The sequence below is a fragment of the Blastomonas sp. AAP25 genome, from assembly GCF_001295965.1.
Classification (GTDB): domain Bacteria; phylum Pseudomonadota; class Alphaproteobacteria; order Sphingomonadales; family Sphingomonadaceae; genus Blastomonas; species Blastomonas fulva.
In genome coordinates, this window is the sequence record NZ_LJHP01000020.1 from 344,020 (window position 1) to 398,411 (window position 54,392).

Annotated in this window: 52 protein-coding genes (1 of these 52 running past the window's edge); 25 read left to right on the forward strand and 27 right to left on the reverse strand. The window is 65.0% G+C overall.

Annotated elements, in window-relative coordinates; all coding sequences use genetic code 11:
- Positions 1 to 548, reverse strand: the 5' portion of a protein-coding gene (locus IP68_RS14735; RefSeq protein WP_054135741.1) for an MOSC domain-containing protein. It extends 118 nt beyond the left edge of the window; 548 of the gene's 666 nt are visible here — the first part of the coding sequence; the start codon lies at positions 546 to 548; its stop codon lies off the left edge, out of view.
- A gap of 212 nt (positions 549 to 760) precedes the next feature.
- On the opposite strand from IP68_RS14735, the gene IP68_RS14740 reads away from it, so the two are divergent.
- The 3 genes from IP68_RS14740 (at position 761) to IP68_RS14750 (ending at position 3,403) form a co-directional block, all read left to right on the forward strand.
- Positions 761 to 1,861, forward strand: a complete 1,101-nt coding sequence (locus tag IP68_RS14740) for an RcnB family protein (RefSeq protein ID WP_231684038.1) — start codon at positions 761 to 763, stop codon at positions 1,859 to 1,861.
- 128 nt (positions 1,862 to 1,989) lie between these two features.
- A complete protein-coding gene (locus tag IP68_RS14745; protein ID WP_054135743.1) occupies positions 1,990 to 2,670 on the forward strand; it encodes a 2OG-Fe(II) oxygenase in 681 nt (226 codons plus the stop codon).
- A gap of 217 nt (positions 2,671 to 2,887) precedes the next feature.
- Positions 2,888 to 3,403, forward strand: coding sequence for a cytochrome c family protein (locus IP68_RS14750; protein WP_054135744.1), 516 nt, complete (start codon positions 2,888 to 2,890; stop codon positions 3,401 to 3,403).
- A 189-nt stretch (positions 3,404 to 3,592) separates the two neighbouring features.
- Here IP68_RS14750 and hemA read toward each other — a convergent pair whose 3' ends face one another.
- Genes hemA through bchF form a run of 14 tightly spaced genes read right to left on the reverse strand, consistent with a single transcriptional unit; the run spans position 3,593 to position 19,070 of the window.
- Positions 3,593 to 4,813: a 5-aminolevulinate synthase gene (gene hemA / locus IP68_RS14755; protein ID WP_054135745.1), complete on the reverse strand. Its 1,221-nt coding sequence runs from the start codon at positions 4,811 to 4,813 to the stop codon at positions 3,593 to 3,595.
- A gap of 17 nt (positions 4,814 to 4,830) precedes the next feature.
- The gene (puhE, locus tag IP68_RS14760; protein ID WP_054135746.1) at positions 4,831 to 5,619 is read right to left on the reverse strand and encodes a putative photosynthetic complex assembly protein PuhE; all 789 of its coding nucleotides are present in this window, start codon (positions 5,617 to 5,619) and stop codon (positions 4,831 to 4,833) included.
- Positions 5,620 to 5,622: 3 nt separating this feature from the next.
- Positions 5,623 to 6,711, reverse strand: coding sequence for a magnesium-protoporphyrin IX monomethyl ester (oxidative) cyclase (gene acsF, locus IP68_RS14765; RefSeq protein ID WP_082382387.1), 1,089 nt, complete (start codon positions 6,709 to 6,711; stop codon positions 5,623 to 5,625).
- Positions 6,712 to 6,742: 31 nt separating this feature from the next.
- The gene (locus IP68_RS14770) at positions 6,743 to 7,036 is read right to left on the reverse strand and encodes a hypothetical protein (RefSeq protein WP_054135747.1); all 294 of its coding nucleotides are present in this window, start codon (positions 7,034 to 7,036) and stop codon (positions 6,743 to 6,745) included.
- Positions 7,037 to 7,049: 13 nt separating this feature from the next.
- Entirely contained in the window at positions 7,050 to 7,559 is a 510-nt protein-coding gene (gene puhC, locus IP68_RS14775; RefSeq protein ID WP_054135748.1) for a photosynthetic complex assembly protein PuhC, read from the reverse strand.
- Complete coding sequence (puhB, locus tag IP68_RS14780) at positions 7,556 to 8,188, reverse strand: photosynthetic complex putative assembly protein PuhB (protein ID WP_231684041.1); 633 nt, start codon at positions 8,186 to 8,188, stop codon at positions 7,556 to 7,558. The genes puhC and puhB overlap by 4 nt, the downstream gene beginning before the upstream one ends.
- Entirely contained in the window at positions 8,185 to 8,958 is a 774-nt protein-coding gene (gene puhA, locus IP68_RS14785) for a photosynthetic reaction center subunit H (protein WP_054135749.1), read from the reverse strand. Before puhA ends, puhB begins: the two co-directional genes overlap by 4 nt.
- A gap of 27 nt (positions 8,959 to 8,985) precedes the next feature.
- Positions 8,986 to 10,419, reverse strand: coding sequence for a BCD family MFS transporter (locus IP68_RS14790; RefSeq protein ID WP_054135750.1), 1,434 nt, complete (start codon positions 10,417 to 10,419; stop codon positions 8,986 to 8,988).
- Positions 10,416 to 11,111: a magnesium protoporphyrin IX methyltransferase gene (gene bchM / locus IP68_RS14795; protein ID WP_054135751.1), complete on the reverse strand. Its 696-nt coding sequence runs from the start codon at positions 11,109 to 11,111 to the stop codon at positions 10,416 to 10,418. The genes IP68_RS14790 and bchM overlap by 4 nt, the downstream gene beginning before the upstream one ends.
- A complete protein-coding gene (bchL, locus tag IP68_RS14800) occupies positions 11,111 to 12,004 on the reverse strand; it encodes a ferredoxin:protochlorophyllide reductase (ATP-dependent) iron-sulfur ATP-binding protein (protein WP_054135752.1) in 894 nt (297 codons plus the stop codon). Before bchL ends, bchM begins: the two co-directional genes overlap by 1 nt.
- A gap of 15 nt (positions 12,005 to 12,019) precedes the next feature.
- Positions 12,020 to 15,652: a magnesium chelatase subunit H gene (locus tag IP68_RS14805; RefSeq protein WP_054135753.1), complete on the reverse strand. Its 3,633-nt coding sequence runs from the start codon at positions 15,650 to 15,652 to the stop codon at positions 12,020 to 12,022.
- The gene (gene bchB / locus IP68_RS14810; protein ID WP_054135754.1) at positions 15,642 to 17,279 is read right to left on the reverse strand and encodes a ferredoxin:protochlorophyllide reductase (ATP-dependent) subunit B; all 1,638 of its coding nucleotides are present in this window, start codon (positions 17,277 to 17,279) and stop codon (positions 15,642 to 15,644) included. The genes IP68_RS14805 and bchB overlap by 11 nt, the downstream gene beginning before the upstream one ends.
- Positions 17,280 to 17,283: 4 nt before the next feature.
- Positions 17,284 to 18,573 (reverse strand): ferredoxin:protochlorophyllide reductase (ATP-dependent) subunit N, encoded by a 1,290-nt coding sequence (locus tag IP68_RS14815; protein WP_054135755.1) that lies wholly within the window; start codon positions 18,571 to 18,573, stop codon positions 17,284 to 17,286.
- On the reverse strand, positions 18,570 to 19,070 hold the full coding sequence (bchF, locus tag IP68_RS14820; RefSeq protein ID WP_054135756.1) for a 2-vinyl bacteriochlorophyllide hydratase: 501 nt from the start codon (positions 19,068 to 19,070) through the stop codon (positions 18,570 to 18,572). Before bchF ends, IP68_RS14815 begins: the two co-directional genes overlap by 4 nt.
- Positions 19,071 to 19,355: 285 nt before the next feature.
- Between bchF and IP68_RS14825 the strand changes: the two genes are divergently transcribed.
- Both IP68_RS14825 and ppsR read left to right on the forward strand, forming a co-directional pair.
- Positions 19,356 to 20,417, forward strand: a complete 1,062-nt coding sequence (locus IP68_RS14825) for a B12-binding domain-containing protein (RefSeq protein WP_054135757.1) — start codon at positions 19,356 to 19,358, stop codon at positions 20,415 to 20,417.
- Between the two features lie 20 nt (positions 20,418 to 20,437).
- A complete protein-coding gene (gene ppsR, locus IP68_RS14830; RefSeq protein WP_054135758.1) occupies positions 20,438 to 21,868 on the forward strand; it encodes a transcriptional regulator PpsR in 1,431 nt (476 codons plus the stop codon).
- 57 nt (positions 21,869 to 21,925) lie between these two features.
- Here ppsR and IP68_RS14835 read toward each other — a convergent pair whose 3' ends face one another.
- The gene (locus IP68_RS14835; RefSeq protein WP_054135759.1) at positions 21,926 to 23,362 is read right to left on the reverse strand and encodes a hypothetical protein; all 1,437 of its coding nucleotides are present in this window, start codon (positions 23,360 to 23,362) and stop codon (positions 21,926 to 21,928) included.
- 186 nt (positions 23,363 to 23,548) lie between these two features.
- Between IP68_RS14835 and chlG the strand changes: the two genes are divergently transcribed.
- The 7 genes from chlG (at position 23,549) to IP68_RS14870 (ending at position 30,460) form a co-directional block, all read left to right on the forward strand.
- The gene (chlG, locus tag IP68_RS14840) at positions 23,549 to 24,451 is read left to right on the forward strand and encodes a chlorophyll synthase ChlG (protein WP_054135760.1); all 903 of its coding nucleotides are present in this window, start codon (positions 23,549 to 23,551) and stop codon (positions 24,449 to 24,451) included.
- On the forward strand, positions 24,448 to 25,791 hold the full coding sequence (locus tag IP68_RS14845) for a BCD family MFS transporter (protein WP_054135761.1): 1,344 nt from the start codon (positions 24,448 to 24,450) through the stop codon (positions 25,789 to 25,791). Before chlG ends, IP68_RS14845 begins: the two co-directional genes overlap by 4 nt.
- Before the next feature lie 22 nt (positions 25,792 to 25,813).
- On the forward strand, positions 25,814 to 27,025 hold the full coding sequence (locus IP68_RS14850; protein ID WP_054135762.1) for a geranylgeranyl diphosphate reductase: 1,212 nt from the start codon (positions 25,814 to 25,816) through the stop codon (positions 27,023 to 27,025).
- A gap of 55 nt (positions 27,026 to 27,080) precedes the next feature.
- A complete protein-coding gene (locus IP68_RS14855) occupies positions 27,081 to 27,563 on the forward strand; it encodes a TspO/MBR family protein (RefSeq protein ID WP_054135763.1) in 483 nt (160 codons plus the stop codon).
- A gap of 1 nt (position 27,564) precedes the next feature.
- Positions 27,565 to 27,834 (forward strand): hypothetical protein, encoded by a 270-nt coding sequence (locus IP68_RS14860; RefSeq protein WP_150126298.1) that lies wholly within the window; start codon positions 27,565 to 27,567, stop codon positions 27,832 to 27,834.
- A gap of 233 nt (positions 27,835 to 28,067) precedes the next feature.
- On the forward strand, positions 28,068 to 29,609 hold the full coding sequence (gene crtD, locus IP68_RS14865; RefSeq protein ID WP_054135764.1) for a 1-hydroxycarotenoid 3,4-desaturase CrtD: 1,542 nt from the start codon (positions 28,068 to 28,070) through the stop codon (positions 29,607 to 29,609).
- A 47-nt stretch (positions 29,610 to 29,656) separates the two neighbouring features.
- On the forward strand, positions 29,657 to 30,460 hold the full coding sequence (locus IP68_RS14870; protein ID WP_082382389.1) for a hydratase: 804 nt from the start codon (positions 29,657 to 29,659) through the stop codon (positions 30,458 to 30,460).
- 72 nt (positions 30,461 to 30,532) lie between these two features.
- Here the strand turns inward: IP68_RS14870 and IP68_RS14875 are convergent, their stop codons facing one another.
- The 9 genes from IP68_RS14875 to IP68_RS14915 all read right to left on the reverse strand — a co-directional run bounded on the left by IP68_RS14875 (position 30,533) and on the right by IP68_RS14915 (position 40,880).
- Entirely contained in the window at positions 30,533 to 31,051 is a 519-nt protein-coding gene (locus IP68_RS14875) for a LuxR family transcriptional regulator (RefSeq protein WP_054135765.1), read from the reverse strand.
- Between the two features lie 9 nt (positions 31,052 to 31,060).
- Positions 31,061 to 31,675, reverse strand: coding sequence for a cytochrome b/b6 domain-containing protein (locus tag IP68_RS14880; protein ID WP_054135766.1), 615 nt, complete (start codon positions 31,673 to 31,675; stop codon positions 31,061 to 31,063).
- Positions 31,676 to 31,950: 275 nt separating this feature from the next.
- On the reverse strand, positions 31,951 to 32,751 hold the full coding sequence (locus tag IP68_RS14885; protein ID WP_054135767.1) for a TIGR03084 family metal-binding protein: 801 nt from the start codon (positions 32,749 to 32,751) through the stop codon (positions 31,951 to 31,953).
- Entirely contained in the window at positions 32,751 to 33,620 is an 870-nt protein-coding gene (locus IP68_RS14890) for an alpha/beta fold hydrolase (RefSeq protein ID WP_054135768.1), read from the reverse strand. The genes IP68_RS14885 and IP68_RS14890 overlap by 1 nt, the downstream gene beginning before the upstream one ends.
- 112 nt (positions 33,621 to 33,732) lie before the next feature.
- Positions 33,733 to 34,008 carry a hypothetical protein gene (locus IP68_RS14895; protein WP_054135769.1) on the reverse strand — a complete coding sequence of 92 codons (276 nt, stop codon included), beginning with the start codon at positions 34,006 to 34,008 and terminating at the stop codon, positions 33,733 to 33,735.
- Between the two features lie 308 nt (positions 34,009 to 34,316).
- Positions 34,317 to 35,315: an NADP-dependent oxidoreductase gene (locus tag IP68_RS14900; protein ID WP_054135770.1), complete on the reverse strand. Its 999-nt coding sequence runs from the start codon at positions 35,313 to 35,315 to the stop codon at positions 34,317 to 34,319.
- Positions 35,316 to 35,458: 143 nt separating this feature from the next.
- Complete coding sequence (locus IP68_RS14905) at positions 35,459 to 37,012, reverse strand: long-chain-fatty-acid--CoA ligase (RefSeq protein WP_231684062.1); 1,554 nt, start codon at positions 37,010 to 37,012, stop codon at positions 35,459 to 35,461.
- Positions 37,013 to 37,024: 12 nt separating this feature from the next.
- Positions 37,025 to 38,485 carry a carotenoid oxygenase family protein gene (locus tag IP68_RS14910; RefSeq protein WP_054135772.1) on the reverse strand — a complete coding sequence of 487 codons (1,461 nt, stop codon included), beginning with the start codon at positions 38,483 to 38,485 and terminating at the stop codon, positions 37,025 to 37,027.
- An 85-nt stretch (positions 38,486 to 38,570) separates the two neighbouring features.
- Positions 38,571 to 40,880 carry a TonB-dependent receptor gene (locus IP68_RS14915; protein ID WP_054135773.1) on the reverse strand — a complete coding sequence of 770 codons (2,310 nt, stop codon included), beginning with the start codon at positions 40,878 to 40,880 and terminating at the stop codon, positions 38,571 to 38,573.
- A 213-nt stretch (positions 40,881 to 41,093) separates the two neighbouring features.
- Here IP68_RS14915 and IP68_RS14920 point away from each other — a divergent pair, with 213 nt between their 5' ends.
- The 6 genes from IP68_RS14920 to IP68_RS14945 all read left to right on the forward strand — a co-directional run bounded on the left by IP68_RS14920 (position 41,094) and on the right by IP68_RS14945 (position 46,962).
- A complete protein-coding gene (locus IP68_RS14920) occupies positions 41,094 to 43,214 on the forward strand; it encodes a molybdopterin-dependent oxidoreductase (RefSeq protein ID WP_054135774.1) in 2,121 nt (706 codons plus the stop codon).
- A 70-nt stretch (positions 43,215 to 43,284) separates the two neighbouring features.
- Complete coding sequence (locus tag IP68_RS14925) at positions 43,285 to 43,596, forward strand: Rieske (2Fe-2S) protein (RefSeq protein ID WP_054135775.1); 312 nt, start codon at positions 43,285 to 43,287, stop codon at positions 43,594 to 43,596.
- Positions 43,593 to 44,357, forward strand: coding sequence for an SDR family NAD(P)-dependent oxidoreductase (locus tag IP68_RS14930; RefSeq protein ID WP_054135776.1), 765 nt, complete (start codon positions 43,593 to 43,595; stop codon positions 44,355 to 44,357). Before IP68_RS14925 ends, IP68_RS14930 begins: the two co-directional genes overlap by 4 nt.
- Complete coding sequence (locus tag IP68_RS14935) at positions 44,354 to 45,106, forward strand: SDR family NAD(P)-dependent oxidoreductase (protein ID WP_054135777.1); 753 nt, start codon at positions 44,354 to 44,356, stop codon at positions 45,104 to 45,106. Before IP68_RS14930 ends, IP68_RS14935 begins: the two co-directional genes overlap by 4 nt.
- Positions 45,107 to 45,146: 40 nt before the next feature.
- Positions 45,147 to 46,160, forward strand: a complete 1,014-nt coding sequence (locus IP68_RS14940) for an NADP-dependent oxidoreductase (protein ID WP_054135778.1) — start codon at positions 45,147 to 45,149, stop codon at positions 46,158 to 46,160.
- A 79-nt stretch (positions 46,161 to 46,239) separates the two neighbouring features.
- Positions 46,240 to 46,962, forward strand: a complete 723-nt coding sequence (locus IP68_RS14945; RefSeq protein ID WP_054135779.1) for an SDR family NAD(P)-dependent oxidoreductase — start codon at positions 46,240 to 46,242, stop codon at positions 46,960 to 46,962.
- 18 nt (positions 46,963 to 46,980) lie between these two features.
- On the opposite strand, the gene IP68_RS14950 is transcribed toward IP68_RS14945, so the two are convergent.
- Positions 46,981 to 47,286 carry a type II toxin-antitoxin system RelE/ParE family toxin gene (locus IP68_RS14950; protein WP_054135780.1) on the reverse strand — a complete coding sequence of 102 codons (306 nt, stop codon included), beginning with the start codon at positions 47,284 to 47,286 and terminating at the stop codon, positions 46,981 to 46,983.
- Positions 47,286 to 47,537: a type II toxin-antitoxin system ParD family antitoxin gene (locus IP68_RS14955; RefSeq protein WP_054135781.1), complete on the reverse strand. Its 252-nt coding sequence runs from the start codon at positions 47,535 to 47,537 to the stop codon at positions 47,286 to 47,288. Before IP68_RS14955 ends, IP68_RS14950 begins: the two co-directional genes overlap by 1 nt.
- A gap of 172 nt (positions 47,538 to 47,709) precedes the next feature.
- On the opposite strand from IP68_RS14955, the gene IP68_RS14960 reads away from it, so the two are divergent.
- The 7 genes from IP68_RS14960 to IP68_RS14990 are packed head-to-tail and all read left to right on the forward strand — an operon-like array spanning position 47,710 to position 54,327.
- The gene (locus IP68_RS14960; protein ID WP_054135782.1) at positions 47,710 to 48,948 is read left to right on the forward strand and encodes a cytochrome P450; all 1,239 of its coding nucleotides are present in this window, start codon (positions 47,710 to 47,712) and stop codon (positions 48,946 to 48,948) included.
- Complete coding sequence (locus IP68_RS14965) at positions 48,945 to 50,036, forward strand: acyl-CoA dehydrogenase family protein (RefSeq protein WP_054135783.1); 1,092 nt, start codon at positions 48,945 to 48,947, stop codon at positions 50,034 to 50,036. The genes IP68_RS14960 and IP68_RS14965 overlap by 4 nt, the downstream gene beginning before the upstream one ends.
- Entirely contained in the window at positions 50,033 to 50,434 is a 402-nt protein-coding gene (locus tag IP68_RS14970; protein WP_054135784.1) for a Zn-ribbon domain-containing OB-fold protein, read from the forward strand. Before IP68_RS14965 ends, IP68_RS14970 begins: the two co-directional genes overlap by 4 nt.
- Positions 50,431 to 51,576, forward strand: coding sequence for a thiolase family protein (locus tag IP68_RS14975; RefSeq protein ID WP_054135785.1), 1,146 nt, complete (start codon positions 50,431 to 50,433; stop codon positions 51,574 to 51,576). The genes IP68_RS14970 and IP68_RS14975 overlap by 4 nt, the downstream gene beginning before the upstream one ends.
- Positions 51,577 to 51,579: 3 nt before the next feature.
- A complete protein-coding gene (locus tag IP68_RS14980; RefSeq protein WP_054135786.1) occupies positions 51,580 to 52,350 on the forward strand; it encodes an SDR family NAD(P)-dependent oxidoreductase in 771 nt (256 codons plus the stop codon).
- 15 nt (positions 52,351 to 52,365) lie between these two features.
- Positions 52,366 to 53,115 carry a ThuA domain-containing protein gene (locus IP68_RS14985; RefSeq protein WP_054135787.1) on the forward strand — a complete coding sequence of 250 codons (750 nt, stop codon included), beginning with the start codon at positions 52,366 to 52,368 and terminating at the stop codon, positions 53,113 to 53,115.
- A 3-nt stretch (positions 53,116 to 53,118) separates the two neighbouring features.
- Positions 53,119 to 54,327, forward strand: coding sequence for an acyl-CoA dehydrogenase family protein (locus tag IP68_RS14990; RefSeq protein WP_054135788.1), 1,209 nt, complete (start codon positions 53,119 to 53,121; stop codon positions 54,325 to 54,327).
- Positions 54,328 to 54,392 lie beyond the last annotated feature (65 nt).

The following is a 54,392-nucleotide window of genomic DNA, read 5'->3' on the forward strand; positions in this document are numbered from 1 at the left end:
ACCCGGTCGACGGTCCACGCAGACGGGCCCTGCTCGACCAGCCGCATGACGTCGCCCGACTGCACCCGCCCGGGCTCAAGCACGCGATAATAGAAGCCGCAGCGCGCGGTGCGCACGATCTCTGCCATCACCGATTGTTTGCCCGACACGCCAAAGCGGTGATCGAGCTTCCAGCAGGGCTGGCGTCCCTTGGTCAGCTCGACCAGCGCCTCTCCCAGCCGAAACCTGTCGCCGATCCGCATATCGGTTTCCACCAGCCCGCGGGTCGAGATGTTCTCGCCAAAGGCGCCCGGCTTCTGCAGCAATTTGTGCGAATCCAGCCGCTGCTGCCAGAAGCTGTAGTGATCGAAGGGATAATGGTGGATCGCCATGTCCGGACCGCCATGGTGGACGGTGTCGGCAACCGCATCTCCGACAAATCCAAGCTCGCCCAGCATCACGGGGCCGGTGACTGGTTGACGCGCGATGGCGCTCATCGTGCCGTCTTCACGAAAGGGGCGGGGCGTGCCGGTGAGCAGCGCCAGGATGCGGACCGCGTGCGAACTCATGCAGCATCCAAGCTAACCCCGTGCGCGGGGGGACGCAACGCAATTCAACCCCCGATGTGACGGGGTTTTACGATGCTGAACCTGTGATCAATCGATCGGTTAAGCTGGGGGTCAGCAAGAGGCTGATAGATGGGCAACATCACAACCGTCCTGTGCCGCGTGGTTGCCGACACGATTGCCCAGGCCATTTTCGAAAAAGGTCGACTATGGTCATGTCCAGTTCCACAACCACACATCCGCCCTCTCCGGCGATTGCCCCTGCCGAATATGCGCGCCCGCTGGGCCATCGCCTGTCGGGCAAGTTTCACCGCATGCCCCTCGTGCTCGCGGGGCTTGCCATCGCCAGCCTGCTGCTCCCGCTCGCGCAGGCCGACGCGGCGGTCATCGAGCCGATCGCGCAGGATGCCGGCATCGCGGCACACGCCGGGCTGCAGCCGGTTGCGCAGCAGCGCGAGGGACGGCGCGGCGGCGGCGAATTTCGCGGCAATCGCGGTGGCGGCGGTCGCGAGTTGCGGGGCGGCGGCGGTGGCGGCGGACGCGAGTTCCGCGCGCAGAACCGCAGTGCCATCGGCAGCGCGCGCATCGCCACCCCGCGCGAATATCGCCAGGAACGGCGCGGCGACCGCCAGGACTTCCGTCAGGAACGTCGCGGCGACCGGCAGGATTTCCGTCAGGAGCGCCGCGGCGACCAGCGCGACTTCCGTCAGGAACGCCGCGCCGATCGTCAGGACCTGCGCCAGGGCGAGGTCACACGCCCCGAGTTCCGCGCCAACCGGCGGGACGATCGCCGCGAATTCCGTCAGGACCGGCGGGGCGACGTCCGCGACTTTCGCACCGACCGCCGCGATGATCGCCGCGACTTCCGCCAGGACCGCCGCGCCGACAACCGTGATTTCCGCGACAACCGGCGTGGCTGGGACGACCGCCGCGGCTACAGCAATCGCGGCTGGAACAATGGTGGCTGGGACAACCGGGGCTGGAATAACCGCGGCGGGCGCGGCGGCAACTGGGATCGCGGCTGGCGCAACGACCGGCGCTATGACTGGGTCGGCTTTCGCAACCAGAACCGCAATTTCTTCCGCGCGGGTCGCTATTATCCGCCGGTGCGGGGATGGGGCTATCGCCGGCTGGGGATAGGCTTCACGCTGGGCGCGCCTTTCTTTGCCAACAACTTCTGGATCAACGATCCATGGGCCTATCGCCTGCCGCCCGCTTACGGCCAGCTGCGCTGGGTCCGCTATTTCGGCGATGTGCTGCTGGTCGATATCTACACTGGTCAGGTCGTGGACGTGATCCCCGACTTCTTCTGGTAAGCACCTGACCCTTCGAGGCTGCGACACACCCCGCCCGCCGGAGCAATCCGGCGGGCGATGTCGTCTCCTCACCCTGGCCTGGGCCATGCGACTTGACTTGCCCGTAAGGCTGCGCACAACGACACGGCATGATCGCGGACTTTTTTCATCGCAGACAGCTGGCCCGGATCGGGCGCGAGGTCGGCGCCCGGCTGGATGCGCACCCGCGCGTGCAGCGCATCACCTTCGACGACGTCAAGGTACCGATGCAGGTCTATTGCTATCAGGACTTTCTCAGCAAGGCCGAATGCAGCGACCTGATCCGCATGATCGATGCCGATGCGGTGCCATCGGAGCTCTATCGGTCGGACCAGGAGAACGACAGCCTGTTCCGCACCAGCTACAGCTGCAATCTCGACCGCTGGCATCCCGATGTGCTGCGAATCGACGACCGCATCTGCGGGCTCACCGGCATCGATCCGCGCCGTGGCGAAACGCTGCAGGGCCAGCGTTATGCCAAGGGCCAGGAATTCAAGCCGCACCACGATTATTTCCACACCACCCAGTCCTATTGGCAGCGCGAGCGCAAGTCGGGCGGGCAGCGCAGCTGGACCGCGATGGTGTTCCTCAACGAACCCAAAGGCGGCGGCGAGACCGGATTTCCGCACCTCAGCTTCAAGATGATGCCGCGCACCGGCATGCTGCTGATCTGGAACAACATGGCGCCCGACGGGACCCCCAATCCGAACCTGCTGCACAGCGGCAACCCGGTGACCGCCGGCACCAAATACATCATCACCAAATGGTTCAGGCGGGGATTCTGGATGTGACGCACGCCCGCCGTGGCTGGAACCATCGCGCAACGGATCGTCGTAAAAGCCCAGAAACTGGCTCCGATCTGCGGTTTTTTTGTCACGCGGGCGGCAATCGGTGAACAAAATTCTTCATCTGGCGTTCACAAATTGGCTTGCCTACTTTTCAACCTGTGCAGTCCGTCTATATTGTCGGGTGCTTGAGGGCGAATGTCGCCGAGCAAAAGGAGAGTTCATGTCCAGATTGAATGCACTGCGCTATTCCGGCGCCTTTGCCGGTCTCGCGCTGCTGGCCGCCTGCTCGGGCGGCAGCGAAACCCCCAAGGCAGAGGAAGAAGCCGCCGCACCGGCAGCTGAAGCCCCCGCCGCGACTCCGACGCCTGCTGCTGCCGAAGCACCGGCTGCTGACAACACCGATACGCTGGACGGCAAGAAGTTCGCCGACATGACCGGCAATGCTGCTGAAGGCGAGAAGGTCTTCATTCAGTGCAAGACCTGCCACGTCAAGGAAGCCGGCCAGAACCGTGTCGGCCCCTCGCTCGCTGGCATCGTCGGCCGTGCAGCCGGAACCGTCGAAGGTTTCAACTACTCGCCCGCCAACAAGAACAGCGGCATCACCTGGACCCCGGAAAAGCTGTTCCAGTATCTGGAAAAGCCCGCCCGCGTCGTGCCCGGCACCAAGATGGTGTTCGCAGGCCTTCCCGATGCGCAGAAGCGCGCGGACGTGATCGCCTATCTGCAGCAGCCCTGATCGAGCCGATCAATGCATCTGCCGACAGACAAAAGGCCGTCCCTCGCGGGGCGGCCTTTTTCTTTGGGCAGTGTCGCAACCACGTCAATCGCCACCCCCGCCAAGGCGGGAGTCCCGCTCGCTGGCGACGTTGGCGCCAAGGCAGGATTCCCGCGTCCGCGGGAATGACGATGCGGGTAGACTACCCAATCAAGCCGCCACCGCACGCCGGGCCAGCTCGCATTGCGACCAGATGTCGCTCAGCGCGTGGATCAATTTGTCGATATCGCCATCGCTGTGCACCGGCGATGGCGTGATCCGCAGCCGCTCGGTGCCCTTGGGCACAGTGGGATAATTGATCGGCTGCACATAGATGCCGTGGTTGTCCATCAGCCAGTCGCTGATGCGCTTGCACTTGTGCGGATCGCCGACCATCACCGGGATGATATGGCTGGGGTTGTCGAGATGGGTGATCCCCATCAGGTCCAGCCGCTTGCGGACCTTGGCGACGCGATCCTGGTGGCGCGCGCGTTCCATCTGGCTGGTCTTGAGGTGACGCAGGCTGGCCGTGGCTCCGGCTGCAAGCGCAGGCGGCAGCGCGGTGGTGAAGATGAAGCCGCTGGCAAAGCTGCGGACGAAATCGCACAGCGCCGACGAGGCCGCGATATAGCCGCCCATCACGCCGATCGCCTTGCCCAGCGTGCCTTCGATCACCGTGATCCGGTCCATCAGGCCTTCGCGCTCGGCAATGCCGCCGCCGCGCGGACCATAGAGGCCCACCGCGTGGACTTCGTCGATATAGCTCATCGCACCGTGCTTTTCGCAGACGTCGAGGATCTCGGCGATCGGCGCGATGTCGCCGTCCATCGAGTAGACGCTTTCGAACGCGACCAATTTGGGACGGCCCGGCGCAATGCCGGCGAGCAGCCGGTCGAGATCTTCCGGATCGTTATGCTTGAACTTGAGACACTCGGCGCGGCTGTGGCGGATGCCCTCGATCATCGAGGCATGGTTGCCCGCGTCCGAGAGGACAACGCAATTGGGCAGCTTGGCCGCCAGCGTGCCCAATGCCGCCCAGTTGGAGACATAGCCCGAGGTGAACAGCAAGGCCGCTTCCTTGCCGTGCAGATCGGCGAGCTCGGCTTCCAGCAGCACATGGTGGTGATTGGTGCCCGAGATGTTGCGCGTGCCGCCGGCGCCCGCGCCGCACTGGTCGAGCGTGTCGTGCATCGCCTTCAGCACATCGGGGTGCTGGCCCATTCCCAGATAGTCGTTGGAGCACCACACGGTGACTTCGTCGGTGCCTTCTTCGGTATAGCGCGTGGCGTGCGGAAAGCGGCCGCGATGGCGTTCCAGCTCAGCGAAAATCCGATAGCGTCCCTCATCGCGGATCGTATCGATTTCGCTCTGGAAAAAGCCCTCATAATCCATAACCACTCTCCTTCTTCTTATCCTTGCTGGTTGCCGGGAAGTGCCCAGCGCCACAGCGCACCGTCCCTGAACGGCAGCGCGAGAAACAGGTGCTCGAGCGAACCCAGCGCTGCGAGCGTGAACACCAGGGTGGCACTGACCGCAGCGAAGCTGTCCGCCGGAGCAGCAAGCGAGCGCATCCCCAGATACATAGACAGCGCGAGCAGCGCCACAAGGCTGAATGCCAGCGCGCCATGCAGGCGGCGCGGGCCGAAATAGGTCTTCAGATACTCCAGATGCCCCGGCATGATCTCGTCGCTCATGTTGGGCACCCCGACAAACAGGTTGAGCTTGGCCGAAAGCCGAAGCGCGAACAGCAGCGTGAAGATGACCGTGCCGGTCGGGTTGGCGCTGTTCCAGGTCAGCGAAACCAGAATGATCATCACCGCGGCGATCGCCAGCTCGTGATAGATCAGCGTCGCCGCCGCCTCGGAAAACCGCCGCCAGCCGCGCGCCAGCGGATCGCTGACGGTCCGCCGGGGCCCGGCGACGATGCCGGTGAGGAAGGTCAGCTCAAGCCAGCCCCAGATCACCAGCGCCGCGCCGAAGCTGATATAGGCGTCCATCGTATCGGGACCGGACGGGCCATGACCGTGCCCGACATAGACGATCACGCACAGGCAGATCCCGGCGGCAAAGCCTGCCCAGGAGATGCTGCGCGCAAAGGTCTGCTTGCCGCGGTTGGCGAGCCAGGCAACGACGCCCGTGCTGCCGAACCATGCAAACAAAACCACCAGAGCGGGCAGGATATGGCCGTACAGGCTCATGTCTTACCAGGCCGGCTGCAGGCGGATGGTGGCAGGCAGACGGTTGGGCTTGCCGGGCATGAAATACATCCGGGCAAAGGCCGTGCCCGCACCGATCATGCCGCCGGCGCGCTGGACGAGACCGCCGATACCACCCTTTGCCTTGCCTTCGGCGATCCGGTCCGATGCCATGCGCAGCTTTTCCATCTGTACGCGCAGCGCCGGGTTGTCGGTGTCGATCTCCACCGGAAAGACCTGGCGGCTGATCGCGGTGCAGATCTTGAACACCTCGTAGTCATATTCGGTGGGTTTCACGCCCAAAGCGGCGTGGAACACCGGACGGCTGTGATCGCGAACGTACATCGTGGCATAGACCGACAGAATGAAGAACTTGATCCAGTACTTGTTCATGCCCTTGAGCAGCTTGGGATCGGCGTGCAGCAGCATCGCGAACGCCTCGCCATGGCGGAACTCGTCGTTGCACCACTGCTCGAACCAGTTGAAGATGGGGTGGAAGCGGTTTTCCGGATGCTTGGCCAGATGCCGGAAGATCGCGATATAGCGCGCATAGCCGATCTTCTCCGACAGATAGACCGCGTAGAAAATGAACTTGGGCTTGAAGAAGGTGTACTTCTTGGTCTTGGTGAGGAAGCTCAGGTCGATGCCGATCCCGGCGTCCTTGAGCACCTCGTTGATGAAGCCGGCGTGGCGGCTTTCATCGCGTGCGAGCAGCTTGAACAGCTTCTTCACATCGGGGTTCTTGGTCCGCCGCGCGATTTCCGCATAGAGGATGCAGCCCGAAAATTCCGAGGTCAGCGAGCTGACGAGAAAATCGATGAACTCGCGGCGCAGCTCGGGTTCGAGCGATTCGATAACGCCATCGAACGATTCGCTGCGGCGGAAATGCGCCTTGTTGGGGTCGCCTTCCATGTCGGCCATCAGCTGGTCCCACTCGGCGCGCACCAGGCTGACGTCGATCGCGTCGAGCGCGTCGAAATCGGTGGTGTAGAAACGGGGGCTGAGCACAGTCTCCTGCGTCGCCAGCTCCATCGTATCCGGAACATCCGGCAGCGACGCCCGTCCGGCCGCCCTGACCTTTGCCTGCATGTTCATTGCACCACTCCCGTTGTCATCTGAACAGCGCTCACCACCGGCTGGTGGTAAAGCTTACCTCGTAAAGTTCCTTGAGCTCGCCCATGGCGGTCAGCTTCGTCCATGCGCGCAGCAATGGACCAGCTGGCTGCACCGTTGCCATGCGCTGGATCAAAATGGATTCGCCAAAACCGACTATTATCGGAGCGCCATGCACGCGCACCTTGTCGCCCGGCTGGATGGCGACATCGCCCTCCAGCTCGACATGCGCGTGAAAATGCGCCTCGCTTTGCTCCACCGCGATGCGGCAGGGCGTATCGAACGAAGGCTCGCGGAGCAGTCCCATCAGTTGGCACCCCTCACTTGAGCAACGCTTCGAACGTGGTGCGATTGGTCGGCCCGAATGCGCCCAGCTCGACGATGCGGTTGGTCGCGGTGTCGGTGAGCGAGAGCGATCCGTCGCTCCAGTGGTTGAGCTCATAGGGCGCCAGCATCGGGATCGAGCGCTTCTGCCGCTCGCGTCCCATGCCGCGCAGTACGCCGCGGATGAAACCGCTGCCTTCCTCGCCATAGACGTGCACGGTAGCGCCACTGGTCGCATCGGTGACCACCACGGTGCCCTTGGGGCCATCGGCGAACTGCAGCACGCGGCTCGACAGCGCGGTCGCTGCTTCCGCCGAACGTACCTCGCTGGCCGATGGCGACGGCGCGATCCAGCCGAGCTGGGTCGCGCTGGTCAGCGCCAGGGTCACCAATACCACGCCGCACGCCATCACCAGCGCGCCTTTGGGCACGGTGTTTTCATGGCTGTGCCCATGGCCGTTGTAGTTGTTGGCAGCACTGGGGGCGCTGTGCGGTGCGGTGGTCATGCGATGGCTCCCTGAAGCCCGGCGGGCATCGTTTCGGCAGATTTCGACGGGGCTTCGGCCGCGCGATCCACCGGTGCGATCGCAGCGACCGCGCGGGCAAGCCGCTCGCCGACCACGGCAGCATCGGGCAGCGCGCGCAGCATCGGCTGCGGGTTGCCGAGCTTCCACGGACGGGCATGCGGCCAGAGCACCAGATAGCCCAGTTTGTGCGGGCCGATCAGCTGCAGCGCCAGATCGCCCTCCACCGGACCCAGCGGACGCAGATTGGCGCCACCGATCTTGGCCAGCGGCAGGTTGATGCACATGTTGAGCGCAACGCCGACGCGCAGCACGACGCGCCTGCTGGTCAGCGTGTACACCGTGGTCCGCGCGACCGCCCAGGCATAGAGCATCAGCAGACCGATGCCGACCGCGCCCGCAATGATCGTCGCGATCACGCCGCTGGTGCTGCCGTTATAGATCGCCAGCGCCACCAGGACCGCGAAGTACAGGCCGACGATGCGGGTGAAGAACGCGCTGCGGGCAAGCAGCCGCCATTCGGGCGAGCCCTGCCAGAGGAGCGTTTCGCCCTCCGGCAGCTCTCCGGGCAGACCCCGGACCGGCTCGTCATCATATTCGGTGATGATCATATCAGCGGCTCCTGCCGGGCGCGGTTAGCGTAGAGGTAACCGCCGCCGAAATATCCGGAGATCTTGTCTTCCTCATAGCGGCTGATCTGCCCGGGGGTCTCGACCTGCGGGCAACCGGCGAACTGCGCGGCGTTGATCGCGTCGACCACGATCTGGCGTGCGGACTTGCGGATCTTTGCCATCGGCATCGGCGCGAGCGCGTGCACGCCCTCTGCGGTGACGACTTCAAGATAGCGCACCTGGTGCTCCGAACGGTCGACCCAGATTTCCGCCACGGTGCCTGCGACCGCGCCATCGGCGCCGATCACGGTCATGCCGCGCGGATCGGGATCGCCGCGTGCGATCGAGAAGCTGGGTTCAAGCGCCATCGGAACGATGCGGTTGTTGCCGAAGGCGTCGATGTCCGGAAGGCGGCTGCGCTCGGCATAGGCCGACGGGCCGATGCAATCGGTGAGCGGGTTGCCGGTGGGCACATAGGGTGCTCCGGGGAACGGGCTCATCCGGCGTCCGGCGATCTCGAACGGCTCCTTGCCGATGGTCGGCGTGCTGACCGTGCCGCGACCGAAAGGCAGCTTGAAGGTCTTGGGGGACGCGTGCAGCAGCGGCCCGCCCATGCCCAGCGAACGCCCGGTCAGGTCGTCCTCCAGTGGAAAGCCCTCTCGCCGGTCCTCTCGCCGAAGATAATAGATCAGACCGATGAAAAAGAGCACGAACGCCCAGAAAGCGATCGATGCGACATCGATATTGCCCACGATATTGCCGTTAAACATGGCGCTTACCTCTCTTCTTCAAAACCTTCATGTCGGAAACTCGGTGAGACCGAACCGCGATTGCGGAGCGGCGGTATCGACCTGTTGGCCCCCGACAAGCGGGCCAAGCACGATCATGGTAACAAGCAGCAGAATGATCTCGATCAGGTACACCGTGCCATAGCCGGTGGCGCGATAGGCCAGGGTCGCACCGATCTGGTCGGCCAGCGCGAGCGCGGAGACCCCGTCGCGGATCAGCCCGCCCGCCGCGATCGCCAGGCCCGATGCGCTGGCCTGAACCGCGCCCCAGGCACCCAGCGCGAGGCCAGATCCCTTGTGCTGGCCGCTGCCGGCGATGGCCATGATCGCGCTGAGCGTGCCGACCGAAAACAGTCCCGAACCGATGCCGATGGCAAGGGCGCCTGCAAACACCAGCGCGCTGGCATCAAGCGGCGCTGCAAACAGCAGCATCGCGAAGGCCAGCATGCCGACCACAGCGCCAAAGCCCGCGAGCCGAAGCGGATCCGCGCCCGCGCTGAGGCGGCGCGCGGCAAAGGCGAAGCTCAACAGCATGCCGAACGCCCACAGCCCGGTGAGGATCGTGGTGGCGCCCACCGACATGCCCAGCACCTCGCCGCCGAACGGCTCGAGCAGCACGTCCTGCATGCTGAACGCTGCGGTACCGCAGCCGATCGCGACCAGCAGCCGGGCGTTGCGGGCCTCTGCGGTGAATTCGCGCCAGACCACCGAGAATTTGGGGGTCGGGCGATCGGGCCGGGTGGTCGATGGCGCACGCGCCTCCTGCTTCCACAGCGCGATGATGTTGAGCGCCATGGTGAACATCGCCGCGCCCTGGACGATCGCGACCAGCCGGGTGGCCGAGAAATCGGCGAGCAATGATCCCATGATGAACGCGGCCATCATCATGCCGACCAGCAGCATCACGAACATCAGCGCGACGACGCGGGGCCGTGTTTCTTCGGGAGCCAGATCGGTGGCGAGCGCAAGGCCTGCGGTCTGCGTGGTGTGCATGCCGAGCCCGGTGAGCAGGAAGGCCAGCGCGCCTGCGATCAACCCGACGGTGAACGTATCGCCGCGCGACAGCAGCAGCAGCGCGAACGGCATGATCGCAAGCCCTCCGAACTGGAGCAGCGAGCCGAACCAGATATAGGGCACCCGGCGCCAGCCGAGCATCGACTTGTGGTTGTCCGACTTGTGGCCGATCAGCGCGCGGAACGGGGCGACCAGCAAGGGGATCGCGATCATCAGCGCGACCAGCCAGGCGGGCGTGCCCAATTCGACGATCATCACGCGGTTGAGCGTGCCGTTGAGGAGCACCGTCGCCACGCCGACCGTCACCTGGAACAGCGACAGGCGCAGCAGGCGGCCCATCGGCAGCTCCGCGCTCGCCGCATCGGCGAACGGCAGGAACTGCGTCCCCAGGCCCGCGAAGAACCGTGTCGAGGCGCCGGCAAGGCTCATCCGCGCGAGACCATCATCGCATGGCTGGTGTAGAAGCCGCTGACGATGCGTTCGCTCGCGGCGATGCCGTGGCTGGGGAGACGCTGGGCAAGCAGTCTCGTGAGCCTAGCTTCGGCAACCGGGACGATCGCGGGTGCGCGATTCGATCTGGGAAAGAGTTTCCCGGTGGCATGCATCGCCGCGAGCAGAGGTGTCCGCGGTGCGAAAGTGAAGGCGATGCTCGGCGCGCGCTGGGCCAGCGAGGCCAGCACGTCGACGATATCGCCGGTCTGATAGTGGATCAGCGAGTCCATCGCGACGACATGGTCGAACTGGCCCAGCGTGGGATCGAGCATGTCGCCCACCCGCCAGTCGATATCGAGCCCCGAAGGTGCCCGCTCGCGCGCGACCTCGACCAGCCCGCCCGAGATGTCGATCGCGGTAACGTGCGCGCCCAATTGCGCTGCCGCCACGGCGAGTGCGCCGGTGCCGCAGCCGGCATCGAGGATGCGCTTGCCGGTGAGGTCATAGGGCAGCCAGTCGAGCAGCATGGCGCGCATCCGGTCGCGGCCCGCGCGCACGGTGGCGCGGATGCCGCTGACCTTGGCGTCTGAGGTCAGATCGACCCAGTTCTGCCGCGCGGTGCGATCGAAATAGGTTTCGAGCCGTCCACGATAGGTGTCGTAGCTGGAGCGGGGGGCGTGGCTGGCCATCATTCGAATCCTAAGAATTCGAAGATGTCGCGGTCCTTCATCGGCATCGCGTCGAGCGCGTCGGTGCCCGCCCACAAGGTCGCGGCCAGCCGCAGATACTCGGTCTTCACCGCCTCGATCTCGGGGGTCGAATCCATCTCGAAGATGGTGCACTTTTTCAGGCGGCTGCGACGGATCGCATCGAGATCGGGGAAATGCGCCAGGCGCTTGAGGCCGGTCGCCTCGTTGAACCGGTCGATCTCGTCGGTCGCGGCCGAACGGTTGGCGATGACGCCCGCCATGCGCACGTCGTAGTTCTTCGACTTGGCCTTGATGGCGGCGACGATGCGGTTCATCGCGAAAATGCTGTCGAAATCGTTGGCGGCAACGACCACCGCGCGCTCGGCATGCTGCAGCGGAGCGGCAAAGCCGCCGCACACCACGTCGCCCAGCACGTCGAAGATCACGACATCGGCATCTTCGAGCAGATGGTGCTGTTTCAGCAGCTTGACCGTCTGGCCGACGACATAGCCGCCGCAGCCGGTGCCTGCGGGAGGTCCACCCGCTTCGACGCACATCACGCCGTTGAAGCCTTCGAACATGTAATCCTCGGGCCGCAGCTCCTCGGAGTGGAAATCGACCGTTTCGAGCACGTCGATCACCGTCGGCATCAGCTTCTTGGTGAGCGTGAAGGTGCTGTCATGCTTGGGATCGCAACCGATCTGCAGAACGCGCTTGCCCAGCAGCGAGAGCGCGGCCGAGAGGTTGGAGGAGGTCGTCGACTTGCCGATGCCGCCCTTGCCATAGACGGCAAACACCTTGGCACCGGTGATCTCGTCGCGCGGGTCGAGCGCAACCTGGGTGCTGCCTTCCCCGAAACTGGGCGGCGCGTGTCCGTGGTCCAAAAGGCTCATATCAATACTCTCCCGTCATTCTGCTGCGATCAGGCCTTCCAGCCTGTCTTCGATATCGTCCGCGGCGGCGCGAAGCGCTGCCAGGGTTGCGGCATCCGGTTCCCACAGCCGGCGGTCGCATGCTTCCAGAAGGCGTTCGGCAACGCGTGCCGAGGCCTTGGGATTGAGAGTGGCCAGACGCGCGCGCATGGCATCGTCGAGCACATAGGTTTCGCTGATCTGCTGATAGACCCAGGGCGCGACCTGGCCGGTGGTGGCCGACCAGCCCATTGTCGTGGTGACATGGCCCTCGATCTGGCGCACGCCCTCGAAGCCGTGCTTGAGCATGCCTTCATACCATTTGGGATTGAGCATCCGGGTGCGGGTTTCGCGGTCGATCTGTTCGGACAAAGTGCGCACCTTGGCCGGCCCTTCGGTCGCATCGACGATGTAGACAGGCGCTGCCTTGCCGCCGCGAGCGCGGGTGACCGAGCGGCTGACCCCGCCCAGCGCATCGACATACTGGTCGATATCGGTGACGCCCAGTTCCACCGAGTCGAGGTTCTGATAGGTGAACTCGACCGAGGACAATGCGCTTTCGAGCAGTTCGCGGTGCTTCACCGGTGCGCCCGAGCGGCCATAGGCATAGCCCTTGTGGGTCTCGAACGCTTCGGCAAGCTCGTCGGGATCGGCCCAGGCACCGCCGTCGATCATCATGTTGACCTGCGCGCCATAGGCACCTTCAGCGTTGGAAAACACGCGCAAGCTCGCGGTTTCCATGTCGCAGCCGATCTTGGCGGCATGCGCCAGAGCATGCTTGCGCACGAAGTTGAGCGTTTCGGGCTCGTCGGCGGTTGCAGCCAACCACGCTGCCTCGGCGATCATCCGGGTCTGAAGGGGCAAAAGATCGCGGAAGACGCCGGACAGCGTGGCTATCACGTCGATGCGGGGACGGCCGAGCTCGGCCAGCGGGATCAGTTCGGCCCCTGCCAGGCGGCCGTAGGAGTCGAAGCGCGGGCGCGCACCGAGCAGGCACATGACCTGCGCGATCTGCGTGCCCTCGGTCTTGAGATTGTCGGTGCCCCACAGCACCATCGCAATGCTTTCGGGCACCGGATCGCCCGCTTCGGCATGCCGCGCCAGCAAAGCTTCGGCCTGGACCGTGCCGGTGGCGCAGGCAAACGCGCTGGGGATGCGGAAGGGATCGAACCCATGGGTGTTGCGCCCGGTGGGCAGCACCTCGGGGTTGTGCAGGATGTCGCCGCCAGGAGCGGGACGGACATAGCCTCCGTCGAGCGCGTGAACCAGCGCGCCGAGCTCGTCATTGGCCGAGAGCTTGGCATCGAGCTCGGCGCGAGTGGCGCCGTTGTCGGCAGCCGAGAGCGCATTGAGGAACGCCTCGCGCTCTTCGCCTTCGAGCTGGCTGCCCAGCACGTGCAGGCCGAAAGGGATCAGCGCACGTTCGAGTTCATAGAGGTTGCCCGCAAGCGCGGCGATGTCAGACCCATCGATATCGAGCGCGGTCGCCGCATCGCGGATCATGATCTCGAGCGCGGCGCGTTCGACGCCCTCGCCTGCCAGCGCCCGCCAACGCTCGACCAGCGCCTTCAGATCGGCAAAGCCCTTGTACAGGCCGGCTTCGGCGAGCGGCGGGGTGAGATACGACACCAGGGTCGCACCCGAGCGGCGCTTGGCGATGATGCCTTCCGACGGGTTGTTGGCGGCGTAGAGGTAGAAATTGGGGACGGTCCCCAGCAGCCGGTCGGGCCAGCAATCGCCCGAAAGGCCTGCCTGCTTGCCCGGCATGAACTCGAGCGCGCCGTGGGTGCCGAAGTGGAGCATGGCATCGGCGCGGAACTCTTCGCGGATCCAGCGATAGAAGGCGGCAAAGGCGTGCGTCGGCGCGAAATCGCCATCGAACAGCAGCCGCATCGGATCGCCTTCATAGCCGAAGCTGGGCTGGACGCCGACGAACACGTTGCCGAACTGCTTGCCGAGCACATGGATCGACCAGCCATCGCTGTTCAGCTTGCCGGGCGCGGGGCCCCACTGCTTTTCGATCGCGCGCAGGTGCGGCTCGTTGGTGACATGGTCGTCGGTCGAGATCCGCACCGCGACATTGGCGTCCGATCCGAAGCGTTCAGAATTGCCCCTGAGGATCGCATCGCGCAGGCCATCTACGGTCGCCGGCGGCGAACAGTCGTACCCTTCTGCCGCCAGCCGGTGGAGCGTGGCGTGCAGCGATTCGAACACCGCAAGGTGCGCCGCGCTGCCGGTGGCACCGGCGTTGGGCGGGAAGTTGAACAGGATGATCGCCAGCTTGCGCTTGGCGCGCTGAGACCGGCGCAGCGCCACCATGCGCTCGACCTTGGCGGCCAGCATCTCGGCACGCTCGGGGCAGCTCTGCATCGCGCGCATCGCATCGGGGGCGGTGAACAGGCAGTGGCGTTCGCAGCCATCGCAGGGCTCGCCCGCGCCATCCGAGCGGCCACCGAAGACATGCGGCATCACCGCGCCATCGAGCTCGGGGATGGCGACCATCATCGTCGCTTCGAGCGGCAGCAGCCCCTGGTGGCGGTTGCCCCATTGCTCGAGGCTCTGGAACTCGATCGGATGCGCCGCGATGTACGGCAGGTCCATGCCTGCGAGCACTTCCTCGGCAGCAGCGGCATCGTTATAGGCGGGCCCGCCGACCAAAGAGAAGCCGGTGAGGTTGATCACGGCATCGACCACGGGCTTGCCATCGCGGACCAGGAACCGGTCCATCGCCGGGCGCGCGTCCAAGCCACTTGCAAACACAGGGACGACATCGAGCCCGCGCGCTTCCAATGCTGCGATCACGCCATCGTAATGCGCGGCATCCTTGCCCAGCAGATAGGAGCGCAGCAGCACCAGCCCGACCGTTCCGGTCGCCTTGGGGTTGCGCGGCAGCGCTCTGGCATCCTCGGTGATCCGGTCCGCGATTGCGGGGTGATAGAGGCCAAGCTCGGGATATTCGCGCGGCGCCTGTGCGGGCGTGGTGCCCTTGAGTGCAGCGCGTTCGCCTGCGGCATAGCGGTCGATAAGGCCGCGGATCATCGAGACGACGTTGTCATCGCTGCCCGCCAGCCAGTATTGCAGCGTCAGGAAATAATGCCGCACGTCCTGCGCGGTGCCGGGGATGAACTTGAGGATCTTGGGCAGGCGGCGCAGCATCTTCATCTGCCCCGCGCCCGAGCTCGCACCCGGCTTGGAGGAGCCGCGCAATTTCTTGAGCAGCGCCAGCGGGCCGCGCGCGGGCGCGTCCATCCGATACCCGCCCATCCGGGTCAGCTTGACGATATCACCTGCGGACATCAGCCCGAGCATCGCATCGCACTGCTCACGCCGGGCTTCCAGCGCGGGGTGGATGGCGCGGACATGGTCCTCGAGGAACAGCATGGTGGCGATGACGATGTCGGCGCGGGCAATGTCGGCGCGCGCGGCATCGATCGCACCGGGGTCACGGTCCCAGTCGGCGGCGGCATGGAAGCCGATCGACAGTCCCGGCATGTCCTTGACCAGCACCGCCTCGGCCCGGTCAACCGCGCCCGACAAATGGTTGTCGAGCGTGATGAACACCACGCGGATCGCGGCGGAGCGGCCGTTTGCATGCTGAGAGGCCGCTGGGGGGTTGGCTCTACCGGGCATAATGCGCCTTTGCATCGTACAGCGTGTCTATCGTGATGGAGGCCAGCCCACGCTCAGCAGCATAAGCCTCAGTGTTGCGTCGCGCCTTGCCACGCACAAAGAAGGGAATTTTCTTGAGTTCGGTCTCCGCCTCGGCGGTCCAGCGGGTCAGCTCGAGCACGTCTCCATGGGCAGCAGGGCCATGGGCGGCGGGCATCGACACAGCAGCTGAAGCCAATACCGGTTCATGGGCAGGTTCAACGTGACGGTCTTCCTGAGGAAGCGAAACGACCGGGGCATTCTCGACAGTCCCATGCGCCAGATGGCTCGCGCCAGCGCCGTCGTGGAACTCCGGATCATCGCGGAACATGGTAAGCAGATGCTCTTCCAGCCCCATGACCAGCGGATGCACCCAGCTGTCGAACAGCACGTTGGCGCCTTCGAAACCCATTTGCGGGCTGTGCCGGGCAGGGAAATCCTGGACATGCACCGGGGCCGAGATCACCGCGCAGGGGATCGACAGCCGCTTGGCGATGTGGCGTTCCATCTGCGTGCCCAGCACCAGTTCGGGGTGCGCGGCGGCGATGGCGTCCTCGACCTCGAGATGATCGTCGCTGATCAGCGGCTCGACGCCATGTTCGGCGGCGGCAGCGCGGATATCGCGAGCGAATTCGCGGTTGTAGCAGCCCAGGCCGCAGACCACGAAGCCCAGCTCGTCGCGTGCCACGCGGGCAGCAGCGATTGCGTGCGTCGCATCGCCGAAGATGAAGACGCGCTTGCCGGTGAGATAGGTCGAGTCGACCGAGCGGCTCCACCACGGCATCCGGGCTTCAGCCAGGTTCAGCGCGGGCGCCGGATCGACCTTGGCGAGGCTTGCGACTTCGCGGATGAAGTCGAGCGTCGCGCCATGGCCAATGGGGATGGTCTTGGTGAAGGGCTGCTTGAAGTTCTTCTCCAGCCAGCGCGCGGCGGTATCGGCGATTTCCGGATACATGACGATGTTGAAATCAGCCTCACCGATCCGGGCTATGTCGGCCGCGCTCGCCCCCATGGGCGCGGTGACGTTGATCTCTATGCCGAGCGCAGCCAGTATCTTCGCTATCTCGACGATATCGTCGCGGTGGCGAAAACCCAGTGCGCTCGGCCCAAGCAGGTTCGCTTTGGGACGCGGAGAACCTGCCTGGCACGGTGCGGGGCGGGAGGAATCCCCGACCGCGAGAGTTCTGACAATCTGGTAGAAAGTCTCCGAGGCGCCCCAGTTCTCCTTGCGGGAGTAGCTGGGCAGCTCGAGTGGAATGACGGGAATGGGCAACCGCATCGCCTGGGCCATGCCGGCGGGGTCGTCCTGGATCAGTTCGGCAGTGCACGACGATCCGACCAGCAGTGCCGCCGGATTGAAGCGCGCCACGGCATCGCGCGCGGCGGACTGGAACAGCTCGGCCGTATCCTTGCCCAGATCGCGCGCCTGGAAGGTGGTGTAGGTGACCGGCGGGCGCTTGCCGCGGCGCTCGATCATCGTGAACAGAAGGTCCGCATAGGTGTCACCCTGCGGCGCGTGCAGCAGATAGTGCACATCCGTCATGCCGGTCGCGACCCGCATTGCCCCTACATGAGGAGGCCCTTCATAGGTCCAGACCGATAGCTGCATCGCCCTATACCCTCAACACGTCGCGGCGGCGGATCGGCCGTGCGAAAAGTTCGGCAAGATCGCCAGCCTGGTCGAAACCGTGGATCGGCGAGAACACCAGTTCGATCGCCCATTTGGTGGTGAAGCCTTCGGCCTCGAGCGGATTGGCAAGGCCAAGGCCGCATACGGTGATGTCGGGCTTCGACGCGCGCACGCGGTCGAGCTGCTTGTCGACATCCTGGCCTTCGCTGATGACCGTTCCGACCGGCAGCTGCGCCAGTTCGGCGGCCATATGCTGGCGGTGGAGATACGGCGTGCCGACCTCGACAGGGATCATGCCGAGCTCGACGTGCAGGAAGCGCGCGAGCGGCAGTTCGAGCTGCGAATCGGGGAGGAAGAAGATGGTCTTGCCTTCAAGCCGCGCGCGGCTGTGCTCGAGCGCGCGCTTGGCGCGTTCGCGGCCCGGTGCCACGACGCTGCGGAAATGCATCTCGTCGATGCCGAAAGCCTTGGCCGCAGCGTGCAACCAGTCGGTGGTGCCTTCGGCGCCGAACGGGAAGGCTGCGGGCAGATGCACCGCGCCGCGGTCTTCGAGCGCCTGCGCCGTTTCACCCAGAAAGGGCTGGGCGAGCAGAAAGCGGGTGTTGGGGCCGACCGCGGGCAGATCGCGCGATTCGCGCGCCGGCAGGCAGGCGACGCGGGTGATGCCGATGTCGCGCACCAGCCGCAGCAACTGGTCCTCGACGATGTCGGGCAGCGCGCCAACGATCAGCAGCTCCTGGCCCGAATCGGCGGTCTGGGCGGGCATGAACGGCACCAGCGAGGCAAGGCATGCGTCCTCGCCCTGGGTGAAGGTGGTCTCGATGCCGCTGCCCGAATAGTTGACGATCCGCACATCGGGAAGGAAGGCGCCCGCGAGCCGCTGCGCGGCGCGCGACAGATCGAGCTTGATCACTTCGGACGGGCAGCTGCCGACCAGGAACAAGGTGCGGATCTCGGGGCGGCGCGCGAGCAGGCGGCGCACCACGCGATCGAGTTCCTCATTGGCATCGGCCAGGCCAGCCAGATCGCGTTCCTCGATGATCGCGGTGGCAAAGCGGGGCTCTGCAAAGATCATCACTCCGGCAGCCGACTGCAGCAGATGCGCGCAGGTGCGCGATCCGACCACGAGGAAGAACGCGTCTGGCATCTTGCGGTGCAGCCAGACGATCCCGGTGAGCCCGCAGAAGACCTCGCGCTGGCCGCGTTCGCGCAGCACGGGCGCGGTCGAGCAGCCGATATCGGCGATGACGGGGGTGGGTGCGGTGGTGATCATGATGCCACCGCCAGCGTGCCGTGCGATTCGGCAGGCGAACCGGCACCCTGAAGCCGCGCGACTCGCAGCTTCCAGAGGAATTGTCCGGCGTTGATGACATATGCGCTATAGCCCGCCAATGCGACGCCCATCCGGGCCTCGACGCTGCCGATGCCGCCCAGCAGCATCACCAGATAGGCGGTGTGCAGCGCCAGAACGAGCATGGAAAACACGTCTTCCCAGAAGAAAGCTGGGGCGAACAGCCACTTGCCGAACACCACCTTCTCCCAGATCGAGCCGGTGATCATGATGGTGTAGAGCGTCAGCGTCTTGACGATGATCGACATGTCGGCGGCAAAAGCGCCCTCGCCTGTCCCGAAATAGCGCAGCACCAGCCCGAGGCTGACCAGGAATATGATGAACTGGATCGGTGCGAGCACACCCTGGACGAGGGTCCACACCGTCGAATCGCGGCGAGCGCGCTCTGCTGCGGTGTAGAGCGAAGCGCCCGCCGTCATCGTCCGGTGACCCGCAGGATCAGCCGTAAAGGTGCGTTTTTCCGCAGTTCCAGGCTGGTTTTCCAGTGGCATAAGCGCCGTTGCGTCTCCCGTCTCAAGAACTGAAACCTACCCCTCGCCCCGCAAAAGTGTCAAGTTAAATTGACGTATAGTTTTCTTGACAAAATGACGGTTGTCAGGCCCACTGGACAGGCGTAGGGTTAAGACCTGGCGAGGGAACGGTCCAAGAAGTCTCCAGCCCGCGAGGCCGATGCACGATGTATCGACAAGACCAGGAGAGTCTGAATGGCCTCAGTTTTTGGCATCGATTTGATCAAGTCGACGACAGGACTGTTCCGCAACGCGCGTTTGCGTAAGAAGGCGTCGCCTTGGGATGGCGAGCAGACCGGCTATGCCCGGTTTGCCCGGCAACGCCCGAGCGACGATGTCGGTCGCCTTGTGGAAGATGAAATCATCCCGCGGCTGCTGATGGTGCACCAGGATGATCCACGAATGAGCCACTTCCCTGCCGAGACCCCTGCAACGATGACCCCGGGCGCAATGTCTGGCCATGGCGCAGGGCCGGACAACAATGGCTTTCGCGATGCGACCGGCACCCAGTCCAACGACAATGTGCGCGAGCAGGCGGCAGCGCCGAAGACCGCGGCTGCGCCTGCGCTGGTCCAGATTTTCGACGAAGCGGCGATCCGCGATTTCGCTTCGCAAGTGCTGATCCATGAAGTCGACGTGCTCGCCGACATGGTGAACACCTATCTCGACCAGAATGTTGCCCCCGAAGCGCTGTTCATCCAGCTGATCGCGCCGGCTGCGCGCGAACTGGGCGAGAAGTGGAATCGTGACGAGTGCGATTTCGTCGATGTGACCATGGGCCTGTGGCGGCTGCAGTCGCTGCTGCGCACGATCGCGGTGTGGGCACCGCCCTCGCCCGGCTGGAACCTGCGCACCAACAAGGCGCTGTTCACCACCATGCCGAACGACCAGCACAGCCTGGGCACATTGATCATCTCGGAGTGCTTCCAGCGCGCCGGATGGGATGTCGAGACGCTCATCGAGCCGCAACAATCCGACATTTTGCAGGCTTTGGACGAAATATCTTATGATCTGGTTGGATTGACAGTCACCACCGACTTTTCTATCGCGGCGGTTCCCAAGCTGCTGACGGCGATGAGAAGCGTGTCCTGCAATCCCAATCTGGCAATCATGATCGGCGGTCCGGCCCTTGGCTATGATCCCGTGCGTGCGCGCGAGCTGGGTGCGGATGGAACCGCTGCCGACGCTGAAGCTGCGCTGCAACTGGCCGACGAACTTGTATCTTCCGGGGTTGAGCGCGCTGCTCTGACGCTTTGAAGTCCGCTCCCGGCGCGGCAATGAAAAAGGACGAGCTTTCCGCGATCCCCATGCCTTTTCGCGACCTCAAAGGCGTCGTCGGCACACTTGAAATCGGCGCGGCACTGTCACTGGTGCTGGCCGCAGGCGATATCGCCCTGGCGCTCGATTCTGATGGCGTCATCAGCGATGTTTCCGTGAGTGCCGAGGACATGCCAGATCTGAGCGCCTGGATTGGCAGGCGCTGGGAGGATACGGTTGCGCTCGACAGCAAGCCGAAGATCAACGAAATGCTTACCAGCCAGCCGTCGGAAACCCCCGATCGCTGGCGCCAGGTCAACCACCCCGGCCCCGATGGCAACCTGCCGATCCATTACCGCCTGGTAGACCTCGGCGAAGGCAATCCGCGCATGGCGATCGGCCGCGATGTCCGCGCCTGGGCCAGCCTCCAGCAGCGTCTGCTGCAGACCCAGCAGTCGCTCGAGCGCGATTACCTCAAGCTGCGCCAGACCGAGGCGCGCTATCGCCTGCTGTTTGACATGATCACCGATCCGGTGCTGGTCATCGATGCCAGCACCCGGCGGATCACCGCGGCAAATCCCGCAAGCTACCGGCTGTTCGCCGCCAAGTCGGGCTCGCTGGAGAATCGCGATCTTGCCAATGTCATCGGCGGCATCTCGCGCGATGACCTGATCGCCAGCCTGGGCGGCGCGACTGCGACCGGCGAACGCTGCGAGATGGAAGTCAGCATCGTTCCGGGCGAACCGCCGATGCTGCTCACCGCCATGCCCTTCCGTCAGGACAGCGGCCGCCAGTTCATGATCCGCCTGACGCGCACCGGCGATATCGTCGGCGCCGATGGCGATCAGCGTCCGCTGCACGAGCTGATCGAGCGGATGCCCGATGCGTTCGTGCTGACCGATGGCGCGATGCAGATCATCACTGCCAATTCCGCCTTTGTCGATCTGGTGCACGGCAGTTCCAAGGAAGCGATCACCGGCCAGCCGCTGGGCCGCTTCATCGGCCGCCCGGGCATCGATGTCGATCTGATGCGCAAGCAACTGGACACCCACGGCCAGGTGCGCAACGCCACCACCATCGTCCATGCCGATGATGCCATCGAGGAGGCGATCGAGGTTTCGGGCGTCAAGACTGACAGTCAGGGCGGGCATTACGGCTTTGCCATCCGCACCGTCAGCAGGCGTATGCGCGATCTGCCGCCCGCCGACCGCGACCTGCCGCGCTCGGTCGACCAGCTGACCGAGCTGGTGGGGCGGATGCCGCTGCGCGAGATCGTGCGCGAATCGACCGATCTGATCGAGCGCATGTGCATCGAGGCGGCGCTGGCCTACACTTCGGACAACCGCGCATCTGCCGCGGAAATCCTGGGGCTCAGCCGCCAGAGCCTGTATTCCAAGCTCCACCGCCATGGCCTGGGCAATCTGGTCGGGCGCAAGGACGAATTGAGCTAGGCACGCGCCTGGCGAAGTGCGCACGCACCGCCCGCCAACCGCTCCTTTCTTCGGAAATTATCGGCCGATCAGCCCCAAAGCGTGGCGGATGAAGGCATCGCGATCGAGCACCCAGCGGGCATCGTCCGGCAGCTGAGGGTCGGCATAGGTCCAGCCTTCGGGCGAATAGGGCTTGCGAAACGTCCCCCTGCTGTTGAACGCCAGCGACACCATGCGCTGCTGGGCGCGGGTCGTATGCTCGTTTCCCATCACGGTGGGCGTGCCGGGTTCGACGCCCAGACCCTGGGGGCGAAGCGCGAAGATATAAGGTTCGGTCCTGAAGCTATCGACCACCGTGTTCTGGAACACCGACAGATAGACCTGATCGAGCGCGGCCAGCGGCGCCGGCGGCATCCGCCATTCGGGGCTGACCATGATGTTCCAGGGGTAATGATCCTGCGCGCCATAAACGATCTCGGTGCGCAGATCGACCAGCGTGTCGCGCACCTGCTGTGCAGACGGCACGCGCTTCAGCCGCAGGTTGTTCGCCCAGGTGAACCCGAAAGCCGAGATATCGACCAGAGGCATCGCCGATGGCGTCGTGGCATTGGGCAGGTTGGCAACGGTCACATCCTCGTAGATGCGCAGATACGCCTTGTCTTTCAGCTGATGCCCGCTGGCGATATCCACCCAGCCCTTCTGGCCGTACCAGACCGAATTGCGGAAATGCGAAACCAGCGTCCCGTTGATATAGGTCGAATGCTCCTGATCGACATTGTCGCCGACATTGCCGCGGATCTCGCTGTCCTCGATGTACATCATCGTCTCGCCGCCGGGCACGAAGATCGCGTTCTTGCCGCCGAAGATTCGCGCGCGGCGGATCACCGCGGTGATCAGTCCGGGCCGCGTCACATCCAGCACCTCGAGATGCACCGCGCCCTTGGCCTCGCCCGCGCCGGGGAAATCGAGCCCGATGTCGCGCATCTCGAAATGCACCCGTTGGGGGCCCAGCTCGAACAGCCGCAGGTTGATCGAGGCCCAGGCATCGTCGGTACGGAAGGTCACCGGGACCCCGGGCACCGACGAGCGGAAGATGTATTGCGTGCCCTGGGTCGATCCGACGATCTGCGGCATCCACGGCGCAAAGGGATAGACGCAGGGCTGGCCGGCGCTGTCATAGGCTTCGTAGATGAACTCGAAGCCGCCTTCGACCCGGCCATAGAGCGACTCGGCAGAGGGCCCGGCATAGACCTCGCGCCGCGCCGCCCGCGAGGCATCGCACCGGATCCGCAATTTCACCGCCGGTGCGCGAAGCCCCTGCATCGGCATATAGAAGGGATAGGACTGATCGCGCTGCGCGGCGTTCGGCGGCTGCTCCGGCGCCGAGACGCTCTCGGTCGGCAGCAACGCCTCGGTCTCCAGCCGCGGTGCCGATGACAAGGTCGCAGGCCCGGCCGACGAAAGCAGCAGCGCAGGTGAAAACGCCAACAGGATCGCCAATCGATGCAGAACCATGTCCATCTTTCCCGCTGCAGACACTTTGGTGCCTGTCTGTCGCCTTCAAGGCTAACCCCCGTTGCTTAACATTCAGGCCAATTGGGGCAAGTGCAAGCAGCAGTCGAAGCGCTCGAGCATCCGCGTGACAGCCAGAACTGTCCATTCTGATTGACACTTCTGCCCGTCAAGCATAGCCTCGACTTTATGGATCGCTCTGCCAACATCGCCCGGCCTGTGCCGATTCCCGCAGCCCGCGACGTGCTTGAGCTGCTCAAGCCGGTGACGTGGTTTCCGCCGATGTGGGCGTTCTTTTGCGGGGTGATGTCCTCGGGCGCGCCGCTCAATGACCGCTGGCTGTTTCTGATCGGCGGCGTGCTGCTCGCAGGTCCCATGGTCTGCGGCACCAGCCAGGCGGTGAACGACTGGTACGACCGGCATGTCGACGCGATCAACCAGCCCGAACGGCCGATCCCTTCGGGGCGGATCGCGGGCCGCTGGGGGCTGTATGTCGCGCTGATCGGGTCGGCGCTGTCGCTGGTATTGGGCGCGGTGCTGGGCTTCTGGGTGTTCATCGCGACCATCGTCGGGCTGCTGTGCGCCTGGGGCTACAGCGCACCGCCGTTCCGCTTCAAGATGAGCGGATGGGTGGGACCTGGCGTCGTCGCGCTGAGCTATGAGGGGCTGAGCTGGTTCACCGGTGCGAGCGTGATGAGCGGCGGGCTACCCGACAGCCGCGTGCTGCTCGTCATCCTGCTCTACAGCATCGGCGCGCATGGCATCATGACCCTCAACGATTTCAAGGCGGTCGAAGGCGACACCGCAATGGGCGTGCGCTCGCTGCCGGTGACGCTGGGCGTCGCCAACGCCGCAAGGCTGGCCTGCGCGGTGATGGCGCTGCCGCAGGTGGTGGTCATCGCGCTGCTGCTAAACTGGGGACTGGCGATCTCTGCCATCGCGGTTACCCTGCTGCTGGCAATGCAGCTGGTGTTCATGCGCCGGTTGCTGACCGATCCGAACAAATACGCGCCGTGGTACAACGCCACCGGCGTGTCGTCTTATGTCTTCGGCATGCTCGCTGCGGCATTGGGCCTGGGGGGCTGGATATGAGCGCCGCCACAATCGCCACCGGCGCGCGCATCGGGCTGGGCTGGACGGACATCATGCGCATGGGGCTGGTGCAGGCCAGCATCGGCGCGATCGTGATGCTCGCGACGTCTTTGCTCAACCGCGTGATGGTGGTCGAATACGCGCTGCCCGCAGCATTACCCGCGGGGCTCGTCGCCTGGCATTATGCAGTGCAGCTGTCGCGCCCGATGTGGGGCCATGGATCCGACAAGGGGCGCAAGCGCACCCCGTGGATCATCGGCGGCATGGGAATTCTGGCGCTGGGCGGCATCGTTGCGGTCAACGCGACGATCCTGCTCCCGGTCTCGCCGATACCCGGTACATTGCTCGCGATCGTGGCGTTCAGCATGATCGGCGCGGGCGTGGGCGCGGCGGGCACATCCTTGCTCGCGATGCTCGCCTCGGGCGTGGTGCCCGAACGCCGAGCAGCCGCCGCCGCGATCACCTGGATCATGATGGTCGCAGGCATCGTGATGGCCGCGGCCACCGCCGGCAGCCTGATCGATCCGTTCAGCGAGCAGCGGCTCGCGATCGTCTCGGGCGGGGTTGCGCTCTGTGCATTCGTGCTCGCCTGCGTGGCGATCGCGGGGATCGAAAAGCGGCTGGTGCCGCCACCGCACCCCAACGCCGATGCGCCGACAGCCAGCTTTGGCGAGGCGCTGCGCGAGATCATGGGTGATGCGACGGCACGCCGTTTCACCATCTTCGTGTTCGTCTCGATGCTCGCTTATGCGATGCAGGACCTGATCCTCGAGCCTTTTGCGGGGCTGGTCTTCGGCATGACCCCGGGCGAATCGACCAAGCTTTCGGGGCTGCAGCACGGCGGCGTGATGGCCGGGATGATCGTTGCAGGCATCGGCGGCAGCGCCTTTGCCGGGCGGCGGCCATCCGATCTGCGCTGCTGGATTCTCGCCGGCTGCGGCGGATCGGCGCTGGCGCTGGCCGGGCTCGCGATCGCCGCGACCACTGCAGGCGCGGGCGCCTGGCCGCTCAAGGCCAATGTCGCGGTGCTGGGCTTTGCCAATGGCCTGTTCGCGGTTTCCGCGATCGGCGCGATGATGGGGCTGGCGGGTGCCGGCCAGCAATCGCGCGAGGGCGTCAGGATGGGTGTGTGGGGCGCAGCGCAGGCGATCGCCTTCGGGCTCGGCGGCCTGACCGGCGCGATGGGCGTGGATATCGCGCGCGGAATGCTCGCCAGCGATGGCGCCGCGTTCCAGTTGATTTTTGCTGGCGAGGCGGGGCTGTTCATCCTCGCTGCGCTTTTGGGGGTGCGCGTGACCATGCGCACTGCCGATCCGCTTATGGTGGCGGCGCCGGCCTGAGGGCCAGACAGGAGTAAGAGCAATGGCGGATGCGGATTTCGACGTAGCGGTCATTGGTGGCGGCCCATCGGGCGCGACCGCGGCCAACGATCTGGCCAAGCGCGGGCTCAAGGTGCTGCTGCTCGATCGCGATGGCCGGATCAAGCCGTGCGGCGGCGCGATCCCGCCGCGCGCGCTGAAAGATTTCGAAATCCCCGAATCGCTGCTCGTTGCCAAGGCGCGCGCGGCTCGGATGATCTCGCCTTCGGGGCGGCAGGTCGACATGCCGGTCGGCGATGGTCCCGAGGGCAAGGGCTTTGTCGGCATGGTCGACCGCGACGTGTTCGACGAATGGTTGCGCGCCCGTGCCGGGATCAACGGCGCAGAGCGGATCACCGGGACCTATGAGCGGATCGACCGGGACCAGGACGGCATGGCTGTACTTGTCTATCGCAGCGAGCGCGGCGGGCCCGACCGGCGGGTGCGGGTGCGCTCGGTGATCGGCGCGGACGGCGCACGGTCGGCGGTGGCCAGGCAGAACATCAGGGGCGCCGAACAGGTCAAGTGTGTGTTCGCCTATCACGAGATCATCAAGGCACCCGAACCCGCGCTCGCGCACGCGACCGATTTCGATTCCGACCGCTGCGATGTCTATTATCAGGGCAAGCTCTCGCCCGATTTCTACGCCTGGGTCTTTCCGCACGGTGATACCGCCAGCATCGGCCTGGGCAGCGCCAACAAGGGCTTTCCCTTGCGCGAAACTACCGCGCTGATGCGCGAGCAGATCGGGCTGGCGGGCTGCGAGACGATCCGCAAGGAAGGCGCGCCGATTCCGCTCAAGCCGCTGAAGCGCTGGGACAATGGCCGCGATCTGGTGGTCGCGGGGGATGCCGCAGGCGTCGTGGCACCGGCGTCGGGCGAGGGCATCTATTATGCGATGGCCTGCGGACGGCTGGCTGCCGACGCGGTGTTCCAGTTCCTCGTCACCGGAAAGCCTGCGGCGCTCAAACAGGCCCGCAAGCAGTTCATGGCCAAGCACGGCAAGGTGTTCTGGATCCTGGGGATCATGCAGTATTTCTGGTATTCGTCGGACAAGCGCCGTGAGCGCTTCGTCAAGATGTGCGCCGATCCCGACGTCCAGTACCTCACCTGGCAGAGCTACATGCACAAGGAACTCGTCCGCCGCAAACCGGTGGCGCATGCCAAGATTTTCGTGAAGGATATGGGACATCTGCTGGGGCTGTCGCGGGCCTGACATGATGGCCGATGTGACGGCGACGTGATTTTTGCAGCTGGGAGGCTGAAGCCGAATGCATCGTGAAGGTTTTCTGCCCGTCATCCTGGCGGCGATGGCGGCATTGATCGTGGCCGCGGGCGGCGCCACGATCACCGATCTGGGGCCCTGGTATCAGGGGCTCAACCAACCCGGCTGGGCTCCGCCGGGCTGGCTCTACGGAGTTGCCTGGACGCTGATCTTCGCGCTCGCCGCATTGGCCTCGCTCGCCGCCTGGCGCGCCGCGCCGACGCGCAATGCGCGCACCAATGTCATCGGGCTGTTCGCATTCAACGGCTTTCTCAACGTGATGTGGAGCCTGTTGTTCTTCCGCGTGCAGCGACCCGACTGGGCGCTGATCGAGGTTGCGGCGCTGTGGCTGTCGATCGCGGTGCTGATCGTCTATTGCGGGCGCTTCTCGAAACTGACCGCGTGGCTGCTGCTGCCCTATATCGGCTGGGTCAGCGTCGCCGCCGCGCTCAACTATGCCATCGTCCAGCTCAACAGCCCGTTCGGCTGAGATGGACGCGGTATCCGCCTTTTTCGCCAGCGGGCATGCGGCGGACCTGATCCTTGCCGTGCTGGCGGCGGAGTTCGTCTGGCTGGTGATGCGCGGCGGCAAGCCGCTCGATGTCGCGCTGGCGCTGGGCCCTGCGGTGTTCATCGTGATCGCGCTGCGCGGCGCGCTGACCGGCGCGGATTGGCCGCTGATCGCGCTGCCGCTGATGCTGTCGTTCCCGGTGCACATCGCCGATCTGATGCGGCGCGGTATGTTGTCCAAAAGCACCTGACCCTCACCGGTCCCCTGCGCAGGCAGGGGCCCATCTCCTGCTGCCGCACAACGCGCACCACTGGCTGATCGTGGAGGGGTCCAGTGATGGGCCCCGGCCTTCGCAGGGGACCAAGAATGGACCAAGGCACGCCCTTTGGTACATGTCCATTGACCCTGACAAATAACTGTCAAACTTTATGGACACCTGCTAGCATCCCTTCATGACCTGGGTTTCTTCCGACGGGCCGCCATATGCGGCATGAGCCGATCATTGTCGTCGGCGCGGGCGTCGGCGGGCTGAGCGCGGCGGCGTTGCTGGCTGCGGCGGGCGAGCCGGTGCTGGTGGTCGAACGCCAGCCCACCCCCGGCGGCAAGTTGCGCGAAGTGATGGCGGCGGGCCGCCCGGTCGATGGCGGGCCGACGGTGTTCACGATGCGATGGGTTTTCGACCGGCTGTTTGCCGATTGCGGCGGCGATCTGGCGACCGCGATCCCGCTCACCCCGGCGAGCATGATTGCCCGCCACGCATGGGGGCCCGAAGCCCCGTTCGACCTGCTCGCCGATGTCCAGGCCAGCGAGGCAGCGATCGGCGAGTATTTCAGCGCGAAGGATGCCGCGGGTTTCCGCACCTTCTGCGGCGAGGCGGCACGCATCTTCAACGTGCTGCGCGAGCCGTATCTGGAGGCATCCGCCCCTACCCCCTTCTCGCTGGTGACGCGCATCGGCCTCAAGCGCCTGCCCGAGACGATGGCGATCCGCCCCTATCAGGCGATGTGGAAGGCGCTGGGCCGGCATTTTGCCGATCCCCGGCTGCAGCAACTGTTCGGGCGCTATGCCACGTATTGCGGGTCGTCGCCCTTTGTCGCGCCCGCGACCCTGATGCTGATTGCGCATGTCGAGCAGGACGGGGTCTGGCTTGCCGACAACGGCATGCACTCGATCGCCACCGCCATCGCAGAGCTTGCCCGCAGCAACGGCGCGCAGTTCCGCTATGATGCGCCGATTGCCGAGATCGTGGTCGAGCAGGGCCGCGCTGCAGGGGTCCGGCTCGAATCGGGTGAGGTCATCCGCGCGCGCGCGATCGTGTTCAACGGCGATCCTGCTGCGCTCAACATCGGGCGGCTGGGGGACGGCGTGCGCCGCGCGGTGCCGCCGGTGCCGCCCAAGCAGCGATCCTTGTCCAGCATGACCTGGCTGATCAACGCGAAGACCTCGGGCTTCCCTCTGGTCAGGCACAGCGTGTTCTTCTCGAACGACTACCGCGCCGAGTTCGATTCGATCTTCAAGCGCGGCCAGGTGCCCGAGGCGCCCACCATCTATATCTGCGCGCAGGACCGCGACGACCATTCGGCGCGCGCGCCGCCGGGGCCCGAACGGCTGCAGCTTATCGTCAACGCGCCAGCCAATGGCGACACATTCCAAAGTTCACAGGCGGAGATCGACCAATGCGAGAGGCAAGTTTTCGGCTTCCTGGAGGATTGTGGCCTGACGATCGACCGAACGGCGGACAACTCGCATTTGGTGACGCCAGCGGATTACGAGGGTTTGTTCCCGGCGACGGGCGGCGCGCTTTACGGCCGGGCGACTCATGGATGGAAGGCGGCTTTCCAGCGGCCAGGGGCAGCGAGCCGTTTGCCGGGGCTCTATCTGGCCGGGGGTGGAATTCACCCCGGCGCCGGGATCCCGATGGCGAGTCTCTCCGGCCGCTTGGCGGCAGAGCGGCTGCTTGCGGACCTGCCTTCGATGCGATCGTCCCGGCGGGTGGCTATGCCTGGTGGTACATCGACGCGCTGAGTGACGACGGCAAGCATGGTCTGACGATCATCGCGTTCATCGGCAGCGTGTTCTCGCCTTATTACCACTGGTCGGGGCGCGGCGATCCGGACAACCACATCGCGATGAACGTCGCGCTGTATGGCCCGCGCGGCGGCTGGTGCATGACCGAGCGGGGCCGCAGCCACCTTGCGCGCGATCACGACAATCTGGTGATCGGCCCCAGCTCGATGCACTGGGATGGCGACAGCCTGCGCATCGATCTGGCGGAGATCACCGCGCCGCTCCCCAAGAAGGTACGCGGCACCATCCGGGTGTTCCCCAAGGTGATGCCGCAGACATTGTGGCCGCTCGATGCGGAAGGGAACCACGCCTGGCGCCCGATCGCGCCGCGCGCGGTCGTCGAGGTCAAGCTCGACAACCCTTCGCTCAGCTGGAAGGGCGAGGGCTATATCGACAGCAACGCCGGTGTCGAACCACTCGAACGCGGCTTTTCCGACTGGCACTGGTCGCGCGCGCATCTGGCACGCGATTCGGTGGTGCTCTACGAAGGCCAGCGCCGCGACGATTCGCGCTTTGCCATGGGTCTGCGCTTTGCCGACAACGGCACGATCAGCGAGGTGGAACTGCCCCCAGAGCGCGTGCTGCCCAAGACCCTCTGGCGCATGCCGCGCATCACCCGCGCCGATGCCGGGGCCCCGGTCGAAATCCGCCGCACCTGGGAGGACACCCCCTTCTATTCGCGCACCGCACTCAAGACACGATTGTTCGGCGAGCAGGCCGAGGCGGTGCATGAAAGCCTGTCGCTCGACCGGCTGGAAAAGGGGATCGTGAAGCTGATGCTGCCGTTCCGGATGCCGCGGCGGGGGTGAAGCCCGCTCTCCAGAAGCAGCGGACGGGCTGAAGCAATCGCGCGAATTGCGGCGCAGACATTGCTCGCTGCGTTATCCGCCCAGTACCCGACTGCTTTTGTCCGGGAGAGCAATCAGGTCTTCCAGAAACAATGCGATCAACCCAGATCGGGATTCGACCCCTGCCTTGGAATAGACCTTTGCAAGCTGAGCTCTGACGGTACCAGCGGCTGACCCTCTTAGCCTTGCGATCTCACTGATATCACAGCCCTTCAGAGCGAACAGGGCGACATCAGCCTCAGCGGCTGTCAGCTGCCATTCCTCGAACCGCAGGCGGATCAGTTCGCCCAGCGCACCTTGCGCTGTGGCCACGGCAGCCTCGTCCCGACGTGCTGCGGTGATCAGGCCGCGCACTCGCATCGCGCCCAGGACCACTGCGGCTAATAGGGCAATAGCAGCGATCATCTCGATCGCCAGATGCAGGCCGATCCCGTCAGTCATTACGTCGCTTGCCAGATCGGCAAGGAAAAACGCACAGGCGAGCGCCTGCAAAGCCACTAGGATGCTGATCCCCGTGGCCTTGCGTTCGCGTATGCGTGTCCTTGCGCTCATTAGCCTTGCCTATCGCCCCAGCGGCGACATGGCCATCACAACCTGCTTGCCGCTGCGCCGTGTCTCGAACACCACGCCTGCCAGATGCAGGAGGATAAGGAGATAGAGCAGATTTGCGGCGGTCTCGTGGATTTCTCCGAGCATGCCCTCTTCGCCCTCTTCGCCCTCTTCGACCTCTTCGACCTCGCTCTGCCGGCCGTGCCCCGCAGAAACGCTGTGCTGCTCCTGCTGATACTCGGTGCCAGCCCATGGCACAGGTCCGGCCAGGGTAATTCCGGTGGCGATAATCGTGAGCAGACAGCCCCAGATGGCAAAGACCATCATCGCGCCGAGCGGATTGTGCGAGGCATGGCGAGTAACATTTCCCGCCCGGATATCGCGCACATGTGCCAGCGCTTTGCGGGGACTCGGCCAGAAGGCAGAAAATCGCGCCTCGGCAGGGCCGACAATACCCCACAGCAGGCGCAGCCCGAGAATGGCCGCAAGACCATAACCCACCCAGATATGCGCGGCGGCGCCTTCCTCTGTCACGATGGCATTGGCTAGCACGGCGATGGCAATCGTCCAGTGCGTGATTCTGACGATGGGGTCCCAGCGACGGCCGGGGGCGGCGTGATCGATCATGACACTCTCCTTGCTGAAAGGTGTCAGCAACCGCCCTTCAATTCCGGGGAGCACAGCAAGCCGCTGACCCGCCACATCTCGCAATCGCCTCGCCGCAGCGCCATTGGCTCTCTGCTTATATTGCCGGGCATAAGCGACCGCTTAGGATGGCTGGACCCGCCATTGCCTTCGGCAGTCGATACCGAAGCGGCCGACCGATCCCAGCCCGCCGGCCAGCAAGCCTACACGCCCTGGTGTCTAACCGCCAAAGCGATGAAGACAAATCGTCTCCTGTTTCAGATGCTTATCCGTTTCCGCACCCCAGGTGCAGGCGGATCGACGGGCGCACCCGCGAAGCATTGCGCGATGGCCATCCACGCGGTGGCATTCGGCCCCATCACCTTGAGCGCCGTATCCGCAATGTTGCGCGTTTGCGTGACCACCTGGCAGAATTCGGCCGCATCGCCCTCGATCAGCTCGCCGTCCGCCGGTTCACCGAAGGTCCAGACCTCGCCCGAGGGCGCGGTAAGGCGCAGCTGCGGGACCGGCTGTGGCGCATCCAGCCTGCGGTTCTTGAACGTCCAGCCATAAGTGTTGAAGCCCAGCACGCAGATGTTCTTCAAGCCATCGCCGTTCTCGCGCTCGACGCCCAGCACGTCGAAGATCGCCTGCGCGTGCGCCCAGCTTTCCATCAGCCGCGCGGTGATCGATGACCGCGCGCTCATGCTCGGCCCCGCCCAGGGCACGCGCTGCGCCGGATCGGCTTGCGCAAAATCCGCTGCGGTGGCGCGGTAGGTCTCGGCCCAGGCGTCAACCAGCGCCTGACCGGCGAGGCCATCAAGCCAGACGCGCTCGAACGCATTCAGATCGCCGCCAGACCGGATGATCCCGCCGACCTGCCCCATGAACGCCTTGAACGCGTCTTCATCCTTCAAGGACATCTGCGCCGCCTGGTTCCAGACATGCAGATGGCCAATGATATCGCCGATCGTCCAGCCCTTGAACGCAGTTGGCGTTGCCAGCGCGGCATCGTCGAGCGGTGCGAGCAGCGCATGGATGCGATCGCATTCGGTGAGGAAATCGTCTGCCTGCTGCATCACAAGAACCCCTTCAACTCGGCCATGAAGCGGTCGAACTGGTCGTGGTGCAGCCAGTGGCCCGCATCGGAAAACTTGGCGAGGCGCGCGTTATGGAAAAGCCCCATGCGGCCATCGGCCTCCGGATCGGAGGCCCAGCTCTTCTCGCCCCAGCACAGCAGGGTCGGGCAGGTGATCCGCTGCCAGAGCGCCTGCATCTGATCGGTGGTGATGTCGAGGATCGGCCAGACGCGGATGTGCGGATCGAACTTCCAGCTGTACGTGCCGTTCTCGTTGCGGATCACCGCATGCTCGCACAGGTGCCGCGCCTGCTCCGCGGTCAGATAGCTGTTTTCGGCGTGCATGCGCTGCAGCGCCTCTTCGAAGCTGGCATATTCGCGGTGCTTGCGCGCCGCCCGTGCCCGCTTGTCGGCAAACCATTTGCGCCAGTGCTCGTCGATCGGGGTCAGCGCGCGCTCTTCCACCATCTTGGGGCTGGGGCCGAGGCCCTCGATCGCGACGATCTTGCGCACCTTTTCCGGGTACAGCCCGGCGTAGCGCAGCGCGGTGTTGCCACCCAGCGAATGCGCGACGATCGTCACCTGTTCATAGCCGAACTGCTCCACCAGCTGCGCCAGATCGTAGACGAAGTTCATGATCGGGTAATTGCCGTCGGCGGTCCATTGCGAATCCCCATGTCCGCGCAGATCAAGCGCGATGACATGCCAGTCGGCCATCAGCTCGCCCGCCACCCAATCCCACGATCGGCAGTGATCCTCGCCGCCATGCACCAGGATCAGCGGCGGCTTGTCCGGGTTGCCCCAATCGGCATAATGCAGCTTGAGCCGCTGCGAGAAAAAGCTGTGCGATGCAGGTCCGGTCAGTTTCATGCCGCAACCCTAAGCGGGTTTCGCCGCAAATGAAAAGGGGCGGGAAAGCACCGTCGTGCTTTCCCGCCCCTTACCTTCCGGCACATGGCCGGTCGGCGAATGAATTGACGGATCAATCCAGACGCGCGAGTTCCTTCTTGGAAAGCGAGGTCGAAACCTTGCCTTCGTCTGCGGTCAGGGTCGCAGCGCCGATGCGCACGACCTTGCCCTTGTAGATGACCAGGGCCGAGCCGTCCTCGAGAACGCGGGTCACCTTGCCGACGCGCTTGCCTTCGGCGTCATAGATGGTCTGGTTCTTCGAGATCAGGGCATCGTCCTGAGCGAAAGCGGGAGCAGCGGTAGCTGCGAGAAGCACGGCGCCGATCAGGGCGGAAGCACGAATGGTCATGGGTAGCATTCCTTTCAATCTTGGGGAGGGATTGGCCCCTGAACAGGGCTTTGGTTGGTTACACCCTGTACTTAAGTGCGCGATTGATAGGTTGCAAAGAGAAATGTTGCATTTGCGAATGCTATTTTTGCAGCTTTGGTTGCAGTTTATGCATGTTGCAAAAATATCGTTTTATACCAGTGGCTTGAAAACGACGCAACAATATTGCAATGCAACAAAGTTGCGCGGTTTGCCATCAGGATGCCCCGAGCGCAGCAGCCACCCCCCGCCTTCGCGAGAGTTGGGTGCCCTCCTGTGTGGAGAATTGGCTAGAGCTTGAGCATCTGCTTGCCGCGATTGGCGCCGGAGAACAATCGCTGCATCGTCTGCGGCGCGTTCTCGAAGCCGTGCTGGATATCCTCGCGATAGGTCAGCCTGCCATCCTTGACCAGCCCGGCCAGCCGCTTGCGGATCAAGGGAAACTCCGCCGCCCAGTCGAGCACGATGAACCCGGTCATCGTCGCACGGCGGAAGATGAGGTTGAAATAGTTCTGCGGCCCTGCGGGCATCTGCCCGGTCTCGTAGCGGCTGATTCCGCCACAGATGACAACGCGCGCGTTCGTCGCGATATGGGCGAGCATGTCATCGAGGATCGCGCCGCCGACATTGTCGAAGATGACATCGACACCGTTCGGGCAATGTTGCTTGATCGCGGCCTTGAGGCCACCTGCCTTGTAGTCGATCGCGGCGTCATAGCCCGCCTCCTCGACCAGCCAGGCGCATTTCTCGGGCCCGCCCGCGATGCCGACGACGCGGCATCCCGCGATCCTGGCGAGCTGGCCGACGATCGATCCGGTCGCCCCTGCCGCGCCCGAGACCAGCACGGTATCACCCGCCACCGGCTTGCCGATCTTGAACAGCCCGCAATAGGCGGTCAGCCCCGTGGTGCCGAGCACCGACATCATCGCGGTGGGCGGCAGCGCGGGATCGCACGGCACCAGCCCCTCGCCATCGGAGAGGTGATATTCGGTCCAGCCGGTCGACCCTATCACCATCGTTCCGACCGGGAACTTGCCGACGTTCGATTCGATCACCTCGGAAATCGCAGAGCCGCGCATCACCTCGCCGATCTCGGTCGGCGCGACATAATCGGCGATGTTCTCCATCCAGCCCTTCTGCGCGGGATCGAAAGCGAGATAATGCGTCTTGAGCAGCATCTGGCCGGGGCCGGGCGCGGACAGGTCCTTGGTCACAAGCTCGAAGTCGCTATCCTCAACCGGGCGACCGCGCGGGCGGCCTGCGATCAGCCATTGGCGGGTGGTGGTCATGATTGTCGTCTCCCAAAAATTTCCGGTCTCCCGCGACGGCGAGAGCCCATCTCCTAAGCTGTCACCCGGCACAACGGTCGGGAGATGGACCCCCGCCTGCGCGGGGGACCGGCTGATCTACGGCATTGCCAAGACTTCTCGCGTCAACCGATCTGCCGTTCGCCCTCCTGCCAATAGAGCTTGCGCAGTTCCTTCTTGAGCACCTTGCCCGAAGGGTTGCGCGGCAGTTCGGTCATGAAATCCACGCTCTTGGGGCATTTGAACCCGGCGATATGCTCGCGCGCGAAAGCGATCAGCCCCGCCTCATCGGCATTCTCGCCATCCTTCAGCACGACGATCGCCTTCACCGCCTCGCCCCAGCGGGCATCGGGCACGCCGATCACCGCGCAATCGCGCACGGCAAGGTGGTGATGCAGCGCGTTCTCGACCTCGGCGGGGTAGATGTTCTCGCCGCCCGAGACGATCATGTCCTTCACCCGGTCGAACAGATAGAGATAGCCATCGGCATCGACATAGGCTGCGTCCCCGGTGCGGTACCAGCCATCGACGAACGCCGAGGCATTGGCGTCGGGCAGGTTGTGATAGCCCGCCATCACCAGCGGCGCGCGCACCCAGACTTCGCCGACCTCTCCTGCCGCGCGGTCCTGCCCGTCCTCGCCGACGATGCGCAGTTCGACATCGGGAAACGGCTTGCCACAGCCCGCCATACGCGGCGTCCCTGCGACATCATGGTCTTCGGGCGGCAGATAAACGATCGTGCCGCTGGTCTCGGTCGCGCCGTACATCTGGACGAACTGCGCATTGGGGAACATCTGCATCGAGCGGCTAAGCACGTCGAGCGGGATCGGCGAGGCACCATAAGGCAGCACCCGCATCGAGCTGAAATCCGCGCCTTGGGCGTCCGGATGATTGAGGATCATGTTGAGCACCGCAGGCACCGCGAACATCTTGGTGATGCCGTGCTTCTGCACCGCCGCGATGATCACCGCGACATCGGGCTGGGCGAGGATCACCCCGGTGCCGCCACCGTTGAGCGTCTGCATGACCCAGGCGGTGCCGCCGATATGGAACAGCGGCATCGCCACCAGCGAGACGTCGCTTGCCAGCCACGCCGCCCAGTCCTCGCCGATCTTGCGCCCCTGGCTGAGCGAAGCGGTGAGGCTGCCATGGGTGAGCAGCGCGCCCTTGGGGTGACCGGTGGTGCCCGAGGTGTACAGCTGCACCGCGACATCGCCATCGGCCAGATCGGCCAGCGAGCGGTCCGGATCAAAGCCTTGCACCCACTGCCGGAAAGTCGCGCGACCCTCGAAATCGCCATCGCCCAGCAGGATCGTCGCCAGTCCCGCCTCGGCGCGCACCGCCAGCGCGTTGTCCAGCACCGCGCTCTGCGTCAGCAGGAAGCGTGCCCCGGCGTCCTTCACGATATAGGCGATCTCGCGCGGCACCAGCCGCCAGTTGACGGCGACCGTCACCGCCCCGATCCGCAAGCTCGCCATCAGCAGGATCACGTAATCGATGGTGTTGAGGCCCAGAAATGCCACCCGGTCCCCCTTGCCGATGCCGCTGGCCTTGAGCGCAGCGACGCAGCGGCAGACCAGATCGTCGAGCTGCGCATAGCTCAGCGTCTCGTCATCCTGGATCAGCGCGGGCTTGTCGGGCGTGGCGGCCGCGCCGCGCGCGACCATGTCGGCGATCATGCTCACGGGCCCTCAGTGCGCCAGCGCGCGGGCATAGAGATCGCCGTCTGCGGAGTAGAAATTGCAGTGGAAGCCGCTGGGCACGCGGAACGGCACCAGCACGCGGGCGATGGGGCCTGCGGCGATATCGAGCGCATTGAAGATCGCAAGCTCGCTGCCCGGCGCATTGGCGCGGTGGACCAAGGTCATGGCATAGCCGTCCGCCTCGCCCTCGGGCCCAGTCTTTGCGCCCAGCCTTGGTGCGAAGATCAGCTCGCCCGCCGCTGCACCCTTGCCGAAATGGTAGATGTCCTCCGTGCCGGTGACGGTGTCGAAGCGCAAGGCGGCATCCAGCCCCTCGACCCGGGCATCGCGCGATTCCAGGTTGATGTTGGCAAAGCTGTGCCGCGTCTTGCGCGTCATCAGCCGGTCGTCGGGACGCGGGAACTGAAGGTCGCGCTCGTTGAGCACTTCCTCGCGGATCACGTCGGTGTTGGCATTGAGATCGATGGTCCAGCGGCGCAGGCTCTGGCGGGTACCCGAATGCGTCGCGCGCACCCCGGTCTCGTCGGGGAACAGAGCGGTGCCGTTGGCGGCGGCGACATCGGCGATGATCCGGCCGTCCTCCTCCCAGACATTGAGCTCGTGGAACATGTGCCGCGGCTCGTACTCGAACCAGCGCAGGTCATCGGCGCTGCCGTTGCGCGGCATCAGAGCGAGCTTGGAAGGCCGGTCGTTGACCCAGGCGGTCATCGGCCCGCCGCGCATGAACCGGCCAAGGTCCGTGTCGATCGGCAGCACCGGAAACACCACCCAGTTTTCGGTAACGAAGAAGGTGTGCATCAGGCTCATGTGCGGCACCGGGATAACCTGGCTGCGGGTCAGCGCGCCGGTGCGGTCGATCACATCGTAGCGGATCTCCGCAGCCCCCATCGGCCCGTTGATCATCGCGCCGATGTTGATCATCTCGCCGGTGGCGCAATCGATCTTGGGGTGCGCGGAGAAGGTGGTGGAGATGGTGCCGCCATAATGATCCTCGCCGATGGTCGAAAGGTCGCGCGGGTCCAGCACCACCGGCGGCGCGCCTTCCATCAGCGCGAGCAATTTGCCGCCATGGATGATGATGTTGGTGTTGGCGGTGTTGTAACGCTTGCCCTGCACCGAGGGGTCGGCGGTCATCGGATTGCCGAACACCCCGAACAGGCGCTCGCCTGCGGCCTTTTCGAGCTCGAACTTCTCGGTCCGCACCCAGCGGTTGCGCATCGAGACGCGGCCCTCTTCGATGAAGAAGCCATAGACCATGCCGTCGCCATCGAACCAGTGATACTCGTCGCCGCGCGTGGGGTGCAAGGGCTCGGGCCCGTTGCGATAGAACACGCCTGCGAGATCCTTGGGGATTTCACCCTCGATCACCAGATCGGGCGCGTCGGCCTCGAAACGGTTGGGGGCATGATGGCCGTGAAGATAGGGGTGAGGCGGAAAGGGCTTGGCCATATCTTGCGCGGTCGCGATCCCGTGTTGGTGTGGTCTAGGGACTGGGCCCGCCATCCCGTGCAAATGGATGGCGGGCGACAGTATATCAGAATTCGAGCATCACTTCAGCGCCCAGCTGACGGGGCGGACGGACACCGGCAAAGGTGAACAGACCGGCCACCGGCAGCGTGCTGGAAAGGCCGCGATTGTCGAGCAGGTTGCGACCGAACACGCTGAACGTCACGTTCGCACCGCCGAAGTCGTGCTTGTACGACAGGGTCGAATCGAGGATCTCGCGCTCAGAGGATTCGCAGCGGCGCTCGTTGGTGATGATGCCCTGCGCCTGCAGCGCCCCATCGGTGACGATGCAGGTCGCGTATCTGTCGACATAGCGGAAGATGGTGCTCCAGCGAAATTCGCCATCACCCACCGGGCGGGTGTAATCGAAACCGGCGGACCAGGCATATTTCGGCGCACGGCGCAGGTCGAGATCGGACACGTCGATGCCGCCGCGCACGAAATTCTGGTAGTTGGCATCGAGATAGGTCGCCGAGAAGTTGAACGCGAGGTCATCGATCGGCAACGCGACAATTTCCAGCTCGATACCCTTGATCCGGGCCGAGGCGGCGTTCTCGACGATGGTTTCCTGCGCCTGGATGGCGTTGAACGGCGCCAGGGTGGGACGCACCAGCTCTTCCTGCTTGTCCGAATAATCGGTCTGGAAGATCGCGATGTTGGTGCGCAGGCGACGGTCGAGCCAATCCGCCTTCAGGCCGATTTCATAGGCATCGACGATTTCCGGCTGATAGGGGCCGATCGCGGTCGGCGTCGCGGCGCGACCGTTGAAGCCGCCCGAGCGGAAGCCGCGCGAATAGGACGCATAGGCCAGCTGCCCGCCTTCGAACTGATAGTCCAGGCTGGCGCGATAGGTGAACTCGCCGAAATCCTCCGCCCCGACGCACGATGCCGCAGTGATCCCGGCAAAGCCGACCGGGCAGACGCCGGTGGGGCTGAGCGCAAAGTTGGTGACCAGCGCCTTCTCGTCACGGGTGTAGCGGCCACCGACGCCGAAGGTGAGCTTGTCGGACAGCTTGAAGCGCGCATCGGCAAAGCCGGCATAGGATTTGGAATCGCCGATCGAAAGCTGAAACGCGCTGGCATTGGGGCCGAGAAACCCGAAGAACGAGGTCTGCCGCAGCGTGTACTGGCTGTCGAAATAATAGGCACCCAGCACGATATCCATCCAGTCGGTGACGTCCCCGGCAAACCGGATTTCCTGGCTGAACTGCTCGTACTTCTGGATTCGCAGCGTATCGAAGAAGTTGATCGAGGCGGAGTCGAAATCCTGCCGCACGCTCTCGTTGTTCTTGCGCCAGCCGGTGACCGAGGTCAGCGTGAAATCGCCCAGCTCGATATTGATCGTGCCGCTGATCGCGTCGGTCTTGTTGCGCACCGGGGTCTGGATATTGCCAAACACGGTGTAGAGCTGGCGGCTGTTGGTGGGCGTGCGGTTGCACTGATTGCCCGGGATCTGGAAGGCGCGGACCAGCCCGACACCCGGCACCGGCACCTGCAGGCAGATCAGGTCGCGGTCGTTGGACACGCTGGCGGTGGCGACCTCGCCGTCTTCCTCCATGTGCTCATAGGTGATCACCGCCTCGATATTGTCGCTCGGCGTGATCAGCGCGGTGACGCCCGCGGTCCACACTTCGTATTCGTTGGTGCGGCGGTTGTTCTGCGTCGCGTTGCGCAGATAGCCATCGGTGTTGTCGTAGAAGAAGAAGCCCTTGAGCGCGAGGAAATCGCCGATCATCGGGGTGTTGACGACAAGGCGTCCGCGGATGGTGTTGTACTCGGCATAGCCGATCGAGGCGCGCACGCCCCATTCGCCGGTGGGCTTGCTGCGGCGGACGTTGATCACGCCGCCGATGGTGTTGCGCCCGAACAATGTGCCCTGCGGTCCGCGCAGGATCTCGATCGATTCCAGATCGAACGCATCGAGCAATTGCCCGGTATTGGTGCCGATGAAGACATCGTCGACCACGACTCCGACCGCGGGATCGAAGCTCTTTTCGATATCCTCGAAGCTGATGCCGCGGATGGCGATGGCGGCAGCCGAAGGCCCGGCATTGACCGGATCGACCACCAGCCCGGGGACGCGACCGGCAAAGTCGCGAAGGTCGTCCACCGCGCCGGTGGCAAGCGCCTGCGCATCGATCGCGGACACCGCGACGGGAACCGACTGCAGCGATTCCTCGCGGCGCTGCGCGGTGACAACGATGGTGCGAAGCCCGGTTTCCTGCGCGACCTCGGCGCCCTCTGGCGCCTGATCCTGCGCCAGCGCAGCCGAAGGTGCCGCCAGCGTTGCAAGGCCCAGCGCGAATGCCGAAACCGACAGATAGGTTGATACCTTCATCAATGCCTCCCCTTTTGCTGCGGTTCGTGTCCGCACCATTTTCTCATGTTGCGCAAAAATGACCGGCGGACAGGTTTGCCTCAAGTGTCAAAAATGACAGTCGCGGCCCTTACGGCATCGGTTAGGGTGAAGGGCATGAGAGCACGAGGCTGGCCCGAATTGCTGGCCCGGTCCGGCATGCCAGCCGGGCGCGTGCCCAGGGGAGATACCAGCATGCCGGTCCAGCGCAGCTTCTGCCGTTTCTGCCATGCCAATTGCGCGATCCTGGTCGAGACCGAGGGCGACACGGTCGTGCGCGTGTCGGGCGATCCGGAGGATCCGGTGTTCGGCGGTTATACCTGCATCAAGGGCCGCCAGCTGCCCGAGGCGCACCATCACCCCGAACGGCTGCTGGCTTCGCAGAAGAAGGGCGCGCAAGGGTTCGCCCCGATCGCAACGCAGCAGGCGCTCGACGAGATCGCAGCGAAGCTCAAGCCGCTGATCGAGGAGCACGGACCCGACAGCGTCGCCATCTATGCGGGCACCTATTCGTTCCAGAACTCCGCAGGCGTCGCCTCTGCGATGGCGTTTGCGCAAGGATTGGGCACCCGCCATTTCTACACCAGCGTGACATTGGACCAGCCCGCCAAGGTCTACACCGCGTTCCAGTACGGCCATTGGCAGGGCGGCGGGCATGTCTTTGGCGAGGCCGATGTCGCGTTCTTCATCGGCAACAATCCCATCGTCTCGCATTACGGCCCGCCCGGCGGCCTGCCCCCGTTCTCGCCATCGCGCCGGTTGCGCGATGCGATCGAGGGGGGCCTCAAGCTGATCGTCGCCGACCCGCGCACCAGCGATGTCGCCGCGCTGGCGCACATCCATCTGCCCGTGAAGCCCGGCGAGGACCCGGCGCTGCTCGCGGGGATGATCCACGTGATCCTGGAGGAGCGGTTGTATGACGAGGCGTTCGTGCAAGGGCATGTCGATGGCCTCGCCGAGCTCAAAGAGGCTGTGTCCGGCTTCCCGCCCTCGATCGCTGCCGCGCGCGCAGGCGTCACCGAAGCGGACCTCGTCGCCGCCGCCCGGATGTTCGCAGGCGGCACCAGGGGCTCGGCCAGTACCGGGACGGGGCCGGAGATGGCGGGCAACGGCACGCTGACGCAATATCTGGTGAGCAGCCTCAACATCCTGTGCGGCCGCTTCTGCCGCGAGGGCGAGAAGAGCTCGATCCCGCGCATCTTCACGCCCGTGACCCCGCGCCGCGCACAGGTCGCGCCGCCGATGAAATTGTGGGGCGAGGGCTTTCCCGCCTCGCGCTTCCGCGGCCTCACCCATCTGATGAGCGAAATGCCGTGCAACGTGCTGGCCGACGAAATCCTCACCCCCGGCCAAGGCCAGATCAAGGCGCTGATCTCGATCGGTGGCAACCCGATGCTGGCCTTTCCCGACCAGGACAAGATGGCGCGCGCGATTGATGCACTCGAGCTGTTCGTCAGCGTCGATATCCGCAGCGAAGGCGTCTCGGCGCGCCGCTCGGACTATATCCTCGCGCCGTTGATGTGCCTCGAGCGCGACGACATCTCGTCGCTGTCCGAATGGTGGTACGAGATCCCATACGCGCGCTACACCGAGGCGCTGCTGCCGCGCCCGGGCGATCTGCTCGACGAATACGAGATGCTCTGGGGGCTCGCCAAAAGGCTGGGCACCGGGCTGCCGCTGGCAGGGGGCCCCTGCCCGATGGACGTGTGTCCCGACAAGCAGACCTTTCTCGACATGGCGGTTGCAGGCTGCGTGGTGCCGCCCAGCCAGGTCCGCGCCGACAGCCCCGATGGCAAGGCAGTGATCTATGACGACAAGCACCCGATCGTCGAACCGGCAGAGCCAGGACACGAGGCGCGATTCGATCTGGCGGTCGGCGACATGCCCGCGCAGCTCGTCGCATATGGACGCGACGATCCGGCGCGCCAGGGCTTTCCCTTCCGGCTGATCTCGCGCCGCAGCCGCCACCGCTTCAATTCGACCGGCGGGCATCTGTCCGCGCTCGCGGCCAAGCGCACCACCAACCCCGCGCACATCCACCCCGACGATCTGGCGGGCCTTGGCGTCGCTGATGGCGAGATGATCCGCATCGCCTCTCCGCATGGCGAGGTGCACGCGCTTGCCAAGGCATCCGATGGCCTGCGCCGCGGGGTGATCTCGATGGCGCACGGCTATGGCGACCCGGACTTCGGCCCGGACGCGGTCCCCGTGCGCGGCGGATCGACCAACCGGCTGGTCAGCGAGACCAGCGGCTTCGATCCGATCACCGGCCAGGCGCTGCAGAGCGCGATTCCGGTCAAGGTGATGCGTGTTTGAGGGCGGGCAAGTGCATTGCAGGACAAGCGCAGGATTGCGGGCGAACCCGTTCTACGCCATCACAAGCGCCATGACCTTCACCCCCGTGACCCCGTCGGATATTGCACCGGGCACCACCCGTTTTGTGCAGCATGAGGGTGCAGCATTTCTTGTCGTGCGCGATGGCGATGGCCGGGTCCATGCGCTCGATGGCCTATGCAGCCACGCGCTGCTGCCGCTGGCTGGCGCAAGAGTGCGGCGCGGGCATGTCATCTGCCCGCACCATGGCGCGCGCTTCGACATCACCACCGGCGCGGCCAAGGGCCCGCCCGCGCACTGCGGGGTCTCGCATTACCCGGCGCAAGAGAAAGACGGCATGATCGAACTGGATCTGAACCCATGACCTTCGACATCAGGAACAAGGTGGTGCTGATCACCGGCGCGGCTTCGGGCATCGGTGCTGCCACCGCAAGGCTGGCGGCAGAGCGCGGCGCGCATGTCATTGCCACCGATCTCGATGGCGCGCGGATGCAGGGCGTTGCCGCCGACTGCCACTGCATCGGCCTCACCCATGATGTCACCAGCCAGGACGACTGGGACAATGCCATCGCCGCTGCCGTGCACCATTACGGGCGGCTCGATGTGCTGGTCTCCAACGCGGGGATCGTCAACTACGAGCGTATCATCGATCTGGACATGGCGCGGTTCCGCAGGCTCAATCAGGTGCATGTCGAGGGCAGCTTCATCGGCTTGCAAAAGGCGGTGGCGCAGATGCGCGCGCAGGCCGGGGGCAAACCCGCCACGGGCAGCATCGTGCTCACCGCATCGGTGATGGCCAATTGCGCGGCGCCCGCGATCTCTGCCTATGCGGCCGCCAAGGCGGCGATGGCCAACATGGCGCGCGCGGTCGGGGTCGAGGTCGGGCGCAAGGGCGACATGATCCGCGTCAACGCCGTCTGCCCCGGCCCGACACGGACCCCGCTGCTCGAAGGCGTGATGCCCGCAGGCGCGATGAATGACCCCGCGCACTGGGCCGACGTTCCGCTGGGCGTGCCGCAGGAGCCCGAGGACATCGCCGAGAGCATCCTGTTCCTGATCAGCGAGGAATCCTCGTTCATGACTGCCACGCAGATGGTGGTCGATGGCGGATGGAGCCTGACATGACCCGGACCGCCATCATCACAGGCGCGACCTCGGGCATCGGACGGGCGACCGCGCTGCGCCTCGCCCGCGCAGGCTTTCACATCATCGCCACCGGGCGCAGCCATGAGCGCGGGGCGGAGACCGTCCGGCAGATCAAGGCCGCAGGCGGCAGCGCGGAATTTCACAGCTTCGATGTGACGGCGGAAGGCGACTGGGCAGCGTTCGCCGACACGGTGACCAAGGCGCACAGATCGGTCGACGCGCTGATCAACTCGGCCGGGTCGTTCTTTTCCAAGCCCTTGCCCGACACCACGCTGGAGGAGTTCCGCGACCTGTGGACCGCGGATGTGGAGAGTGTGGTGCTGGGGACCAAATACGGCATGCGGATGATGCGCGACACCAGGAGCGCAGGCTCGATCGTCAATATCTCCTCGCTCGCCGGGCTGATCGGGCTCGACGATTGCTCGGCCTATTGCGCGGCCAAGGCGGCGGTGACGCATTTCAGCCGGGTGGCCGCCCTGGAAGGCGCGCAGATGGACCTAAAGGTGCGCGTCAATTCGCTCAATCCCGGAGTGATCTATACCGAGATGATCACCGGCGCCTATGGCGACAGCGACGAGGTCAAGGCCTTCGTCATGGACGGCAACGCGCTGCAACGGGTGGGCACTGCAGAAGACATCGCCAGCGCCGCGACCTTCCTCGCCAGCCCCGCAGCGCGCATGGTCACCGGCACCGCGATGCTGGTCGACGGCGGCCGCGGGGCGGACTGACCTTACCCCTTATTCCCTTTATCGGAGACATACGCAGACCATGACCAGCAACCGCCAGTTCATCCTCAAGCGCCGCCCCGATGGCGCGCCGGTCGCAGCCGATTTTGCGCTCGAGACATCGGCGATCCCTGCGTTGGAGGACGGCCAGTTCCTGATCCGCAACCATTATGCCTCGCTCGATCCCGCGCAGCGCGGCTGGATGTCCGATGCGGAAAGCTACATGCCGCCGATCCCGCTGGGCGCCCCGGTGCGCGCGACCACGATCGGCGTGGTCGAGGAAAGCCGCGCGGAGGGCTTCGCCAAGGGCCAATGGGTGCTGGGACTGAACGCCATCGAGGATTATTCGGTCGGCACGCTGGGCGGCTTCACCCAGCCGATCGACCCGCATGCGGTGCCATCGGTGACCAACTATCTCTCGCTGTTCGGCGCGGTCGGCATGACCGCCTATTTCGGCTTCATCGATGTCTGCGAACCGATGGTCGGCGATGTCGTATTGGTCAGCGGCGCAGCCGGCGCGGTGGGCTCGCTGGTCGGGCAGATCGCCAAGATCCTGGGCTGCACGACCATCGGTATCGCGGGCGGCGCGGAAAAATGCGCACGGCTCAAGGATCGCTATGGCTTCGATCACGCCATCGACTATCGCGGCAAGGACATGGCCGCGCTGGATGCCGCGATCAAGGCGGTGGCGCCCGATGGCGTCGATGTGATCTTCGAAAATGTCGGCGGCGACATTCTGGACGGGGGGCTGATGAACCTGCGGCATGGCGCCCGCATCGGGCTGTGCGGGCTGATCAGCGAGTACAACGCGCCCAGCCCCGTGGGCGCGCGCAACATCTGGCAGCTGATCGTCCACCGCGCCTCGATCCGCGGGCTGCTGGTCGCGGACTATGTCGGGCGCTTTGCCGAGGGTGGCGCGAAGATGGGCGAATGGGCAGCATCGGGACGTCTGGTGGTCGACGAACATATCGACGAGGGGCTCGACAATGCGTTGCCTGCGTTCATGCGGCTGTTCGAGGGATCGAACCAGGGCAAGATGATCCTCAAGATCGCCTGACGGCGCGCGACCCGACAGGCTGGACACGCGGCATGGATGCTGCGCAGAGGGCCTGCCTCCAATCCACGAAGGAACGAGCATGAGCAGACTGAACGGACGCAAGGCGCTGGTCACCGGGGCCGCATCGGGGATCGGCGCGGCGACGGTTCGCCGCCTGCTCGCCGATGGCGCGACGGTGCTGGCCTGCGACATCAGCAGCGAGGGGCTGGCGGGCACCTTCAACCACATCGCCAACCTGGCCGACCCCCAGGCGATCACGACGCTGGCGGCGGCCGCGCAAAGCCAGCTGGGCGGGCTCGATATCCTGATCAACAACGCCGGGGTGTGCCCGGTAGGCACGCTCGACGAACTGACCGATGACCAGTGGCAGTTCGGGCTCGACGTCAACCTGCTCGCGCCTGCGCGGCTATCCAAGGCGTGCCTTGCCCTGCTCAAGGCGTCCAGGGCAGGCCGGGTGATCAACACCGGATCGATCCTGTCACGCTATGGCGATGCCGGGCTGGGCGCCTATGCCGCGTCCAAGCACGCGATCCTGGGCTTCACCCGCTCGCTGGCGATGGAACTGGGACCCTATGGGGTGACCGTCAACTGCGTGCAGCCCGGCTGCATCGTCACCGGAATGACCCGAGGCATGCTCGAGAACGGCGAGGCAGCGGATTATTATCGGGACAAGTCGGCGCTCAAGCGTCTCGGCCAGCCCGAGGATATCGCCGATGTCATCGCATTCCTCGCCAGCGACGATGCGCGCTTCATCACCGGCCAGGGCATCATCGCCGATGGCGGGGTGATGACGCACAGCTGAGAGGGGCGGGACAAGACATCAGCCGGCCTCAAAATGGGCAATGGTGTCGCAACTCGCATGGAGCACGGCCAACACATCGACCGTGTCAGCCGTATAGCGGAATATCAGGATATAGTTCGCCACCGGGGTGCTGCGGATGTCAGGGCCAAGGTCGGTCCGGGCTGTTCCCAAGGTGCCGGGAAACGAGGCCAGCCTTCGCCCTTTTTGAACAAGCCTTCGCCTGAAGGCATCGGCCAGACCACGATGGCCGCTTTCGCGTGCAATATAGGCCGATATCTTCCGAAGCTGGGCCTGCGCCCTCGCACTGATGCGGAGCGAACGCATCAGACCTTCGCAGCTTCGGCTTCCCACGAATCGAGATCGGCCTCAAGCTGCGCTTCGACCTCTTCCATCGTGTGCCATTTGTCTTCGGCAATCGCCGCGTCGATAGTCTCGCGCAGCGCTGCAAGCTTGGCTTCGCGCTCCTCGACCAGCCGCAGCCCTTCGCGGACGATCTCGCTTGCCGAGCCATAGCGCCCGGTCTTCAGCAGCGCCTCGACATAAGTTTCCCAGCGTTCGCCGATCGATACATTCATGTGCCTGTTCCTTGTGCTGTTATCTCACCCATTTTATACCCCGATAACACAAATTGCGCAATTTTCGTTATTGCACGCCATTCGCCGCATCCTAGCATTTTCGACTATCGCCGCTCGCTGCAACCGCGGGCTATGACAGGGACATGACAGACCAGAAACGCGGGAGCAGGCAGTGACGGTGGCGGCAGAGCAGAAAAGCTTTTTCCATCCGGACGTGCTGTCCGACCCGTTCGCCTTCTATCAGGCGACGATTCCCAGCCAGCCGGTGTATCATGACGCGGCCAGCGGGCTGTATTTGGTGCTCAGCCACAAGCTTGTCAGCGAAGCGACCGCGCGCACCGACGAGTTTTCGAACAACTTTCAGGCGGTGCTCTCGGGGGCGCGCTCGGAAGACCCGCAGGTCAAGGCGATCCTCGAGGATGGCTGGCCGCAGGTCGATACGCTGCTGACCGCCGATCCGCCGGTGCACACGCGCTTTCGCAAGCTGGTCAATCTCGCCTTCTCCGCGCCCAGGGTGAACAAGCTCGAAGCGCATATCCGCGAGATCGCGCGCGACCTGATCGACATTATGCTGGCCAGGGACGACATCGACTTCGTCCGCGATTTCGCGATTCCGCTGCCGATCCGGATGATCTCCGAGCAACTGGGGCTGACCCATGAGGATGCCGGCACGATCAAGCGCTGGACCGATGCGTTCGTCGACCGGCTGGGCGGCATGGTGCCGCTCGAGCGAGAGCTTCAATGCGCGCGCGAAGTGGTCGAGTTCCAGCACGCGATCAAGGCGCAGATGGACCTGCGCCGCGCGACCCCGACCGACGATCTGCTCTCCGATCTGGTCCACGCCCAGGTCGATGGCGAGCGGCCGCTGGACGATGGCGAACTGCTGTCGATCGTCCAGCAGCTGCTGGTCGCGGGCAACGAGACCACCACCGCGACGCTCGCCGAAGGGATCATCCTGCTGGCGCGCAATCCGGGCGAACTCGCCAAGGCCAAGGCCGACCCGAAGATCATCCCCAACATGATCGAGGAAATGCTGCGGCTGGCGAGCGCGTCGTCGGGAATCTGGCGGGTGATGAAGCAGGACGCCGAGCTGGGCGGGGTGACGCTGCCCAGGGGCGCGATGGTGATGATGCGCTATGCCGCCGCCAACCGCGACCCGGAAAAATACGCCGATCCCGACGCCTTCATCGCCGATCGCGCCAATGCGCGCACGCATCTCGCCTTCGGGCGCGGCATCCATATGTGCGTCGGCAACATGCTCAGCCGCAAGGAAATGACCGTGGCGTTCGAGGAACTGCTGCCGCGCATCGGCGCCATCACGCTCACCGACGAGGCGGCAATCGCCTATCATCCCAACATGATGCTGCGCGGTCCCTCCTCGGTGCCGGTGCGCTTCGGGCTGGCCTCATGAATTTCGATTATGACGAAAGCCAGTTGCTGTTCCGCGCCTCTGTCGAGCGCTTTCTGGACGGCAGCGACATTGCCACGCGCAAGGCGCAGCGGGCGAATCCCGGCGGTATCGATCGTGCACGCTGGCAGGCAATGGCAGCGCTGGGGCTGACTGCGATGGCGCTGGACGAAGACAGAGGCGGGCTTGGCAGCAGCCTGATCGACCTCGTCGCCGTCGGCGAGAGCTTCGGCCAGCGCATATCCTCTGACAACTGGCTGGAGAACGCGGTGCTGCCGCTGGCGCTGGCGGGCAAGGCGTTGCGCGAAGGCGACCCCGTGATCGAGGCGCTGGCATCCGGCGAAGCGGTCGCAGCGCTCGCGGTGTTCGAGCCCGAGGGACGCCATGTCACCACCCCGCGCAGCACCACCGCAAGGCAAAATGCGTCGGGCTATACGCTCAGCGGCGACAAGACCTTCGTGCTGGGCGGCATGGCGGCGGACTGGCTGCTGGTCAGCGCAGTGCTCGATGGCGAGCCCGCTCTGTTCGTGATCGCAACCGATGCGCCCGGCGTGTTTCGCCGGGGCTATCAGGTCATCGACGGCAACATTGCCGCAGAAGTGCAGCTGCGCGGGTGCGAGGTGGTACGCGACGCCCGGCTCGATATCGCATGGGCTGCGGTCGAGCAGGTGCTGTCCACCGCGCGTCTGGTCGCCGCCGCCGAGATGGCAGGCCTCGCCCAGCGGCTGTTCGACGACACGCTTGCCTATGTCCGCCAGCGCGAGCAGTTCGGCCAGCCGATCGGGCGGTTCCAGGCGATCCAGCACCGGATGGTCGATTGCTATGCGCTGGTCGACCAGGCGAAAAGCGCGCTGATCGCCGCGGTGACATCAGCCGACGCAGCGGCAATCGCGGGGATGAAGGCGATTGTTGCCGAAGCCGCGCTGCAGATCGGGCGCGAGGCGGTGCAACTGCATGGCGGCATGGGTACCACCGACGAGCTCGAGATCGGCCATGCGCACAAGCGGGTTCTGCTGTTGTCGCAATGGCTGGGGGACCCGGCAAGCGGGCTCGACAGCTATGCGCCCAAGGCCTTGAGGGTGGCGGCATGAGCGCGCCCGCACCGGTGGCAGTGGGGCTGTGGACCGACGGAGCCGAACCGCAGCTGATCGGCGGGCGACACCGCGTCAGCGGCGAGATCGTCTTCCCGATGCCGCAAGGCGATGCCGCGCAGCATTTCGATGCGGTCGCGCTTTCGCGTACCGGCACCCTGTGGTCGTGGACCAGCCAGGATTTCCGTCCCAAATCACCGCCTTATGCCGGGCCCGAAGCGTTCACGCCGTTCCTGATCGGCTATGTCGAGCTGCCGCGGCAGGTGATCGTCGAGACCCGGATAGAGGGAGCCGCACTCGCTGACTTGAAAATCGGGATGGCGATGGAAATGGTTCTGACCGAGTTCGCACCGGGACGGTCGACCTTTGCGTTCAAACCCGCAGGAGCAGGCGCATGACCAACGTCCAGATCATCGGCGCAGGGATCCACCCGTTCGGGCGTACCGACGGCAGGTCCGGGCGCGATCAGGGCGTGTTCGCGGTGCGCCGGGCGCTGGCGGACGCAGGGCTGGACTGGACCGATATCGAATGCGCCTATGGCGGCTCCGAAGGCGCGGGCAATGCCGACATCATGGTCAATGAGCTTGGCCTTACGGGACTTCCCTTCATAAACGTTTCCAACGGTTGCGCCACGGGCGGCAGCGCATTGTCTTCCGCGCGCAATGCGGTCGCTTCAGGCCAATGCGATGTCGCGCTGGCGGTGGGGTTCGACAAGCACCCGCGCGGCGCGTTCAACGCCAAGCCCGGCGACTGGGGCCTGCCCGAATGGTATGGCGAAACCGGCTTGATGCTGACCACGCAGTTCTTCGCGATGAAGAGCCAGCGGTACATGCAGTTGCACGGCATCAGCCGCCGGACATTGGGCATGGTCGCGGAAAAGGCCTTCCGCAACGGTACCTTGTGCGAGCACGCCTGGCGGCGCTCGCCGGTCGATCTCGACACGATCCTCAATGCGCCGATGGTCAACGATCCGCTGACCAAATACATGTTCTGCTCTCCGGCAGAGGGCGCGGTGGCGCTGATCATCGCGTCGGAGAAGAAGGCGCGCGAGCTTGGCGCGGACGGGGTGAAGATCGCCGGCATCGCGGTGCGCACCCGGCCGCCCGGATCGTTCGAGGTGTTTGCCCCCGCGATCAGCGTCGAGCGCGGCGGCAAACCCACCGAGCTTGCCAGCAAGGCCGCGTACGAGGCGGCAGGGATCGGCCCCGAGGATATCGATGTCGCACAGTTGCAGGACACCGAATCGGGCGCCGAGATCATGCACATGGCCGAGAACGGCTTCTGCAAGGATGGCGAGCAGGAGCAGTGGCTGGCGCAAGGGCGTACCGAACTGAATGGGCCGCTTCCGGTCAACACCGATGGCGGCTGCCTGGCCTGCGGCGAGCCGATCGGCGCGTCGGGGCTGCGGCAGGTCTATGAAAACACCGTGCAACTGCGCGGACGCGGCGGCGCGCGGCAGGTTCCGGGCAGCCCCAAGACCGCCTACAGCCATGTCTATGGCGCGCCCGGCCTTTCCGCCGTCGCGATACTGGAGCGCTAGAATATGGGACTTATGCAGGGCAAGGTCGCACTGATCTCGGGCGGGGCGGAAGGCATCGGCGGCGCGACCGGGCGGCGGATCGTCGCCGAGGGCGGCAGCGTGGTGCTGGGCGATATCCAGTTCGACAAGGCCAAGGCGCTGGCATCCGAGCTCGGCGAGCGCGCGATGGCGGTGTCGCTCGACGTGCGCGATCTCGCGCAATGGGAGGCGGCGGTCCAGGCGGCGGTCGCCACCTTCGGCAAGCTCACCCATCTGGTCAATGTCGCTGGAATTTCGGAGCCCGGAGCCGTGACCGATGTCGATCTCGACAGCTGGGCGCGCACCATCGACATCAACCTCAATGGCACCTTCAACGGCTGCCGCGCGGCGATCCCCGCGATCGCCGCCGCCAGGGAGCCGGGCGCGATCGTCAACATCGGATCGATGCTCGCGCTGCGGGTCGGCTCGGGTTTTGCCGCCTATTGCGCATCGAAGGCCGCGGTCACCGCGCTCACCAAGACCATCGCGCTCGACTGCGCCGAAAAGGGGCTGCCGATCCGCGCCAATACCGTCCACCCCGGCGCAATCCGCACGCCGATGTTCGAACGCTATCTCGAAGCGCTCCCCGGCACCGTGGAAGAGGTCGAGGCGATGTTCGCCGCCAACCACCCCATGGGCCGCGTCGGTGAAGCGGCCGAGGTGGTTAACGCCATCGTCTTTTTGCTGTCCGATCAGGCCAGCTTCACCACCGGTGTCGACTTCACCGTCGATGGCGGTGGAAATTTCCGCAGCTAAGGGGCAGATTGAGGCATGGCTGAACGGATCGATGCGCATTTCGTCGCGGCGGGAAAATACCACGACATAGACTTCGCCCGGCTCGAGCTGCTCAAACTGCTCGCCGAGCACGACAACATCCGCACCACCGTTGCGCATGACTACAACGGCGTTGCCGATCGCCTGCCCGCGTGCCGTTTCCTGGTCACTTATACCTGCGACCTGATGCCGTCCGAGGCGGAAGCGCAGGCGATCGCCGCGTTCCTCGAAAAAGGTGGCCGGTGGCTGGCGCTGCACGGCACCAACTCGATCCTGCGCTTCACCGATGCCGGTGTCGACAGCCCCGAGGAACGCCCCGATGTGATGCAGATGCTGGGCACCCAGTTCAAGGCGCACCCGCCGATCGGCGCACCGTTCACGGTTCAGATCGTCGACGGCGACCACGACGTGACGCGGGGTATCGCCGATTTCGATGTGGTCGACGAACTGTATCTGATGAAACAGGTCAGCGACATCCGCACGCTGGCGCAGACGCGCTTTGCGGGCGAGGCGACCGGCTTTGTCGATGCGAACTGGCCCGAAACGGTCGTCCCGGTGATCTACACCCGCGCGATCGGTGCGGGCGGAATCCTCTACAACACATTGGGGCATTGCCGCGGGCATTACGATCTGCCGGGCATGCAGGATTTCTACCCGCATCCCGAGAAATGCGCGTGGAACTACCCCATCTATTACGAACTCTTGCGCCGCAGCATCCTCTGGGCGACCGGAACTGGCGGGATTTGACGCATGAACATGGATTTCACCCCCGATGAACTCGCCTTCCAGACCGAGGTGCGCGACTTCCTAAAAACGCACCTGACCGAGCGCCTGATCGATGGCGCGCGGCGCACGCCGGGTGTGTTCGTCGAGCCCGACATCGGCCTCGAATGGCAGCGAATCCTGCATACGAAGGGCTGGCTGGCGACGCACTGGCCGGTCGAGGATGGCGGCACCGGCTGGACCCCGGTGCAGCGCTACATCTTCGAGAAGGAATGCGCTTATGCCGGCGCGCCCGCATTGCCGGTCCTCGGGCTCAAGCTGGTCGGCCCGGTGATCTGCCGCTTCGGCACGCCGGAACAGAAGGCGCGCTTCCTGCCGCGCATCCTTTCGGCCGAGGATTACTGGTGCCAGGGCTATTCCGAGCCGGGATCGGGATCGGACCTTGCCAGCCTCAAGACGCGCGCGGTGCGCGAGGGTGACCACTACCGCATCAACGGCTCCAAGATCTGGACCACGCACGCGCATTACGCCAACTGGATCTTCTGCCTGGTCCGCACCGATCCGGACGTGTCGGCGCAGCGCGGCATCACCTTTCTGCTCGTTCCGATGGACCAGCCCGGCATCACCGTCACCCCGATCATCACCATGGCGGGCGACCATGAGGTCAACCAGGTGTTTTTCGACGATGCCGCAAGCAGCATCGACAACCGCATCGGCGACGAAGGCCAGGGCTGGACCATCGCCAAGTTCCTGCTCGAAAACGAGCGCGGCGGATCGTGCTTCGCGCCCAAATTGCTGGTCGATATCGACCGGCTGATGGTGGCTGCGGGCGGCGTGCCCAGCGGCACCAACGGCGCGGTCGCGCACGATCCAGTGATCGCGCGCAAGCTTGCCTCGCTGCGGCTGCGCGCGCAGGCGTTCGAGATCAGCGAGCTGCGCATCCTCGCCGAGATCGCCAAGGGCCGCCCGCCCGGGCCGCAGACATCGCTGGTCAAATTGTTCTCAGCGAACCTCAGGCAGGAGCTCGACACGCTGGCGATGGAGATCCACGGCCTCAATGGCCTGCAGCTCCCCGCCGAACGCCCGCTCTACGGCAACGAGGCGCCCGAACCGGTGGCATCGGTCGATGCGCAGATGGCTGCGGGCCGCTACCTCAACTCGCGCGCGTGGACGATCTTCGGTGGATCGGACGAGGTGCAGAAGAACATCATCGCCAAGACCGTGCTGGGGTTGTGAACGGGAGCGGCGCCCCCCCTCTCCCCTCCCGCAGGCGGGAGGGGCGGGCCCGGCTTCCCGGGCCG

Excerpts from the sequence above, each read along its gene's own strand:
- IP68_RS14825 (WP_054135757.1), top strand. The coding sequence starts at position 19,356 with ATGGCCTCAGTTTTTGGCATCGATTTGATCAAGTCGACGACAGGACTG.
- IP68_RS14945 (WP_054135779.1), top strand. The coding sequence starts at position 46,240 with ATGAGCAGACTGAACGGACGCAAGGCGCTGGTCACCGGGGCCGCATCG.
- IP68_RS14930 (WP_054135776.1), top strand. The coding sequence starts at position 43,593 with ATGACCTTCGACATCAGGAACAAGGTGGTGCTGATCACCGGCGCGGCT.
- IP68_RS14880 (WP_054135766.1), bottom strand. The coding sequence starts at position 31,675 with ATGATCGATCACGCCGCCCCCGGCCGTCGCTGGGACCCCATCGTCAGA.
- IP68_RS14940 (WP_054135778.1), top strand. The coding sequence starts at position 45,147 with ATGACCAGCAACCGCCAGTTCATCCTCAAGCGCCGCCCCGATGGCGCG.
- puhE (WP_054135746.1), bottom strand. The coding sequence starts at position 5,619 with ATGAGCCTGTACGGCCATATCCTGCCCGCTCTGGTGGTTTTGTTTGCA.
- IP68_RS14835 (WP_054135759.1), bottom strand. The coding sequence starts at position 23,362 with ATGGTTCTGCATCGATTGGCGATCCTGTTGGCGTTTTCACCTGCGCTG.
- IP68_RS14815 (WP_054135755.1), bottom strand. The coding sequence starts at position 18,573 with ATGATCACCACCGCACCCACCCCCGTCATCGCCGATATCGGCTGCTCG.
- IP68_RS14750 (WP_054135744.1), top strand. The coding sequence starts at position 2,888 with ATGTCCAGATTGAATGCACTGCGCTATTCCGGCGCCTTTGCCGGTCTC.
- IP68_RS14950 (WP_054135780.1), bottom strand. The coding sequence starts at position 47,286 with ATGCGTTCGCTCCGCATCAGTGCGAGGGCGCAGGCCCAGCTTCGGAAG.
- IP68_RS14935 (WP_054135777.1), top strand. The coding sequence starts at position 44,354 with ATGACCCGGACCGCCATCATCACAGGCGCGACCTCGGGCATCGGACGG.
- IP68_RS14860 (WP_150126298.1), top strand. The coding sequence starts at position 27,565 with ATGGACGCGGTATCCGCCTTTTTCGCCAGCGGGCATGCGGCGGACCTG.
- puhB (WP_231684041.1), bottom strand. The coding sequence starts at position 8,188 with ATGATCATCACCGAATATGATGACGAGCCGGTCCGGGGTCTGCCCGGA.
- IP68_RS14920 (WP_054135774.1), top strand. The coding sequence starts at position 41,094 with ATGCCGGTCCAGCGCAGCTTCTGCCGTTTCTGCCATGCCAATTGCGCG.
- IP68_RS14905 (WP_231684062.1), bottom strand. The coding sequence starts at position 37,012 with ATGATCGCCGACATGGTCGCGCGCGGCGCGGCCGCCACGCCCGACAAG.
- IP68_RS14805 (WP_054135753.1), bottom strand. The coding sequence starts at position 15,652 with ATGCCCGGTAGAGCCAACCCCCCAGCGGCCTCTCAGCATGCAAACGGC.
- IP68_RS14910 (WP_054135772.1), bottom strand. The coding sequence starts at position 38,485 with ATGGCCAAGCCCTTTCCGCCTCACCCCTATCTTCACGGCCATCATGCC.
- IP68_RS14850 (WP_054135762.1), top strand. The coding sequence starts at position 25,814 with ATGGCGGATGCGGATTTCGACGTAGCGGTCATTGGTGGCGGCCCATCG.
- bchF (WP_054135756.1), bottom strand. The coding sequence starts at position 19,070 with ATGACGGCGGGCGCTTCGCTCTACACCGCAGCAGAGCGCGCTCGCCGC.
- IP68_RS14975 (WP_054135785.1), top strand. The coding sequence starts at position 50,431 with ATGACCAACGTCCAGATCATCGGCGCAGGGATCCACCCGTTCGGGCGT.
- IP68_RS14915 (WP_054135773.1), bottom strand. The coding sequence starts at position 40,880 with ATGAAGGTATCAACCTATCTGTCGGTTTCGGCATTCGCGCTGGGCCTT.
- IP68_RS14855 (WP_054135763.1), top strand. The coding sequence starts at position 27,081 with ATGCATCGTGAAGGTTTTCTGCCCGTCATCCTGGCGGCGATGGCGGCA.
- IP68_RS14965 (WP_054135783.1), top strand. The coding sequence starts at position 48,945 with ATGAATTTCGATTATGACGAAAGCCAGTTGCTGTTCCGCGCCTCTGTC.
- crtD (WP_054135764.1), top strand. The coding sequence starts at position 28,068 with ATGCGGCATGAGCCGATCATTGTCGTCGGCGCGGGCGTCGGCGGGCTG.
- IP68_RS14740 (WP_231684038.1), top strand. The coding sequence starts at position 761 with ATGTCCAGTTCCACAACCACACATCCGCCCTCTCCGGCGATTGCCCCT.
- puhA (WP_054135749.1), bottom strand. The coding sequence starts at position 8,958 with ATGTTTAACGGCAATATCGTGGGCAATATCGATGTCGCATCGATCGCT.
- IP68_RS14900 (WP_054135770.1), bottom strand. The coding sequence starts at position 35,315 with ATGACCACCACCCGCCAATGGCTGATCGCAGGCCGCCCGCGCGGTCGC.
- IP68_RS14990 (WP_054135788.1), top strand. The coding sequence starts at position 53,119 with ATGAACATGGATTTCACCCCCGATGAACTCGCCTTCCAGACCGAGGTG.
- hemA (WP_054135745.1), bottom strand. The coding sequence starts at position 4,813 with ATGGATTATGAGGGCTTTTTCCAGAGCGAAATCGATACGATCCGCGAT.
- bchL (WP_054135752.1), bottom strand. The coding sequence starts at position 12,004 with ATGAGCCTTTTGGACCACGGACACGCGCCGCCCAGTTTCGGGGAAGGC.
- chlG (WP_054135760.1), top strand. The coding sequence starts at position 23,549 with ATGGATCGCTCTGCCAACATCGCCCGGCCTGTGCCGATTCCCGCAGCC.
- acsF (WP_082382387.1), bottom strand. The coding sequence starts at position 6,711 with ATGAACATGCAGGCAAAGGTCAGGGCGGCCGGACGGGCGTCGCTGCCG.
- IP68_RS14790 (WP_054135750.1), bottom strand. The coding sequence starts at position 10,419 with ATGAGCCTTGCCGGCGCCTCGACACGGTTCTTCGCGGGCCTGGGGACG.
- IP68_RS14895 (WP_054135769.1), bottom strand. The coding sequence starts at position 34,008 with ATGACCATTCGTGCTTCCGCCCTGATCGGCGCCGTGCTTCTCGCAGCT.
- IP68_RS14845 (WP_054135761.1), top strand. The coding sequence starts at position 24,448 with ATGAGCGCCGCCACAATCGCCACCGGCGCGCGCATCGGGCTGGGCTGG.
- IP68_RS14970 (WP_054135784.1), top strand. The coding sequence starts at position 50,033 with ATGAGCGCGCCCGCACCGGTGGCAGTGGGGCTGTGGACCGACGGAGCC.
- bchM (WP_054135751.1), bottom strand. The coding sequence starts at position 11,111 with ATGGCCAGCCACGCCCCCCGCTCCAGCTACGACACCTATCGTGGACGG.
- IP68_RS14885 (WP_054135767.1), bottom strand. The coding sequence starts at position 32,751 with ATGCAGCAGGCAGACGATTTCCTCACCGAATGCGATCGCATCCATGCG.
- IP68_RS14980 (WP_054135786.1), top strand. The coding sequence starts at position 51,580 with ATGGGACTTATGCAGGGCAAGGTCGCACTGATCTCGGGCGGGGCGGAA.
- IP68_RS14890 (WP_054135768.1), bottom strand. The coding sequence starts at position 33,620 with ATGAAACTGACCGGACCTGCATCGCACAGCTTTTTCTCGCAGCGGCTC.
- IP68_RS14745 (WP_054135743.1), top strand. The coding sequence starts at position 1,990 with ATGATCGCGGACTTTTTTCATCGCAGACAGCTGGCCCGGATCGGGCGC.
- puhC (WP_054135748.1), bottom strand. The coding sequence starts at position 7,559 with ATGACCACCGCACCGCACAGCGCCCCCAGTGCTGCCAACAACTACAAC.
- IP68_RS14770 (WP_054135747.1), bottom strand. The coding sequence starts at position 7,036 with ATGGGACTGCTCCGCGAGCCTTCGTTCGATACGCCCTGCCGCATCGCG.
- IP68_RS14985 (WP_054135787.1), top strand. The coding sequence starts at position 52,366 with ATGGCTGAACGGATCGATGCGCATTTCGTCGCGGCGGGAAAATACCAC.
- IP68_RS14875 (WP_054135765.1), bottom strand. The coding sequence starts at position 31,051 with ATGAGCGCAAGGACACGCATACGCGAACGCAAGGCCACGGGGATCAGC.
- bchB (WP_054135754.1), bottom strand. The coding sequence starts at position 17,279 with ATGCAGCTATCGGTCTGGACCTATGAAGGGCCTCCTCATGTAGGGGCA.
- IP68_RS14925 (WP_054135775.1), top strand. The coding sequence starts at position 43,285 with ATGACCTTCACCCCCGTGACCCCGTCGGATATTGCACCGGGCACCACC.
- IP68_RS14955 (WP_054135781.1), bottom strand. The coding sequence starts at position 47,537 with ATGAATGTATCGATCGGCGAACGCTGGGAAACTTATGTCGAGGCGCTG.
- ppsR (WP_054135758.1), top strand. The coding sequence starts at position 20,438 with ATGAAAAAGGACGAGCTTTCCGCGATCCCCATGCCTTTTCGCGACCTC.